Source organism: Flavobacterium sp. IC2-16 (assembly GCF_055521455.1).
In genome coordinates this window covers 346,029-403,699 of sequence record NZ_CM145480.1, presented here as the reverse complement: position 1 = coordinate 403,699, position 57,671 = coordinate 346,029, and the positions used below count along the sequence as shown (strand labels likewise).

The following is a 57,671-nucleotide window of genomic DNA, read 5'->3' as shown; positions in this document are numbered from 1 at the left end:
TGTGTTGTTTTAGTTGTTGTTATTTCTGTACGATTATTATCGTTTATTCTTGTTTTTTTGTTCCGTAAAAATAAAGAGAATGATTGGTGATTGTGATGCCAAAAATTTCTTCTATGGTTTGTTTGATGGATTGAATTCGCGGATCGCAAAATTCGATTACTTCTCCGGTATCGGTTAAAATAATGTGATCGTGTTGCTTGTCGAAATATGATTTTTCGTAATGCGCTTGATTTTGACCAAACTGATGACGGCGTACCAAGTTACACTCCAACAATAATTCAATGGTGTTGTATAGTGTTGCACGACTAACGCGATAGTTTTTATTTTTCATTTTGATATACAACGATTCAATATCAAAATGCTCTTGACTTTCGTATATTTCCTGAAGTATAGCATAGCGTTCAGGAGTTTTTCGATGCCCTTTTTCTTCAAGATATTTTGTAAAAACATTTTTTACAATTTCCTGATTTGTATTGTTTTCCATAGGATTTTCAATCAAAGACCCGCAAAGATAAGTTTTTTAAAGTGGATAAATGTGATTGAATTGTATTTTTTTATGAAAGTGATATAAACATGAAAAGGATATCTGACACCAGATATCCTTTTGAAAGAATTTCGTTGTTGGAAATTATTGTTTGATTATTTTTTTGAAATAAACGGTTTTATTTTTTGTAGTAACTTTTACAAAGTAAGTCCCAGCGGATAAGTCGGATGTGTCAATTTCAGTTGATTTCGAACTGTTTTTCACGATAGATCCTACTAGATTTGCTATTTGTACTGTTTCAATTTCATCATTCAAACGGATATTTAATTTGTCTTTTACCGGGTTAGGGTAAATGCTAATAAAGCTACCATCCTCAAAGGATTCAGTACTTAAAGTGCCAGTTACTGTTACATCATCAATAGTCCAGTTGTCTCCATCATCTTGTGCCATTACAAAAGCAATGTAAATTTGTTGCCCGTTATAGGCACTTAAGTCAACCGTTTTTTGGTTGGTCATAGGTTGGGTGTACCCAAAGCTTGTTTCGCCATAGGTAGCAACGGTAGTAAATGAATTTCTATCAGTTTGCGAAGTCGTAGAAACTTTTACGGTATAGGTTGTTCCATAATCCATTAACGGGTATGTTTCGGCACCATAAAAACTTAAGGAGCAGCCTGAATAGCCTGTAAGATTGATTAATGGAGTTACCAACCAGTCTTCGGCAAGGCCTCCACTCACATTTTCATAATGAACATGCGCTCCATTGGTAGTAGAATGGTATTGAGTGTCTGAAATACCCCAAGTACTAACTGTGCCTAATCCGTTGCTTCCAGGATACGTTACCCAGCCACTTGGTAAAGAGTTTGAACTTTCGAAGTTTTCACTAAACTGACCAAAGGCAGCAAAAGAGCATAAGAAAAGTAAAAAATAGCTTTTGTAAAAAAATTTCATAAAAAATGTATTAATAAATAAATGAATTCAGAGTGGTTGTTATTGAAATTTGGCAAGGGAGAGCCTCTTTTTTTGAAACAATTATGAGGCTCTTCTTGCCAACCCAACTAAAAAAACTAACGAGAGAAAATGACTTTATCCTATTTTAAAATGTGCTTCTTGGTTATAACTGTATTGTTATTAAGTGTGATTTTAAGAAGTAATACACTTTCTGAGGTTAAAGTATTTTCAATGATTATTTTGTTGTTGTTAATGTTGTTGTATTCTTTGATTTTTTTGCCGGTTACTTCGTAAACTACTACCGAATCAATAGTTTGTGTTTGTGCGTTTATCAGGATTCCGTTCTCATTACTGATTATAATACCACTATTGGATTCTTGGTTGTTTGTAGTATTTAGAGTGTTGTTTGTGTATCGTACCAGAAATCTATCGTCAAAACTTCCTGATCCGGTATTGAATTGATATGGAGCTACTTTTAAATCATGAATGATGTTTAATAGTCGGTCTTCTAAATAAATTGATATATCGTCAAAACCTTCTGTAGCATTGATGCCAATTTTAGCATTTCCTGAAATCGGACTAAAATAGCCTAATGGAACTAAATCCATAGTATCAAATGGCCAACCTCTACCTTGAATGGATAATTTTTTATTTTCACAAACAGAATATAGTTTTAACGTAGTTCCTTTTAGTGCATCTCCATCATAACCCCAATCCAAACCATTTGTAGCAGAAGGAGTATAGCCTATTAAAATTTGATTAAAATCGTTGACATCATTGGTTAGATTAAGCCATAATCGTTTTCTGTCTGCCGAAGTATCGTTTGCATTTCTAAAGAAATTGTTGTTGTTATTTATAACCCTCATGGAATTTGTAAACGTAATAGTGGAGGTTGAACCATTTGGCATTCCATCATTAGCACTTACAAAAAAGGATTGACCGGAAGCAATATATTGTGTTGGAGTAGTTCCGCCAGAAATTGCCGTAGCAGTGCTTCCCATTAAATTAATAGTAGCATAATCATTGATAGTATAATTGTATACATAATTACCATAGAACGGGTCTGCAATAGAATTTGAAGGAAGAGTGTTATGTGTCCATAGATACACGGTTCCATCTGTTGCTGTTGTATTTGCAGGTAAGTTTAAGAAAGATAGAATATCAATAGCTGATGGATATGGGTTTCCAATTAGATTCCATTCGTCATCTGCATCGGTTACTGCAGTGCTACTTCCATTTACAAAAGCACCAATATTAGCATTTGAGCCTTTAGAAATAGGAGTTGTGATTGTTCCATTGTTTGGTGTTCCTACAAATGTGTTTGTAAATATTTGTTTTACTCCACTTATTGGAAATGAACTTGGGGCTCTTGCTATTACAGCTTCCGATGGATTCATGGTACTTGAAGGACTTAAAGTTTGCCATGTTCCGTTTCCACCTGAAACAGTAGGGAGATATTTAAAAATAAAACTTGTACCCGGACTTAAGTTTCCTACTGTGAAATTTGAAGCTTGTGTAACTGGTGAATTCCAATAGGTATAATCATATTTATACATGGGCTGCGTTGCTCTTTTAATATGAGCTACACCTGTATTGGCAACGTTGTTGGTTTGAACTAACGAAGCCGAATTTTCAAGGATTAAATCACCACCTGAAGCAATGTTAACAAAATCAACTATCGAAAGTGTATTGTTCGAATTCACTGTTAATGTTGCCCCATTGTATATTGTGATGTTTTTTCCTAGTCCAATATACCCTGTTCCACTAATAACAGGATTGTTAGGTGTTGAAGGTACTAGAATACAGTCTGCCGCAGTTGGTATAGCATTGCCAGACCAATTGCTAGCGGTATTCCAATCGGAGTTTGTGTTTCCTAACCATGTTTTAGACCCGCTAATGATGGCGCTTCCGGTAAGGTTAGCACTAATTGCATTACAGTTAGCATCAGAAAGGGCAGAAAGGGTGTACGTTGTAGGTGTACTTGGGCTAACTGTAAATGAATAAGGGCTACTTGTAATACCGGAAACTGTTACTGGAGTTGTGCCATCTGTATACGTTACCGTCCAAGGTTGACTGCCGGTTAGATTGATGTTGATTGTGGTATTGGTGTCACAAATACTTCCATTTCCGCTAATTGAACCTGTTGGGCCACTAATTATGAAATCGGTAGGAGTTCTTACCGCTGATCCATTGCTGGTACAGGCTGCATAATAGGTGTATGTTCCAGGAGTATTGGTATCCGCCAATCCGGATCCTGGCACACCTACAGGATTGAATGGTGATCCATAACCTATCGGAGTTCCCCCTGTTGCCGTGGTATACCATTCAATGTTACTTGTAGCTGGAGAAACAGTTCCTCCGCTAATATTCCATGTGTAACTTCCGTCATAGGTGCAATCACATACCGAATTATATGTTGAAGAATATAGGGTATATGTAACACCCATAGTTAAATATGCTGTTAAAGTAGGCTCTTGGAAACCATTTGCTCCATTACCATCATCGTTCATACCGTAGATAAACGTACCACTACCACATTGACCTGGGATAAATGGACCAGTAGTGATATAGCCTTGACCTTGATAGGCAGTATTGTCTGCCATTGTAAAAGTGTATGGTCCCGTTGTGTTTACTTGAAAAGTATACGCCGTATAATTTGCAGTGTGAGGTGAGAAAGTGATTCCGTAATGGGGATCACTTGTACCACAATAGCTGCCTGGATATGATAAGATTAATTGATTTGTAACAGGGTCAGTGGCAGAATTCCAGGTACCATTTATAACATTTGTAGGGGCACCAAGGGTAACGCAAGATCCTATAGCACTAATCTGACTTGTGTAACCAGGACAAATAGTCGTACCTGTTGTTGTTGGAGGTAGGGAAGTATCTCCTGTTACAAATGTTAGAGGCACCCAAGCCATTTTAATGATTCCATCACAGTTGGAACGTACCCATACGTAATAAAACGTATCGGGAGTTAAGCCGGTAATATTTACCGAGGTTCCCATAATGCCCGTTCCTGTTGCCACAGTCGAGGCTGTTGGGGGAGTGGGTGATGTTGATAGATAATATTCATACCCGTTAGCAGGTGCAGGCGATGCGGCTGTCCAGTTTACGGTTGCTGTTGTATTGGTGATAGGGGTTACGGTAATGTCTGTTGGATTACCACTACAAATAACGGTAAGTGTATAATCTTCAGTCTCACCCTCCATAACTGTTCCGCATGCAGGAGGATTGGCATCTGCCAAATGACATCGAATTCTCATGATGTGGTCACCAAAGGCAGCACCGGCAGGTACAGTGAAACTTCCTGTAAAAGAGGTAGCTGTTGTTGCATTTGTGTAAACAGTTTCTCCAGCATCTGCAAAATCTAGGTCATCATTCCAGTCAACGTAAATTCTAAATCCTTGTGTTCCGGTATTGTTCGCATAAAAATTAATAGTGCCGCCGCGTCCTTGGCTTACGATTTGTGAAGTGAAATTTCCATATCCGTTTGTGGAAAGTCCTGAACCATTATTGGTAATATTTAATGTACCTCCTGTCGTAGAGAAATCATTCATATAGTCAGGTGTAGTGGTATTCATCGTTGTTGCTGAACAATGTCCTGTATGAAATGCCACGGGAGAACTCCATTCGCTATAATCACTTCCTCCACAAAAACTTCTAACAAACACGTAATAATCTGTTTCGGAGATTAAACCCGTTACGTTTGCTGTCAGTACGCCTGCTCCAACGGCTGTCCCAGCTCCTGTAGGAGTAGTGTTGCTGGTTGAAACAACATATTCATATCCATTGGAAGGAGCTGGTGAAGCGGCATTCCAGTTGATGGTTGCGGTGGTAGTTAATACGTTGGTTGCGGCTATTACCGTTGGAACAAAACAAGTTGGAGTAGGTTTAACAACTAGTTTATCGGCATACATATTATCTCCAAAAGCAGAATCAAAATATAAACCTACATACAGAGTGGATTGGTTTCCTGCCCCAGCCGGTAAAACTAAAGATTTTGTAACCCATCCCGCCGGCGCCGATGGAACATATCTTGTGTATAATGGACCTACATTCGTCCAAGTCGAGCCATTGGTTGACCATTGTACTTGTACTCCGTCTGGAAGCGTGCTTCCGGATCCTGTTTCGAACCAGTCAAATTCTACGGTTACACTAGATGTTCCCGTTGTGATTATAGGCGGGGTATATACCCGTCCGGCTTCTGTAGCCGAAGCACTAAATGAATTGTATTTAATAAAACGGGTTCCTTCACTAGGAGTACTGCAGGTTGGAGAGCTTGAAGATGTTTCATACGTGATTCTATCTGAACCGGTCACGATTTGTTCAACTGTACAGGTGACAGGAGTTGTAGTGTTTACGGCATTAAAACCTTGAGTGTATGGTAAAGTTACTGATGAACAAGGTGTAGTCAAGTTACCTGTAACATAAGAACTGTTGCATCCGTTTCCGGCTAAAATTCTGTAATAATAGGTTGTTGCAGATGATAGTCCGCTTATAACTTGAGAGACTGTTGGATCTATTATCGAAAATGGAGATCCAGCAATGTTTGCAGTATAACCTGCGTCCGTTGTTACTTGAAGGCTATAGGTTATAGAGGAAGCTGTGCCTCCGGTTGGAGTAGTCCATCCTAATGTGAAACTACTAGTGGTAATGGCTGATGCGGTCACTGCATTGGGTACAGCCGGACAAGTGATTGCGTTGTTTGATAATGGACTTGCTGTATTGTAGGCGGGTGCTCCAGTACAAGAAGAATTATAGGAATAAATGTAATAGTAATATTGTGTGTTCCCGGCAAGTCCTGAACTGGTAAAAGTGGTTGTTGTGCTGTTGGCAACTACAGAGGTTCCTGCTCCCAAAGCTGTAGAACCTACGGCATATGTAGTTCCGTTAATTGGGGCTGTTGGAGGGGTCGCGCTTGTACTACGTACCACCATATATCCCGATGGTGCTGGTGAGGCTGCCGTAAAAGAGCCGTTTAGGGAAGTACTTGTAATGCTTGAAAATGTTAATGCCGTTGGTTGGTTGGTTGGAGTTACGCAGGGAGCTGGAGCGGATGAAACCAACGAAATGTCGTCAATGGCGGCAGGCGGTTGTGTACCACTGGTCGTGTCGTTTTTCCATTCAAAGACCAATCTGAAGGTTGTTCCCGCGTAGATAGCAGGTATAGTGATTGTCGCAGCGTTGGTCCAAGTGCTTTGGAGTTTGTATTGTGTCAAACCTTGTTGTATTCTTCCAGTTGGAGCTGTTCCTGTAGCAGTAATGACTGTCCCGTATACTGGGGTGTAAGAGGTTGGAACGAGCCAAACAGTCATATAGTCCCAATTTGTTTCTCCTTGTCCCATCCACTTGAAATTCAAATAAATATTGGTTTCTCCTGCTGGTACAGTAATATCTCTATAGATATGCGAATATCTATTGGCTGACGAAGATGTTGCGTATGTGTGTGGAGGAGGTGTTCCTGCTGTATTGTTAGTTATATAAGCGGCTCTGGCTCCTGAAAATCCAGCTGTGGCTCCTGTATTACATACCCATTGGCTAAGAGTTGTAGTAGCGCTTCCTGTTGAGTTCCAACCGTTGGCAGCAAATGTAGTTCCGTTTTCAAATCCTCCATCAGTTGCAGGATTTATATGAACAGTTTGAGCAGAGGTTTTAAATCCAAACAATAAACTACTGGTAATAAAAAAATAAAAGATAGTTTTTAAAAAGATCTTTTTTAGATTATTTTTTTTCATAGTTAGTAAGAGTTAAATCTTTTTATAATTTTGTCTTAGTCAATTTTTTTTGAATTACACGGCAACTTTTAATGTCATTTGTAAATCCAAAGCAAAATTATATTTAGCTAAAGGTTAACCGATATTAACTGCTACTACAATACTACTACACTATATGTTTTTAAGTCATTTAACCTTTTTTTTCAGTGCGATTGGTTTTTTACTCTTCGTTATTAAGAGTTATCGTCAGAAAGGTTTTGAAAGGTTTTTGACCTTGTTTTCGTTTTTGTATTTTTCCTTGAGCGGAATATGGCTTTTTATCAATTCGTATACTACAGAGCGATTTATTGCCTTAGATCATTATGCGGCTATTGTAGAAAATTTAGCGTTACTACTACCAGTGGCCATAATCTATTTGTTCAATAAAGGAAATCAATCAACTCATTTTTATAAAACGATTTTTACTGTTTTAGGGATTTCAGTAGGGTTTTATATGCTTCATTTGCTGATAAGCAATAATGATGTAAACGGACTTGTCTTTGCCATTGAAAATAAAAACATTGTAAATAATGCTGTTTTACAGATTGCTTACAATGTAATTTTAATGTTAATTTTTATTCTTGGTTTACGAAAAATTGATGTTTCCGGCAGTGGAGAGCTTTTTGACGGATTGTATCGAAAAGTATTTATTTCATTGTTTTTGGTATATTATTCTCAAGATATACTTTATTTTCTGATGGTAATTTTTTCGGTTACCATCGATAAGCAGTTTTACTGGCTATACATAATTTCGCTTTTGATTAATCTCTTGGTTTCAGTATTGCTAATTACTTTGGCAGTATATACGAATTGGTTGTCGTTGTTTAATAAAATCAAAGCCGAACCACAAATTGTAGAAGTGTCGCCTTCTGAAGAAAATAATCGTATTTTTCATTTCGATAAAGACGATTTCCGTGCCAAGACCTGGATGGAGTTTAAAAATGAAATTGTTAAAGATTATCCAGATTTGATTGATAATATTGAAGGACTGGAATTCCTTTCCAAAACAGAAAAACTGTATGCCGGATTACTTCCATTTGAATTATCGCATAAAGAAGTTGCCGACTTGTTAAATGTTTCGCTTCGGACTGTAGAAACCAATTTTTACAGATTAAGGGCAAAATTAAAAGAACAGAATTTCACCCTTATTTATCCGTATAAATTTGATGATACTATAGCTTAATTGTTCATACGAACAACTTTATCCACGCCATCAATTTTCTTGATGTTATCTATTAGTTTTTTAAGAATAATATTATTCGGAACGACTACAGTTAGCTGTCCGTTGAATAAACCAGCTTCACCACTAAGTGAAATACTTTGAATGTTTACATTCATTTGGTTCGAAATAACCTTGGTTAACTCATTGGTTAATCCTAAGGTATCCATTCCAGTAATTTTTAGTGTAGCTTTAAATTCTTCTTGCGAAGAGTCAATCCATTTCGCCTGAATAATTCGATATGCAAAATTCGATTGTAAGCTTATGGCATTCGGACAATCTTTTCGATGCACTTTTATACCTTCATTTATAGTCACAAAACCAAATACATCGTCACCGGGTATAGGATTACAGCAAGTCGATAGCTTGTAGTCCAATTTATCTTGTTCACTTCCAAAAACCAATAAATCGTAGTTTTTACTGATTTCTTCCTTGTGAATATGTTCCGAATGCGAATTGGTGCCTCGTTTGATTGTTTTCTTAAAAAAGTTAACCAGTGTATTGCTTTTTTGGGCAGCAAAATCTTTTAACTTTTGATTGTCAATAGTACCCAACCCAGCACGATAAAACAAATCTAGACTGGTTTGTAGTTTAAAGAAGTTAACAAGTTCATTAACGGTTTGTTCGTTCATCGTGATTTTTAGATGACGAAGTTTACGCGTTAAGATTTCCTTACCGTCTTCAGCTATTTTCTTGGTGTTCTCGTTAAGAACATTTTTGATTTTATTTCTTGCTCTAGAGGTCGTAACATATTCCAACCAGTTTGCTGTAGGTTTTTGAGTTGTAGATGTGATAATTTCTACCTGATCGCCACTGTTTAAAACATGATTTAACGGCACTAGTTTTCCGTTAACGCGTGTTCCTCTAGTTTTAATTCCGATTTCGGAGTGAATGCTAAAAGCAAAATCCAATGTGGTAGCCCCTTTAGGTAGCGATTTGATTTCACCTTTTGGTGTAAACACATAAATTTCTTTAGCGTAGAGATTTAATTTGAAATCCTCTACAAAGTCAACCGCATTACTTTCTGCGTTTTCCAGCGCTTCTTTTAGCTGGTTAAGCCAAACATCAAGGCTGTTTTCTTCCGTAGCCCCTTGTTTGTATTTGTAATGGGCAGCATATCCTTTTTCGGCAATTTCATCCATACGTTCACTGCGAACCTGGATTTCAACCCAACGCCCCTTAGGTCCCATGACCGTGATGTGAAGCGCTTCGTATCCTGTAGATTTTGGGGATGAAATCCAGTCTCTTAAACGACTAGGGCTCGGGCGATAATGATCGGTTACTATCGAATAGATTTTCCAAGCTAAGAACTTTTCGTCGTGGGCATTATCCGATTTGTAGATAATTCGTAAGGCAAATTTATCATACACTTCATCAAAAGTAACGCCTTGAGCTAGCATTTTTCTTCGGATGGAATACACCGATTTTGGTCGGCCTTTCATGGTAAATTCAATGCCTTCGTCATCTAATGATTTTTGAAGCACATCGGCAATCGATTTGATATAAGCCTGTTGTTCTTCTTTACTTTCCTTCATTTTACTAACAATATCGTTGTAAACATCAGGTTCAGTATATTTTAATCCGAGATCTTCTAATTGTGTTTTTATGTTGTATAGACCCAAGCGATGGGCTAGTGGCGCATAAATGTAAAGTGTTTCCGAAGCAATTTTGGCCTGTTTGTAATCGGCCATACTTCCCATAGTTTGCATGTTGTGCAAACGGTCGGCTATTTTAATGAGAATTACACGAACATCATCGTTTAGGGTAAGCAGCATTTTACGGAAGTTTTCGGCTTGCATCGAAATTTCCTGATCGGTTTTAACCTTTGCCATTTTGGTTAAACCATCAACAATACGGGCTATTTTAGGATTGAACATGCGCTCAATATCTTCAACCGTAATGTCGGTATCTTCAACAACGTCGTGCATTAAAGCAGCAGCAATAGAAGTAGCGCCCAATCCAATCTCTGAAGCAACAATTTTAGCTACAGCAATTGGGTGGAAAATATAGGCTTCTCCCGATTTTCTACGTTGGTCTTTATGTGCATCAACGGCAACGTCAAAAGCTTTTCGTATAAGTTTTTTGTCGTCTTCAGATAAGGTTTGGTAACTAATGCGAAGTAGTTCTTTATATTCTTTCGCAATCGCTTTGTTTTCCGCTTCTAAATCAAGTTCTGTCATTGTAAATCATTCAGTACCTAAAAATAAGCTAAAGAAAGCGAATTTCCAAATTAATTCACGCGGTTAAAGTCTAAATCTTGAAAGTCGTAACTAAAATCCGTTAAAGGAGAAATGGGCTTCATGGTTAAATTAACTGCGTTTCCATTTGTATCGTAGGTAACATACATAAAAGCATCTGCATCAAAGTAGCGATTGAACCATTTTACAGCAAAAACGGCATCTTTGTAATATAAGATTTCGCCGGCTAGTTTTGGAGAGCGTTTCGAATGAAAATAATACTTTCCTTTTTTCTCTGTAATGGAAATATCGCCTAACCAATTGTCTCTATAATTTCCAACAAGATTTTTACCTTTTGTTTTTAAGGTTTTATCTTTCAGATTTTGAGTTGTGATTTTCCAAACTTCTTGTGTTACTTTATCAGCATCTTCAGTTCTTGATTTGACCAAATCACTATATTTTTTCACATAATCTTGCTTAGGAAGACCGAGATAGCTGTCTTTAATAGTGTTTGAAATGGCAATAAAAGCAGCTCCAGATTGTTGGTTTGTAAGTACAACGATGCCTAAGTTTAGTTCTGGGATCATTAAAGTTTGTGTCACGTTTCCTTCTAAACCTCCTGTGTGCGACACTTCAAGTTTTCCGGCAACATCTTGTAACTGCCAACCTAATCCATAAGTTTTAAAATGCGTGTTGTATGGAGCTACAGTACGAACTGGTTCTAGCGTTTGTGGAGTCCACATTTCGGAATGTTGTTTTGTACTGAAAAGCGCATTACCAGAACCATATTTTCCTTTGTTCATTTGTACGATAAGCCATTTGCTCAAATCGTTTACACTAGAATAAATTCCGCCAGCAGCATCCATAATTCTGCTTTTGTAACGGGTTATTACTTTTAACTTACCGTCTATTGGAACATGAGGCACAATAGTGTTTGTAGTGTCTTTTAACTGTGACCATGTGCCAACACTATTGCTCATTCCAATAGGTTTCATAATTCGGTTTTCAACAAATTGTGCCCACGATTGTTTGCTTACACGTTCAATTACTTCTCCAGCAATTACATAAAGTAAATTGTCGTAATCGTATTTGGTTCTAAAACCAGAAACAGGTTTTAAGAATTTAATATTGTTTACAATGTCTTTTGGTGTGAAATCATGTCCATCAGGCCAAATCATTAAATCACCTGCGCCTAAACCAAGTCCGCTACGGTGGGTTAACAAGTCACGAATGGTAAATTCGTTGGTAACATAATCGTTATACATTTTAAATTCGGGAATGTAGGTTGTTACTTTGTCATCCCAATTTAATTTGCCTTCGTCTACTAAAATTGCCAAAGCGGCTGTGGTAAACGATTTACTGTTGGATGCTATTCCGAATAAGGTATTGGCATCAACTTTTTGTTTTGTTGCAATTGAAGTAACGCCATAACCTTTAGCGTGAATAATTTGCCCGTCTTTTACAACAGCAACTGCTATTCCTGGAACATCGAAGGCTTTTAGGGTTCTTTCTACTAAGGTATCAAGTTCTGTGGAAGAAATTTGTGCTGAAGCACCAAAACCCAATAAAAAAGCTACTAATGCTACTGTGTATTTCATAATCTTGATTTTTCGTTGAATTGTTATTTAAAATCCGCGTTGTCTTTTCGCTTCAAAAATTAAAATTGCAGCAGCAACAGACACATTCATGGAGTCGATTTCTCCTTGCATTGGAATATTTATGTTTTTTGTACTAGAATCCCTCCACGCTTGTGTTAAGCCAGTAGCTTCGGTACCAACAACCAAAGCGGTAGGAGTAGTGTAATCTTGTGCGTGATAAGAAGTAGAATCCTGCAAAGTGGCACAATAGGTTGAAATATTGTTTTCTTTTAAAAATTGAATGACTTCTTCCGTCGATCCAATTGCAATTTGTCGTGTAAACAAACAGCCTACACTAGAACGAACAATATTTGGATTGTATAAATCGCTTTTCGGATTGGCAATAATAACAGCATCTAGATTGGCAGCATCAGCAGTTCGTAAAATTGCACCGATGTTGCCTGGTTTTTCGGTGGCTTCTGCAACTAAAATTAATGGATTTTTAGAAAGTTTTAAATCGGATAATAGCAATGATTTACTTTTAGCGACGGCTAGTATACCTTCTGTTGTATCGCGATAAGCTAGTTTTTGATAGACTTCTTTAGAGATTTCTATTAACGCAATTCGGTTGTTTGTTAATTTGGTTATTTGTTCTGTAGAAATTAATTCTGGTAAGAATAAAATTGTTTCCAGTTCATAGCCTCCTTTTTGTGCCAGCATGATTTCGCGTTGTCCTTCAATGAGAAAAGTTCCGGTTTGTTTACGGGTTTTTGCTTTTTCCTGAAGTTGAACTAAGGATTTTATATATGGATTTTGAGCAGAGGTAATTTGTTTCATATGTATAATTATTTATACAGGGTAACCTATAGATGCTTTGCTAATTCGTGTCCCTTTTTTAGCTATTGCATTTTCTTACACAACTTTTTCTATTGGCAATTTCAATTCGCAAAAATATGACTTAATTGGAATACGATTACAAAATGCCCCTTGCTTTAATTTCAAGATACTTGTTAATCGTGTCTAAAGTTAAATTTTCCGGTTGGGTTAATACCGAATAAATACCATATTTTTTTAATTCATTTACAATTAATCGTTTTTCGAAAGCAAATTTTTCTGCGATGGTTTGGTCGTAAACATCTTGAATAGTGGTTGCTTTTTTATGAATTAGTTCGTTTAATTCGGTATTGTTAAAGAAAACAACTACCAACAAATGGTTTTTAGCTATTCCTTTTAGATAGGGTAGCTGCCTGTGTAAACCATCTAGTGTTTCAAAATTTGTATATAAAACAATTAAACTACGGTGGTTGATGTTTTTCTTAATGTCAACATACAAACGGCTATAGTCACTTTCAAAGAAGTCGGTTTTAATGTTGTACAGATTTTCCATAATCTGATTCATCTGCGACTGACGGCGTTCTGCAATAACGCGATTCTCTACTTTTTTTGAGAAAGAAAACATACCGGCTTTATCACCTTTTTTCAAAATGACATTAGATAACACCAATGTAGCATTAATGGCATAGTCAAGTAAGCTTAAACCGTTAAATGGCATTTTCATGACACGACCTTTGTCGATTAACATGTAAACGGTTTGCGATTTTTCGTCTTGAAACTGATTTACCATCAGTTGATTTCGTTTGGCCGTGGCTTTCCAGTTTAAGGTTCGGATATCATCACCTTGAACATACTCTTTAATTTGTTCAAATTCCATGGTATGTCCAATTCGTCTAATTTTTTTTAAGCCATACTGAAATAAATGGTTCGAAAAGGCCATCAAATCATATTTTCGCAATTGAACATACGACGGATAGGTAGGAACCATTTGGTTTTTAGCAAAGGTAAATCGACGAGAAACCAATCGTATTGGTGAAGAAACATAAATATTTAAATTACCAAAAAAGTATTCACCACGTTCGGTTGGGCGTAAGTGATAATTAAATTTATCCTTAGTATTGGGTGCTATTTTTCGGTTGACCTCAAAATTTCGCATTTGAAATTGAAACGGAATTTCGTCTACAATCTTAGTAAAAATACTGAAGCTGTATTGATTGTTAATTTTTACAACAATGGTGTTTTCATCTCCGTTGGAAAGTTTTTCGGGTGCATTTCGCGATGCTTTGATGAATTGTTTTGTTGCAAAAAGTAAAATAATATCAATAAAAGTTACCGATAAAAGAATAAACAATAGCAGCCAGATTGCTTTGTATAAACTTGGGAAAAAATAAGCCAAAACAAATCCGCCCATAATGCCAAGAAGCATATAGAAAAACAGGTTGTTGAGGTATAGTTTTTTAAAAAACTCCATTAGCGAGGAATTTCAACGGTATCTATAATTTGACGAATAATTTCAGCACTTGTAATTCCTTCCATTTCGCGCTCCGGAGTAACTACAACGCGATGTTGTAAAACAGGTACAGCTGCATCTTTAATGTCTTCTGGAGTAACAAAATCACGACCACGTAAAGCAGCAAATCCTTTAGCTGCGTTTAAAATTGCGATAGAAGCTCTTGGAGAAGCACCTAGATATAAAAAGGCATTTTCACGAGTATTCATGACAATTTTAGCGATATATTCAACCAAATGTCTTTCAATCATGATTTTCTTAACTAGGTTTTGATAGTTTTGAATATCCGATTTAGAAAGAATTTTGCGAATATTATCCAATTTGTTTCGCTCCTGAAGCGCATTTTCTTTTTGAAGAATATGAATTTCTTCTTCTAAATTAGGATAATCGATACTTATTTTGAAAAGGAAACGATCCAATTGTGCTTCCGGTAAACGATATGTTCCTTCTTGTTCAATTGGGTTTTGAGTAGCGATAACTAAAAACGGAGTATTCATTGCATAAGCCTGACCATCAATGGTAATTTGGCGTTCTTCCATCACTTCAAACAAAGCAGCCTGGGTTTTGGCAGGAGCTCTATTAATCTCATCAATTAAGATGAAATTTGAAAATACGGGACCTTTTTTGAATTGAAATTCCGATTTCGATAAATCGAATACCGAAGTTCCAATAATATCTGAAGGCATTAAATCCGGTGTGAATTGAATACGACTAAAGCCTAAATCTAATGTTTTAGAAAGTAGTTTTGCCGTAATGGTCTTGGCAACTCCGGGAACGCCTTCTAATAGCACATGTCCGTTTGATAGTACGGCAACTAAAAGCTGGTCAATCATTTTGTGCTGTCCCACAATAACAGTACTTAATTCGGCTTTAATTTCATTTACGCTTTGTAAAAGTGGTGCCAGATTAATACGTGTTTCGAAATTTACGTTTTCTCCTTGCGGATTGTGATTGGTATTTTCAAAAGTATCCATAATATCGTTTTGTTACTTTAATTTATCAATTGCTTTACTGATGTCGATAACATCTTTTTCTGTACTTGGCAAGTTATTGCGATGTCTTTTAATTAATCGAATAACAGCTTCAATATCATCTTTGTTTTTTCCTGTTTTTTGATGCAATCGGTTAACAAATGTATCATCAAGATTGAAAGTGTCGATTAAATAATCGGTTCGAATCTTTTCAAGGAAATAAATTATTTTCTTTTCTATAATCAAGTGATGAGCGCCTTCCTGTAGGTATAAATTTCCAATAGTTTTAGTAAAATCAACGGTTGTGTTTTGTAACGGAACCTTGATTGGAATAATACGCTGTCTTCTTTTTGCATTAAAAAGCATAAAAGTAAACATACCAATTAAAAATAAATACCAAGCCCATTTTAATGCTGGCTGACTTAAAATGTAGCGCATTGGCGAACTTGAAATAACGTTGTTTCCAAAGCTTTTAGCCTGCCAAAAAACCCTTTCATCTGGAATATAGCTCAATAGATTGGCGCAATACTCGTAATTCTGGTTTTGTAACAAATTATAATTGGAAAAAGCCGTAGGTTGGGTATGTAAATAAAAATAACCATTGTAATAGGGTACTTTAATAAAGTTGACTTTTTTTAAAGTATCAACTTCTTGGTAACCTAGAATTGTTGTGCTAAGGGTATCTATTTTATTGAAATACGAATAGCTAATTCCCTTTTTAAAAGCATATGATTTATTTTTAAATGCCGGATTGCATAATTTGAAATTAAGGCTGTCTGACAATAAATATTGATTTTCAAAATCAAACCCAAGTGAATCGCGTAACTGGTCTGGAAAGTCTTTCATACTTAAAAAAGCAGCATTTCCATGACTAACAAAATAGAGGAGTTCTTCTAGCGAAGTTTTGTCAAATTCGTTGTTTTCTGAGATTAGAATTACAGTGCCTTTCTCAGAGTAAGTTGAATCTGTTGCATTGTATTTTGGGTCGAAATATTCATACAACGTATTACCAAAGCGATGTATTTTTTGATTTGGTAGTATTTTTTCAATTTCATTATTCAATACAAATAAACCAAAAGGAATTTTATCGCGCGTTGCATACGTTGGCGACCAGTCAATAGGTTTTGGGCGGTTTGCATCCAAGGCAATGATTCCAATAATAATTAGAAACAGAATCGAAAGGTATATTTTGAGCGTTCTGTTCATGTTAAATGGAATTTAATGTCTTTATAAATGCTTTTTCAGCCTTGTCAAACAAAGCATCATCTATAGCGAATTCGCCATACCAGCTATAATCATATATGTATGAAAGGTATTGGAAATCTTCTTTTAAGGCATTTCGGTTAATTTCATACAAATAATCGGTATTGGTTTTTTCGATATCCCATTCAATAACACCATTATCCGACATTTTTTTTAGCAACCATAAATAATAATATCTGATTGATAATCGGTGGTTGTTTGCAGCTTTACTTTTTTCAATAATCGATCTGAAATCGATGTTATGAATGTCTTCTTCGATAATCTCTGAAGTTGTAATTCTCTTTTTTGAAGATTTCCCAAATATCCAACCGCCTTCTTTATTGATGATTGCTTTTACGATTAGATACACCACAAAGGCAATAATTGCAAAAGCAATAATTTTAATGACAACCTCAAAAAAGGTCATGTTTCCGCCTTCACCAAACGAAAAAATTCGACTAAGCCAGTAACGAAGCCATGCTATGAAATTATCCCATTTAGAAGTATCTTTTTCAATTGGAGTTTCGTATTGGAAATCATCTGATTTATAATCGGATTGAAAATCTTTACGAAATGATTTTGGTTTAAGTGTGTCGTTATCTTCGTAAAGTTCTATTTTTTCTTGGGTAGCAACAGAAATACTGTCGGTTTTAGAAAAAACAGAAAGTGTTACAAAAAGTAATATGTAATAGAAATATTTATTCACTTTGAGAACCTATCAAATCGATTTCACTTTGAGGAGTGTTGTTTTCGTTTTCCTCTCTTAAACTATAATAGATGATGCCTTGATTCACCATGATGAAGTTTTGAAAAATGAAATTCATCAATAACGACAAAATCATAGTAATGCCCATCATTACCATGAAAAAGGAAATTTTATCTTTGTTGAAATCGGGCGCACCTGTACTGCTGTCTAAATCGGTAAACATGGAGAAAAAGCCAATAAAATATGGAATCATGGTTACGATTCCCATTACAACTTGCATAATTATATACATTACAGCTGTTGAGCCTACGGAAGGCCAAAATTTTTGACGCAACAAACGAAAACCAGTTCCGATAGCATCAAAATAACCTTTGTCGGTTGAGATATAGTCGTAAAAACTCAATGAAAACCAACACATAAATGCAGGAATTAATATAAATAGAAGCGGTATTCCAATAATAATGAAAATTAATGCAAAACTTAGCATGAACATTATTAGCATTAAGGGTATCATGGTGAAAAGCGATGCTATAAAAAAGATAATGATTTTACCGATTTTGCTTTTTATAAGAGTAATTATTTCTTGCGTTGTGAAATCAGATTTTCGCTCCAATAATTTTAAATAAGCAACTGGAAAGGCATAACTTAAAATGCTTAAAAAAATGGCTGCTAAAGCGGTTAATATACCTAGACTTATCACTAGAGTCAGGTTTTCACTCATATAGCTTTCAAATTGATTTGCATTACCATATCCACCAATATTAGTAAAAGCGGCATCAAAAAATACTTTCATTATAAAGTAAACCAAAACCAAAAGAACTAACAAGATACCTCCATTTATAATGAAATAATTGCGATAATAGTGTTTTCCATGCATTTTGAAAAACGAAAAAGTATCGCCAACCAATTCGCTGAAATTTCTTTTTTTAAAGACTTGAAACATAATTTTTGTTTAATTTTCGATTAACAATGAAAGGATAAATAAGGTAGTAATATGAAATTATTGCTAGCGTTCCTAAAATGATAGTCACATTTAGAACTCTTGGCATATCGATAGAATAGCGTGTAATGAAGCCTTCAAGAAAGCCTGCAGCAATGGTGAAAGGAACGGTGCTTAAAAATATTTTCATACTGTTTTTTACTCCAATTTTCAACGAATAAACCCTTGAAAACGTTTTTGGGAATAAAATGCTTGCTCCTAAAATAAAGCCGCAACCAGCTTCGATGACCATTCCGAAAATTTCCATAGCGCCATGAATCCATATTCCTCGAACACTTTCCCAGAATACATTTTCTTTGTAAAAAAAGTATTGAAACGAACCCAACATTATACTGTTTTGTATAAGAGCTATAAAGGTTCCTATCCCAGCAAAAATTCCGTAGATGTAACATTTGGCTCCAACAATTAAGTTGTTTAAGGTAATTCCAATGAAGCTGCTCCAATTGGCACTGCTTTTATATACAGCAACTGGATTTCCTTTTTCAATATTCTCTAAGGTCATGTTTACATAAGCATCACCCATAATCAAGCGCACAAAGGTTGCATCATTATGTGCCGAAATTACACCTATGCTTACACACATGAAGAATAACAAAAATGCATACAAAACGTATCGTCGGTATTCATAAACTAAAAGAGGAACTTCAGTTTTAAAAAAATAAACCAGTCGGTTAGTTTCTTCTCTTTTTGTTTTATAAATTTTTTGGTAAATCTGAGATGCTAAATGATTTAAGTAAACAGTTGTTTTACTTTTAGGGTAATAACTTTGCGAATACGATAAGTCATTCACTAAATGAATGTACAGACTCGCTAATTCATCGGGATTTTTTTTAGCTTTGCCAAAAATAGCCTGTTCAAATTCAAGCCATTTTTCCTTATTTTGTTTTATAAACGCAACTTCTCTCATGGAAGTGCTAAAATAAAAAATATGTCAGAATTATCGATAACAACAACCCAAAATGTGAATATTAATTTTACAGCTGCTTCCGTAGGAGACAGAATTGTTGGGCAACTACTTGATTTAGTGATTAAGATAGCCTATGGTATTGTGATTTGGTTTCTCTTTTTTTATTTGTTGGGGTTAAGTGATTTTATGAAAGATGCCGATAATTGGACAATTTTTGCTGTAGTTATGATTTTTGCAATACCAGTTATTTTTTATTCATTGCTGCAAGAGACTCTTATGGAAGGGCAAACTTTCGGTAAGAAAATCATAAAAATAAAAGTAATTAAACTAGACGGCTATCAGGCTAGTTTTGGAGATTATTTAATTCGATGGTTGTTTCGGTTGATTGAGATTAGTATCGGAAATGGAATTGTTGGATTAATAGCGATTGTAGTAAGTAGTAAAAACCAACGCTTAGGGGATATGGCAGCAGGAACAGCGGTTATTACACTAAAAAATAAAATCAACATCAATCATACCATTCTTCAGGAAATTAATGAGGGATATATACCAACTTATCCTATGGTTATTAAGCTTTCGGACAACGATGCACGTATTATTAAAGAGACTTTTGAATCGGCTTTGAAAAACAGAGATTTTAATTTGATTTTCAAATTACGTGAAAAAGTAGAAGCGGTTACTGGAATTAAAAACCAGTCGGGTAACGATACCGATTTTATTCGAACGGTTTTGAAAGATTATAATTATTATACCCGAAATATGTAATGATGTTTCAATGGATTGATATAGTTGGGACTATTGCCTTCGCAGTTTCAGGTTCGTTAACAGCCATGAACAAAAAGTTAGACCCATTTGGTGTGTTTATTATTGCTTTCGTAACTTCTGTTGGTGGAGGAACTTTACGTGATGTTTTAATTGGAAGAACACCTGTAGGTTGGATGCTTAATCTAAACTATGTTTATGCTATAATTTTCGGCTACTTTTTAGCTGTTATTTTTAGGAAGAAACTGGATCGTTTTAGAACCTCAATGTTTTTGTTTGATACCATTGGTTTAGGGGTTTTTACTCTTATTGGGTTGGAAAAAGGAATTGAAATCAACTTGCATCCTGTTATTTGTATTGCATTAGGTACAATGACAGCTTGTTTTGGAGGTGTTATTCGAGATATTTTGTGTAACGAAATCCCCGTTATTTTTAGAAAAGAGATTTATGCCACTATTTGCATTTTAGGCGGACTTGTTTTCTTTGTAATGCAGCACTTAAACTTCCCAAAAGATGTGATTTATCTAATAACATCATTGGTCATTATCATAGTTCGATTAATGGCAGTTATTTCCGGTTGGTCGCTTCCAACATTAACCCGAAAATAGTTAGCGACTCAGATACAGATATCCAGTTAACGGATCCGGATAATCAGAATCATGTAATTTTAAGATGTAATAATAGGTTCCGCCAGGTGCTATTGTCCCACCAACACCATCTTTTACGTATCCATTCCATTCGGGAGCGTTTTTATCTCCAGTCCATATCAATCTTCCCCAACGGTTGTATATAAAAAGTTCGAAATTGTTGAAAATCGTGTATAAACCGTCAATATGAAATGTGTCGTTTAGGCCATCTCCATTAGGTGAAATAGCGTTGTAAACTGTAGGAGGACAGTTTTTAGTGACAAGTAGAAAAGAAGTAATCGAAAAACAACCGTTTTCATTTTCAATACGAATGAAAATTTCATGCGGCGTGCTTGTTGCGAAATAGTTTGTGGTGTTTAGAATCGGATTTTGATTTAATTCGGCATCGGTATAGCTTTCATGGAACGTAACACTATGATTCGGATTTGTTTTTACACTTTGTTCGTATGAAGAAAAATCAAAATGAGCAGCAGTGAAGCCTTCATTGCAAGCTTCCATTGGTTGTAATGGTATAAATGAGGGGAGTAACGCTTGAGTAATTACAAATGAGGCAGAATTGTTGTTTTCTTTTATTTCGCTTACCAAATTTTGTTGATCTACAACAATTTGAAGTGAAAAATAATTTGGGGTTCCGGAAGGAATTGTTATAATTTGATTTAGTGTTATACTTTCATCAATTTGTATATCTGAAGGAGTTTGATTTGTTGCCACAAGTGTTCCTTCAACATAAATTGAAAGTGTTGTTCCAGCAGGTAGGAGTGAAGTACAATTTGTGTTATAAATAGTATATTCAATTGGTACTTCAAGTGAGTTACAAGCAACAGAATAATTGTCAATGGTTACCGATGCGTCGGGTAATTTACTGTTTAAAGTCGTTGCAATTGCATTCATCATTACAAAATCTTGTCCGGATGTTAAGCTAATTTGGGCTGTAGTATCACCTATGCGTATATTGTTTTGGATATTGTATATGTCCAAATCCATATTGTACAACGTATTGCTATTTGTGATGCTGTTAGTTCCATTAAAAGCATTGTTTATTGGGTTTAATGGAGGGTTTCCAATAACAGTTCCATTAATTATTAGTTGCTCACTTACTTGAATATTAGCGTCTCCTTCCCATGCAAGAAAACCAATTTTAGCTCCTTGATTGTCAATTACATTAAGATTTGTAAGATTGATATCGATTCTGTTTGGAATAGCTTCTAAGCCGTCATAGATATTTACCTGATTTAAGGGTAATGAATTTTTTTCATAAACTATTAAAATGGCCCACCCAGCAAAATTCGTTCTTCGATTAAAATGTTGTGCAATAAAAGCCGTCACATCCAAATCGGAAAGAGTGTACATTCCATTTCCAGTATTTTGTACTAATGTCGTTATGTCGGCAAAAGCACTAAAATAATCATATTGTACATTTGAAAAGAAACGTTGATGATCAAAAGTGCGTTCTGGTGTAATCGAAACATTATTTAGTTTTACATCAAAATCACCAGTTCCACAACCTGCCCAATATAAATATGCTTTTTTAACTGTTTCGTCTGGATTTAAATTTAGACTGGCGGATGAAGAGGTGTAAATTGTTGGTGTAAATTGATAGGAGTTTTCTTGAGGATTTAGGGTGTTTCCAATAAAAGTAAAATCATATCGTCCGAAAAATTGTTCATATAGAGACATAGTTTGAGCGTTACTTTCATAATGCGTCAAACATAGCAGTACACTAAAAAAACAAAATATTTTTATTTTCACTTGAAATATTTTGCTAAAAATAGCAAATGTTTGAAAAACAAACACAATAAAAACAATGAAATATCGATATGTTTTTGTGAAAAATTGAGCTAAAATTAGTACTTTTCGAAAGTTTATCAGCAATTGTGAAAAATTACACCGTTAGAAAATACCAAAAATCGGATTATACACTTTGGAATGATTTTGTAAATCAGGCAAAAAACGCAACTTTTTTGTTTCATCGTGATTTTATGGAATATCACGCCGATAGATTTCAGGACTTTTCGCTCCTAATTTTTAAAGAAGATAAATTAGTTGGGTTGTTACCGGCAAACTTTAGTGGTAACACAGTGTATTCTCATCAAGGGTTAACCTATGGTGGATTTGTTGTTTCTGAAAAATTGAAGTTTAAAGACAGTCTTTTTGTATTTCAGAAAGCATTTCAGTTTTTACATGAAAATGGTTTTGAAATTCTGAATGTTAAAGAAATCCCTTTTTTCTATACCCGAAAAATTGCAGATGAATTCAAATACTTGTTTTTTACGGTAAATGCCAAATTGTATCGAAGAGATTTACTTTCTGTAATCGATTTAAAAGCTAAAGTGAAGTTGTCTAACGCGCGCCAAGAAGGTGTTAAACGCGGTGTGAAAAATAACCTTATTGTTTCCGAAGTAAAGGACTTTACGGAATTTTGGAATGAAATTTTACTTCCCAACTTACATGAAAAACATAAGGCAAAACCGGTACATTCGTTAGCTGAAATTACTTTGCTTCATTCTCGATTTCCAAATAATATCAGGCAATTTAATGTGTATTTTGAAAGTGAAATTGTTGGAGGAATTACTGTTTTTGAAACCGATTTGGTGGCTCATGCGCAGTATATATCAGCGAATTCATCTAAAAACGAATTGGGGAGCCTTGATTTTTTACATCATAAATTGCTTACTGAAGTTTTTGCACATAAGAAATATTTCGATTTTGGCATTTCAAACGAAAACCAAGGAAGAAATATTAATGAAGGATTGCTTTTTTGGAAAGAAGGTTTTGGAGGTGGAAGCGTTTGTCAGGATTTCTATGAAATCCAAACAGGAAATTATAAATTGTTAGATGCCGTTTTACTATGATTCCTTTTTTAGACATACAAGCCATTAATAAGCCTTATGAAGAGATGTTTCATGAAAAGCTTCAAGGTTTTCTTGACAAAGGATGGTATATTTTAGGTGATGAAGTAAAGGCTTTTGAAACGGAGTTTGCCAACTATTGTGGCTCGAAATATTGTGTTGGAGTAGGGAATGGTTTAGATGCTATTGTGCTGACCTTTAAAGCATACATCGAGCTAAGGCATCTTCATGTTGGAGACGAAATTATAGTGCCAGCCAATACTTACATTGCATCTATTTTAGGAATTATCCATGCGGGATTGGTGCCCGTTTTAGTAGAACCCGATGCTGCTACATTTAATATCGACCCAAAACAGATTGAAGCTAAAATAACTCCAAAAACAAAAGGAATTTTGGTAGTCCATTTGTACGGTCAATTAGCTGCTATGGACGAAATTATGGAGCTTGGTTATAAATACAATTTGTTACTAGTTGAAGATGCTGCTCAAGGTCATGGTTTGCCGTTTAAAGGAAGTCATACACGAGCTTTTAGTTTTTATCCGGGTAAAAATCTTGGGGCTTTAGGTGATGCTGGTGCTGTTGTTACAAATGATGAAAGATTAGCAACAACTATTAAGTCGCTTTCAAATTATGGTTCTGAGAAAAAATACTATAATGATTATTTGGGATATAATTCCCGTTTGGATGAATTACAGGCTGCTTTTTTAAGAATTAAATTGCCTGATTTAGACAGAGACAACGAAATTAGGAGAGCAATTGCTAAACGCTATTTGTCGGAGATAAAAAACAGTAAAATCATATTGCCTTTTTATGATGGCTCCGATAATCATGTGTTTCATTTGTTTGTTATTCGAACGGAAAACCGAAACCATTTGCAACAGTATTTGGCAGATAATGGTATTCAAACACTAATTCATTATCCAATTGCACCGCACAAGCAAATTGCTATGAAGGGCTATCATCAATTATCTTTTCCAATAACCGAAAAAATGCATGATGAGGTACTAAGCTTGCCTATGAGTCAGGTGTTGTCTGAAGAGACAGTAACTTGTATTATTAATGTTTTAAACAAGTATTAATGAGTTTAGCTGGTAAAATAGTACGTTTTTTTTCTATCCGATTTAGAATTTGGAAATATAAATTATTATCCGATTGCAAGTTGGTTAAAGGGGAAGTGGTACAAAATTATCCAATGCTTTTAAAGGGATTAGGAAAGATAACGTTTAATGAAAATGTTGTAATTGGAGTAGAACAATCACCAGGTTTTTACTCAACTTACGGTTATATAGAGGCTAGATCTACTGCTAGTAAGATTGTTATTGGTAACGATGTATTTATAAATAACGGATTTTCAATGGTTTCGTTAGACGAAATCGTAATCGGAAATAAAACCGTTATCGGAACAAATTTTTCTGCCTACGATAGTGATTTTCATCATTTAGATTCGGATAAAAGACATGCTCCAAATCCACCATCAGCCCCCATTTTTATTGGTGAAAATGTTTTTATAGGAAACAATGTAACGGTGTTGAAAGGTGTTTCTATAGGAAATAATTCGGTTATAGGAAGTAATTCTGTTGTAACCAATTCTATACCCGACAATGTAATAGCAGCGGGTAATCCTGCTAGAATTATAAGAAATCTCTAAATTGAAGTTTTTACTCAAAAATAAGCTCGTTAAAGTTTTATCTCTGAATTCAATTTCGGTTGGAATCAATTTTATCTTAGGGTTAATTACCGTTAGGATTATAGCTCAATTTTTAGGGCCTTCTGGTATGGCATTAATGGGAAGTTTTAGAAACTTTACTACATTATCCAAATCATTAGCAACACTTGGAATTAACGCATCTGTTGTTCGTCTTTTTGTTGAAAATAAGGAGGATAAAGATGCGCTAACTAAAATTTATGCAACATTTTTTTGGATTTTAACGCTCATTTCTGTTTTTGTTGGAATTCTTATTGTGCTTTTTTCAAAATCGATAAGCTTCTATCTTTTTGAAGTTCCCAATTATAATTTTGCTGTTCGATTATTCGGGTTACTGCTTCCTTTGTTTGTTTTAAATACGTTTTGGATTGCCATATATAATGGTTTGAAGTTGTTTAAAACAATTATTGCTGTTCAAATTTGTTCTTCGGTCTTCGTGTTTTTATTGACTATCGGACTTATATATAACAATAGATTGGAGGGTGCAATACTATCTGTGGCAATTTCGGATATTATTATGTTTGGAATTACCTTGGTTTTGGTGATGCGAAATCAAGATTATTTTGCCTTGAAGCCTGAGCAAACAATTAGTAAACAATATTTGTCTGTTATAGGAAAGTTTTCAATAATGGCACTTTTAAGTGCGATAATTGTGCCGGGAACATCGATAGTAATTCGGAATACAATAATCGACTTTTATTCGGTTGATAAGGCTGGAATTTGGGATGCAGTAAATCGTATTTCAGGGTTCTATATGTTGTTTTTTTCTTCGGGTCTCTCGTTGTATTATATGCCAAAACTAGCTGAAATTACAACAGATTTCGAATTTAAAAACGAACTGAAATTTTATCTAAAAACAATAATTCCAATTTTTACATTGGTTTTGATTTTGGTGTTTTTGTTTAAAGATTTAATTATCACTTTCGCACTAACAGAACAGTTTAAAGAAGTTGGTGATATTTTATTTTGGCAACTTTTAGGAGATTTTCTTCGGATGATTAGTCTTGCTTTTGGCTATCAAATTTTGGTTAAAGCTATTACAAAGCAATATTTTGCAGTAGAGATATTGTTTAATGTGGTGTATTTTCTTTTGAGTTATGTGATGATGCAACATTATGAGTTAAAAGGTGTCGTAATGGCTTATTTTTGGGCGAATTTAGTAACCTTACTCTTAATGCTTTATTTCTTTAGAAATATTTTCAAAAAAAACGAAGTTTGAGTTCTATAGAAATATATTTCAAGAACAATAAATAATCACCAGTTTCTATTGCTTTAGTCATTTCAAAATGAACTCTTTTTAACAAGGCCTTGTTTTCTTCTTTTGAAGTGTTTTGCTGTATTGCTTTTTGAATGATTTTATATGTGGAACGGTTTAGTTTTTTAGTTTGGGCATTGTTCTTTATAAAAAACTGAGACCCCAGAGAAGTGGCAAGTTCCCTTTTCTGAATCAGTACTTCAGGAATAAATTCAAAGTTATATCTTCTCGACGCTCTTATCCACAAATCCAAATCTTCATAAGCTAGGTTTTCGTCGTATGCGCCCAGTTTGTCATATACTTCCCGTTTCACGATTGAAGAAACCGAACAGATTTTCTTGTACTGACCTAAAACAGACAAATAGATATTTCCGCTGGGTGGGGAATTGATGATTTTTCCATCATTATTCATCTCATAATAATAGCCTAAATGAGCATTTGTTTCTGAGATGATTTCCGCATTTCCGTACACAATACCCACATTTTCCAATTTTGATTTTTTGAAGGCATTAATTTGTTTTTCAACACAATCCGGTACTAAAACATCATCTGCAGCCAAATCAATAATATAGTCGCCTTTGGATAACGCTAACATTTTATTGAAGGTTTTAGTGTTTCCGATGTTGGTTGGATTGGCGACGAAAATAACTTCAGGGTGGTTTTTTAGCCAGTTTTCAATAACAGCTTTTGAATTGTCGGGACTACAGTCGTCTGCAATTAAAAGTTCAATGTTTTTGTAGGTTTGATTGAGAACCGAATTCAGGGCTTCTTCCACAAATTGAGAATGATTGTAACTCAAGCAAATGATACTTACCAACGGAGAATTTTGCATGTCCTGAATAAAACTTTATATTAGTCGCTAAAATACACATTAGTGAATGAATATTCCAAAAAGGAACCATAAAATAGCCCTGATCGGCTACACTTTAAACAGCGGCGGATTGGAGCGGGTGATGTCTTCGCTTTCGCTTTATTTTGGTTCTCAGGGGATTGATGTTCATAATATTGTATTGGTGGATGATGTCAACTATCCTTATTCGGGGACTTTGGTGAACATCGGAAAAATGAAAGAGGAATACAAAGGGATTTTTGGAAAGCTGAAACTACTGCGTTTTTTAAAAAAATACCTTTTACAGGAAAATTTCGATTTCATTATTGATTTTAGATACCGTATCAAACCTTTTCAGGAGGTGATTATGGCGAACTGGGTATATAAATCCAAAACCATTTATACAGTTCACAGCGGAAATACAGCAACTTACATTCCGGAAAACACATTTTTGGCCAATCTGATTTTTAAAAATAAATATGCTGTGGTTTGTGTGTCTGATGCCATAAAAAAAAGTGTTTCAAAGCAATATGGTTTTCAGAACCTCCATCTTATTTACAACCCGATTAATCTTCAGGAAATAACTAAAAAAAGTAACGACGCAATCCCTTTTGATTTTCAGTATGTAATTGGGATGGGTAGATTCGACTATAAAAACGTAAAGCAGTTTGATAAATTGATTTTGGCTTATCTGAAATCGGATTTACCACAAAAAAATATTCATTTGGTTTTGGTTGGCGATGGAGAAAGGAAGTCGGATGTTGAAAAAATCGCCGAAAAGAATCCTAAAATTCATTTTGTTGGTTTTCAGGAAAATCCATATCCGTATCTGAAAAGTTCTTTGTTTTTGATTGTTTGCAGTAAATACGAGGGATTCCCGATGTCTGTCATAGAGGCTATGGCCTGCGGAACTCCGGTTGTGGCTTTCGATGGTATTTCGGGTCCGAATGAGGTTATTGAGCATGAAAAAAACGGTTTGTTGGTGGAAAACCAAAATTTTGACGATTTGAAAAATAAGATGAATCTTTTTGTGAATGATGTAGAATTATATCAAAACTGTAAAGAACAAACTATGTCATCCGTTGCATCTTTTTCGACCGATAAAATCGGGAAGCAATGGTTGGATTTGATGAAAATAGAAGTACATTCGTAATATGAACACAGAACTGATTTCTCTTCCCAAAATAGAAGATTACAGAGGAAATATCGCTGTAATCGAAAAAGACGTTATTCCTTTTGAGATTAAAAGAGTGTATTATCTCTTTGATGTTCCGAGTACGGCGAAAAGGGGAGGTCATGCTCATAAAGAGCAGTTTGAATTGCTGATTCCGCTTTCCGGTAGTTTTGAAGTTCAGTTGAAAGACGGCAAAGAAGAACAAACCGTTACGCTGAATAAACCGGATAAAGGCTTACTGATCAAAGCGAATGTATGGCGCGAATTGGATAACTTTTCTGCCGGATCGGTTTGCCTGGTTATTTCATCCGGGGAATTCGATGAAGGCGATTATATTAGGGAATACGATGAGTATCTTAAATATCTTAATGATATACCGTAAAATTAATCCCCACTTTCTTTAATCCGCGTTTTACTTTCAGAAGACTTCTAAGGAAGAATCCGGGTAGTGCGAAAAGGATTTGGGTTTTGTAAGCCAGATTTTCCGTATCAATATCTTTCAGGTAAAAACGCATTTTTTTATCATCGCCAAACATGTGATAGTGCAAGGCATACTCGATACGGTAGATGTCTAAAAACTTTTTTAATGATGGATTTTTCTGTTCTGCTTCCGAAAATTGACTGAAATCCATTAGTTTTTTATTCAGAATGCTTCTCTTAGCCAGGCTGTCGCTTATTTCGTAGTGATAATGTGCTGTAACCGTATCGGAAATAGCGACCGGAAATTTAACTGCAATACGAATCCATAAATCCAAATCCTGACCGTTGGAAACCTCAGTATTAAATCCTTCTATATTATTTAAAATTTCTTTGGGAATGGCTACAATAGAGGTCCACGCAATTCGGTCGACGTAGCTTGAATGAAAAAAATCAGGAACAATTCCTCTGAATTTCTCTGAAATAGCAATCAGTTTTGGGGTATAAAGATTATTGTCTGCAAATTTTGTTTTGTAACGGGAGCAATACATTCCGGCATCCGGAAAATCATTGTGCAGGTCATAAAGTATTTGCAGGTGATTCGGAAACCAATAATCATCAGCATCGAGCAAAGCCATCAGTTTACCGCCAGCTTTTTCAATTCCACGGTTTCTGGCGGCAGATACCCCTTTATTGGGCTGTTCCACTACTATAATTCTGGAATCGCTGAACCGTCTGATAACTTCGGGTCCGTTATCTGTAGAGCCATCGTTTACAATGATGACCTCGAAGTCGGTAAACGACTGAGCAAGGACACATTTTAGAGTGTTTTCAATGTAGCTCTCTTTATTGTAAAGCGGTATGATTACAGAAAAAAACGGCATAGTGATGTTTTCGAATTTCAAATATAGTCAAATCTGGTTTCCCCCGTTTAAAATAGTATATTTGTGAAATAGAAATGAGCGAAAAAGTACTGCATATCATCAGTTTTGATAATCCGTATCCACCCAATTACGGAGGTGTTATAGATGTTTTTTATAAAATCAAAGCCCTTCATAAAATTGGTGTTCAGATTCATTTGCATTGTTTTGTAAAAGAAATTCCAGCTGATTTTGAAGAACTTAAAAAGCATTGTAAATCCATTTATTTCTATGAAATAACTAAAAATCCCTTCCATTTTTTTAGTGGGCTGCCTTTTTCAGTAATTTCAAGAAGTAATCATAAATTGGTTCTTAATATCTCCAAAGTTGAAGCTCCAATTTTATATGAAGGGTTGAAAACCACCTGTTCGGTGTACGATTCCCGTTTTCGTGACTACAAAAAGGTGCTGCGCCTTCAAAATATCGAAGAAGATTATTTTAATGGGATTGCAAAAAGTGAAAATTCGCTTCTCAAGAAATTCGCCTTTAAATTGGAAGCCTTAAAATACAAGAAGTATAAAGATGTTTTTTCAAGATTTGATGAAGTAATCACGTTGTCGAAATTTGAAAACCAACAAGCGCTTCAATACTGTAAAAAGGCAACGTATGTTCCGGTTTTTCATGGAAATGATACCGTTTTACCATTGGAAGGTTTTGGCGAATATGCTATTTATCATGGCGATTTGAATACGTCTGATAACAGGAAGTGTGTAGTGTTTCTCATTGATGTTTTCAGGAAACTGCCACATCGTAAATTGGTTATCGCTTCAGGCTCAAATGAAGATTTTGTCCGAAAACATATAGGCGGAAGCGAGAATGTTCAGTTTGTGAAACTTACCGATTTTGATCAGTTGAAAAAGATGCTTCAAAAGTCCCATATCAGTATCAGTTGGTCGTTTCAGAAATCAGGTACAAAATTAAAGGCGATTAATTCCCTTTTCAATACACGGTTTTGCATTATCAACGAGAATATTATTGATGACCCCGTGGTTTCAGAGCTGTGCGTGATGGTAAAAAATGAAGAAGAATTGATTGCCCAAATAGAAGCACTGTCTGTGAAAAGTTTTTCGGATTATCCCAGAAGAAAAGAGGTGCTGGAAAATTATATGAATGATACCAATAATGCCTTAAAAATTGAAAAATTGATTTATCATGAATAGGGAAGCATTTGCACAGCAGATTTTTGATTCCGTTAATCGTAACAAAGAGATCCTGAAAGAACAATACGAAGCTTCCAAAGGGAGTATTGGCTTTTTTTTCTTGGACGATCTGCTTCCGGAAAGTCTGGCAACCGAACTGCATCGCGTTTTTCCGTCGCCCGAATCAATGGTGCTGAAAAAGAGCATACGCGAGAATAAGTATGTAGCTGCTCAGATGGATAAGTACAATCCTTTGCTGGAGGAAATTATATATGCTTTTCAGGATAAAAAAGTGGTAGGGCTTGTCGCTGAGATTTGTGGAATTACCAACGCACTTCCGGATGAAAACTTATATGCGGGCGGAATTTCATTAATGGGAAACAATCAGTTTTTAAACCCTCATTTGGATAATTCGCATGACAAAGACAGAAATCTTTGGCGCGTTTTAAACCTGCTTTATTATGTTACTCCGGATTGGAAAGAAGAATATGGCGGAAATTTGGAATTATGGCCCAATGGGTTGAAAAATCCACAAATCACCATTCATAGCAAATTCAATAGGCTTGTGGTTATGGCAACCCATAACAATTCACTTCATTCGGTTTCTCCGGTTGTTTTTGAGGGGAACAGATGTTGTGTTTCCAACTACTATTTTTCAAAACAACCGTTGTTACAATCCGACGAATTTCATGTAACTTCTTTTAGAGGAAGACCTGAAAATAAGTTGACCGATATCTTGTTGCAATGCGATACTTGGCTCCGAATGGGAGTTCGAAAATTATTTAAAAAAGGTATTGTGGAAAATCCACATGTCTACAAAAAAGACAAATAATTACACTGTTCTCTGAACTACTTCAAAAACTTTCCCTTCGTCACATTTTAAAGTTTTGGCAGGGTATTTCATAATCAAAGCGTAATCGTGTGTAGCCATAATAATGGTTTTACCGTTTTGATTAATTTTTCGAAGCACTTCCATTACTTCAACGCTGGTTTGTGGATCCAGGTTTCCAGTAGGTTCATCGGCTAAAATCAGTTCAGGGTCGTTTAGTAGTGCACGTGCAATAGCAACACGTTGTTGTTCACCACCCGAAAGTTGATGAGGCATTTTATGAATCATAGATTTCATGCCTACTTTGTCTAAAACTTCTTCAATTTTTACTTGAATTTCTCTTTTTTCAACCCATCCCGTAGCACGTAATACAAATTCTAAATTATCGTGAACATTTCGGTCCGGTAACAATTTAAAATCCTGAAAAACAACACCCAGTTTTCTTCGTAGGTAAGGAATGTCTTTCTCTTTTAGGTTGTTCAAACTGTAATCAACTATGGTTCCTTCACCATCCGTTAAATTTAAATCGGCATACAATGTTTTCATGAAACTACTCTTACCAGACCCCGTTTTTCCAATGATATATAAAAATTCACCATGGTTTACATCCAAATTAATGTTAGTAAGTACAGGATTGCCTTCTTGGTATACAGTTACATCTTTAAGGGAAAGAATTGTTTGCGACATGTGTATAAATTTAATTTTGGTAAAAGTACTAAGTAGCACTCACTTATTCAAAAAATCAGATATATTTTCCGAAGAAATAATTTTCTGCGTTTAAAAATGGTTCAAAATTTGTTGAAAAGATATATAATAAACCCCAAAAACAACACGTTAATAAACTGGAGAAATTGATATATTTACATCTTTAAAAAGCCAAAATTATGCGAAAACTGAATAGGTTTCTATGTACCTCTCTCATTTTAAGTGCCCTAAATCTCTCTGCGCAACAGTCGAACATCTATACACACGAACTTACCGATTTCGACAAAGCCGTAGCTCTATATAACGACAAGCAATACCAAGCAGCTCAAATTTTGTTTGATCGCGTAAAATCGGTTAATCCAAACCAGGAAGTGAAATCCGATTGTGCGTACTATAGTGCTAATTGTGCGATTCGTTTGGAGCAGTCGGGTGCCGATACCATGATGGAAGAATTTGTTCAGAATTATCCAACTTCATCCAAACAAAATCAAGCGTTTATTGAAGTTGCGCATTATTATTTTGAGCAAGGAAACTATCCACAGGCTTTAAAATATTTTGAAAGGGTAGATGAGGGTTCTATGACAAATGACGAACGTGAAAAATTCAACTTTCAAAAAGGATACTGTTTCTTTTCTGCAAAAAATAAGAAAGAAGCCGAAAAATATTTCAATAAAGTAGTCAATTCTAAAGAATTTGGTTCTCAAGCAAAGTACTATTTAGGGTACATGGCGTATGAAACTGATAATTACAAAGAAGCGAATCAATATTTCGATCAGGTTCAGGATAAAGATAAGTACAAAGAGAAAATGTCTTATTTCCAAGCTGATATGAATTTCAAATTAGGAAATTTTCAAAAGGCTATCGAATTGGGTGTGCCGCAACTTTCTAAATCGAATGCCGAAGAAAAATCGGAATTGAATAAAATCATTGGAGAAAGTTATTTCAATTTAAAACAGTACGATAAAGCGCTTCCGTATTTGAAAGAATACCGAGGGAAAAAGGGAAAATGGAATAATACCGATTTCTACCAATTAGGGTATGCATATTATAAAGCAGGCGATTACGAGAATGCAATTGGGGAATTCAATAAAATCATTAACGGACAAGATGGTGTGGCTCAAAATGCATACTATCATCTTGGAGAAAGCTACTTGAAAGTAAATAAAAAACAAGAAGCTTTAAATGCGTTTAAAAATGCATCTGAAATGGAATTCGATTTGAAAATTCAAGAAGATGCACATTTAAACTATGCTAAATTGAGTTACGAAATTGGAAATCCATATCAAAGTGTTCCCGAAGTATTAACCGGTTATTTGAATAAATATCCTCAAACGGCTTACAAGCAAGAAATCGAAAACTTGTTGATTAATTCTTATATCACATCTAAAAATTATAAGGAAGCATTGACATTGTTAGAGAAAAATAAAAACCCTCAAAATCGTCAAGCGTATCAAAAAGTTGCCTTTTATAGAGGTTTAGAATTGTATACCGATGGTAGTTATGCTGATGCTCTTTCGTTATTCGATAAATCAATTCGTGAGCCAAGAGATCCGAAATTTACAGCAAGAGCAACTTTTTGGAAAGCAGAAACCGAGTATAATCTGGATAAATTTAGCGAAGCACTAATCAGTTTTAAACAATTCATGGGTTCCGATGAAGCTAAAAATACTCCGGAAGCTAAAAACGCCGATTACAACTTAGCGTATACTTATTTTAAATTGAAAGAATATGAAAATGCAGCACAGTATTTTCAAAATTATATTACAACCAATCCGTCCGATAAAATTCGTTTAAACGATGCGTATTTGCGCATGGGAGATAGTTATTTCGTTTCAACAAAATACTGGCCTGCCATGGATGCTTACAATAAAGCTATCGAATTAAAAAGTGTGGATGCGGATTATGCACATTTCCAAAAAGCAATTTCATATGGTTTTGTAGGTAAGAACGATAAGAAAATAGAAGATTTAAACGCTTTTATGAAAATGCATCCAAATTCAAAATATGCAGATGATGCTTTATATGAATTGGGTAACACCTATGTGAATCAAAATAATGTTGAGAAAGCTGTTGAAGCATACGACCGATTAATTGCAAATTACAAAGGAAGTTCTTATGCTTCAAAAGCAATTTTGCGTCAAGGTTTAGTGTATTACAATAACGATAAATCGGCTCAGGCTTTAACGAAATTCAAGAAAGTTGTGTCCGAATATCCAAGAACGGAAGAGTCTTTACAAGCGGTTCAAACAGCACGTTTGATTTATATGGATCAAGGTAAAGTAGATGAATATGCTGCTTGGGTTAAAACACTTGACTTTGTTGAGGTTTCTAATGCCGATTTGGATAACGATACCTATGAAGCTGCCGAAAAACAATATTTGCAAAACAATAGCAAACAGGCAATTTCTGGATTTAGCGGATATTTGGCTAACTTCCCGAATGGCTTACATGCTTTAAAAGCTAATTTCTATTTGGCGCAATTGTATTTTGCAGATGGTTTAGGTAACAATGCCGTTCCAAATTACGAATATGTAATTGGGAAATCCAGAAATGAATTCACTGAGCAATCGTTAGCTCGTTTGTGCGAAATTCATTTGAAAAACAAAGATTACGATAAAGCGATTCCAGTTCTAAAACGTTTAGAAGCCGAAGCCGATTTTCCTCAAAATATCACTTTTGCGCAATCCAATTTGATGAAGTCGTATTACGAACAGAAATCGTATTCAGAAGCGGTTATGTATGCTGATAAAGTATTAGCGAATGCGAAAGTTGACGATAAAATTAAAAGTGATGCGCAAATTATTGTAGCGCGTGCTGCAATAAAAACCAACGACGAAGCTAAGGCAAAAGAGGCTTATGCTAAACTGCAAAAAATTGCAAAAGGAGAATTAGCTGCCGAAGCACTGTATTATGATGCTTATTTCAAAAATAAAGAAGAAAAATTCGAAGCGTCTAACACTGCTGTTCAAAAACTGGCGAAAGATTATTCAGGATATAAATATTTTGGAGCTAAAGGGTTGATTGTAATGGCGAAAAACTTCTACGGATTGAAAGATAGTTTTCAAGCTACCTACATTTTGGAAAGTGTGATTAAAAACTTTGCGCAATATGAAGATGTTGTTGCCGAAGCACAAACCGAATTGGATATCATTAAAGGAGAAGAAGCCAAACGTAATTCATCCATTACAAACTAATTAACTATAAGCCATAATTAAAATTTAAAGAGATGAGTAAGACTTTCAAATATATAGTAGCCCTAAGTTTGTTTTTAACAGGATTACAAACCTACGCACAAAAGAAAGATGAAAATATCGGTACCGAAGTCGTAAACGTAGTTAAACCGTATACGCCAACAATATCTGATGCTTTCAAAGTAAAAGAAACGCCTGTTATTGATGACGAAACAAATGCCCAAAAGGAAGAAATCAAGTATAATATTTTTTCCTTCCCGGTAGCATCAACTTTTACACCAGCAAAAGGTAAAGCGGCAGGTGTCGATAAATCGGCTAAAGAAAAAATATTTAAAAATTATGCCACTTTAGGTGTTGGTAACTACGGGACTATAAATGGGGAGTTGTTCATTACAGAAAATTTGAGCAGTACCGATTATGTAGGCGGTATGTTACGTCATTTATCATCGCAAGGTGGAATAAAAGATGTTAAATTGGATGACAAATATTATAATACAGCACTCGATTTAACCTATGGAAGTCGTACGCGTGAAATAGATTGGAATGCCGATTTAGGATACAAACATCAATTGTATAATTGGTACGGATTGCCAACAGAATTTGTTGCTTTTACCGATGATGTTATTCAAAATATTAACGAACAACAAACCTACCAAACCATAACTCTAGGGGCTAAATTTGCACTAAAAGAAAGTTTTATGGATGAATCTTCCCTTCAATTTAAACGTTTTTGGGATTCTCACGGTTCACAGGAAAACCGATTTTTTGCTAAACCGGCTATAAAGTTTGAGGTAAACGATTTTAAATTTAAAACCGGATTTGTCGTTGATTATGTAGGTGGTAGCTTTGAAAAAGATTATTTCAATGCTGCAGATATTAGTTATTCTTATTTGAATTTCGGTGCACAACCTGCTATTTTGTTACAACAAGACGATTTATCTGTTCAGGCCGGAGCTGGTTTCTTTTACAGTTCAGGTAAATTCAATAATGAAACCGACGGTAAATTTTATATTTTTCCTCAAGTTAAGGCATCTTACAAGCTAGTTGGAGATATCATGATTGCTTATGCTGGCGCCGAAGGAACTTTAAAGCAAAACACATTTGCTGATTTTGTAGATGAAAATAAATTTGTTTCGCCTACGTTGGCAATTGGACCAACCAATCAGCAATATGATATTTATGTTGGGTTAAAAGGTAAATTAGCCAATACGGTTACTTTTAATGTTAGAGGTTCGTATTTAAAAGAAGAAGATCGTCCTTTCTTTGTTGCTAACCAATATGAAACTGCAAATACAAATCAGGAAGGGTATGTATACGGTAATTCATTTGGGTTGGTTTACGACGATTTAAAAACCATTAGTATTTTTGGTGAATTGAAAATGGATTTTTCAAAGAATGCTACGTTTGGTATAAACGGTACATTTAATAGTTATACGACCAATCAGGCCGAAGCTTGGAACTTGCCATCAATGAAAATAGCAGCTAATTTAGATGTCAACATAACACCAAAATGGTATGCTGGAACCTCAATTTTCTTTGTTGGAGAACGTAAAGATCAATTTTACTACAACGATATCTCATTGGTAGAACCGCTTACTAAAACGGTAACGTTAGACAGTTATTTCGACTTGAACGCGCATTTAGGTTACAAATACAACCAACGTTTAACAGGTTTCTTAAAGCTTAATAATATTGCCAATCAACAATACCAACGTTGGATGAATTACCCGGTTCAAGGGTTTCAATTCTTAATAGGAGCAAATTATAAATTCGATTTTTAAGAAAAGCTGCTAAGTTGCTAAGGGACTAAGATTTTAAATGAATCTTTAAACTCAGTGCCTTAGTTTCTATGTGTCTTAGAATCTTTTCAAAATGACATTCAAAGAAAAAATACGCCAACATCACATCACTTTATTACAAGATAAAATTGATGTGTACCGAGATATGATTTCGGGATTGGCAGATGATGCGCAAAATGATGCCAAAAGCTCGGCGGGTGATAAGCATGAAACCGCATTGTCGATGATGCATTTGGAACAAGAAAAATTGAGCGCCAAATTGCAGGAAGCAATTCATCTTAAAGAGGTTTTAACTAAAATTGATGTATCGTTCGAAAGTAAAAAAGTTGTCCTCGGAAGTTTAGTTACAGCAAACGGTTTGCAATTATTCATAAGCGCAGCATTGCCTAAATCTACTATTGAAGGTGTTTCGGTTTTAGCGCTTTCACCTCAATCGCCATTGGGCTCGCAATTAATGGGTAAAGAAGTTGGAGCTTTTGTGGAAGTAAACGGTTCAAAATTTACAATTACCAAAATAGACTAATTCGAATTATATAATGAAACTAAAATATATTTTCCTGCTTTTGATGTCGGTTTCGATTTTCGCACAGAAAAAACAAACAGCATTACCAAAGAAAAAAATCAAAGTCGATTTAATTGTTAAAAACGCAAAAGTTTATACGGTAAACAAAGTTTTTGAAATAGTGCAAGCCTTTGCGGTTCAAAACGGAAAGATTATTGAAATAGGCAATTCTTCAGTTTTTGAGAATTGGTACGTAGCCGATAAAACCATTGATGCTTCCGGGAAGTTTATTTACCCTGGTTTTTACGATGCTCATGCTCATTTTTATAACTTCGGATTAAGTCTTCAAAATGTTGATTTACGGGGTACTAAGAGCTTTGATGAGGTTGTTGCTAAAATAGTTGCTTTTCAGAAGGAAAGAAATCTAAATTACATTCAAGGTAGAGGCTGGGATCAAAACGATTGGGATGTAAAAGAGTTTCCATCTAAAGAACAACTCGATAAACTTTTTCCCAATACTCCAGTAGCAATTACCCGAATTGATGGTCATGCTTTGTTGGCTAATTCTAAAGCCTTGCAAATGGCTGGGATTACATCGAAAACAAGAGTTGAAGGTGGTGAAATTGAAATGAAAAACGGTAAGCTTACAGGCATTGTTATTGATAACCCGATGGAACTGATTTACAACAGCATTCCCAAACCATCGAAACAAATCCAGGTGGAAGCGCTGAAAGCTGCCGAAAGAGTAATGTTCGATTATGGGTTGACCACTATTAACGAAGCTGGTCTGGAGCGAGAAACTATCGATTTGATTGATAGTTTGCAACAGGAAAATCAACTAGATGTTAACATCTATGCTATGGCACTGGCTACTAAAGAAAATGTGGATTACTATACACAAATTGGGATTTATAAAACCGATAAATTAAATGTTCGTTCCTTTAAGTTTATGGGTGATGGTGCTTTAGGTTCTCGCGGAGCATGTTTGCATAAGCCGTATTCCGACAAACCAAAACATTTTGGAGCATTGCTGTCTCCAATTAAAGAAATACGCACAATAGCTTTGCAAATAGCTGATTCCGATTTTCAAATGAATACACATGCTATTGGAGATTCAACCAATAGTGTTTTGTTAAAAATTTATAAAGAAGTTCTAGATGGTAAACCTGATAGACGTTGGAAAATTGAACATGCTCAAATTATGCAGGAATCCGATTTTGATTATTTCAAATTAGGAATCATACCATCAGTACAACCTATACATGCTACATCCGATATGTATTGGGCTCAGGAGAGAGTGGGTAAGGAACGCATTAAAAATTCCTATGCGTATAAAAAAATGTTGGATAAGGCAGGGATGATTGCGCTAGGCACCGATTTTCCTATTGAAGAGGTTAACCCAATGTATACATTTTACGCAGCTGTAGCACGAAAAGATTTGAAAAAATATCCGGAAGGTGGTTTTCAGTCTGAAAATGCTTTAACCCGTGAAGAAACGCTAAAAGGAATGACCATTTGGGCCGCCTATTCTGATTTTGAAGAAAATGAAAAAGGTAGTCTTGAAGTTGGAAAATGGGCCGATTTTACCATTTTCGATGAAGATATAATGCAAATCGATATAGATAAAGTGCCCTTTATAAAACCTTTGCATACTTTTATTAAAGGAAAACAAGTTAAATAATTAAAATCCCAAGCATTTTGTTTGGGATTTTTCATAAAACGATGCTGTAAATTACAATTTGCAAGTAAAATATTCTTTTTCATATTCTTAATCTTATCTATTCTCTGTATTTTTTATTTATAGGTTGTAAATTATAAGTTATAAGCTGTTTAATATTTCATAATGAAATTTTATAACCCAATTTTGTTTAATAATAAAATTAAAAAAAAGATTATGTGCGGAATATTAGCGGTTATAGGTAAAGATGTTGATGTAGCAACAGTTAAGTTATTGTCTGAAAGAATGTCTCATCGCGGACCTGATGAAAGGGATGTGTATGTTTCTGAGACAGGGTATTGTTTAAGTCATGAACGTTTGTCGATTGTTGATTTAAGAACAGGGAAACAACCCATACAAGGAACATCAACGGCCTGGATGGTGCATAACGGAGAAATATATAACCACAAACATTTGCGTGATACTGTATTGAAGAATCATGTATTTCGTACCACTTCCGATTCTGAAGTTATTGTCCATTTATTTGAAGAGTTTGGCTATGATTTTTGCGATAAACTTGACGGAATTTTTGCATTTGTAGTCATTGATGGTGAGGATTTTATGGCAGGACGCGATCCGCTAGGGGTTAAACCATTGTATTACGGTTCTGATGAAACGGGACGTATGTATTTTGCTTCCGAAATGAAAGCGCTATCCGACCAATGCGTAACTTTTGAAGCCTTTCCTCCAGGATATTATTATACACCAAGTACAGGTTTTGTGAAATATTATCAACCTAAATGGGAAGATGAAACTTTGGCCGTTGAAAAATTGGATTTGACTTTGCTTCGCGAAAAGTTAACTCAAGCCGTTGATAAAAGATTAATGAGTGATGTGCCGGTTGGTGTTTTACTTTCTGGAGGTTTAGATTCTTCGGTTATAGCTTCTATTGCTTCAAGATTGCTTCAAGAGAAAGGGCAAAATACCTTGCATTCATTTTCTATTGGACTTGATGCGATGGCTCCCGATGCACTTGCGGCTCGCGAAGTGGCTGATTTTTTGGGTACAGAACATCATGAAATTCACTTTACGATTGAAGAAGGTATTTCAATCTTAGAAAAACTTATTTGGCATCTGGAAACCTACGATGTGACGTCTATTCGTGCAAGTACACCTATGTATTTTCTTTCTAAAGCAATAACTGAACGAGGTATAAAAGTGGTTCTTTCTGGTGAAGGTTCAGATGAAATTTTTGGTGGGTATTTGTATTTCAGAAATGCACCAAGTGAATCCGATTTCCATAAAGAAACGATTGAGCGTGTTCAGCGTTTGTCGACAGCCGATTTATTGCGTGCGGACAAATCAACTATGGCTCATGGTTTGGAGGCTAGGGTTCCGTTTTTAGATAAAGCATTTTTGGAGACCGCTATCAAAATTCAGCCTTTTGAAAAAATGCCTAAAACATACAATGGTGTTGAAAAATATATTTTGCGTAAAGCATTTGATACTCCCGAAAAACCATATTTGCCTGAAAGTGTTTTGTGGCGTCAAAAAGAGCAGTTTTCAGATGGTGTTGGCTATAGTTGGATCGATACGCTAATCGAATATTGTTCTGCAGAAGTAACCGATGAGCAATTGGAACATGCCGCTGTAGAATTTCCATATAACACACCAACTACAAAGGAAGCGTATTTTTATCGTGTTATTTTTCATAAATTTTTTCCGCAAGAAAGTGCAGCGAAAACAGTTCGAAAATGGATACCGAAGTGGCAAAAAAATCAAGACCCAAGCGGAAGGGCTAATACAGCACATATAAATGCAGATGTAGCAATTGCAGCTACTGAAAATACAATTGCATAGTTTAATGTGATTAGTTTGTTTGTTGAAAGGCGTTATCGTTTGATAACGCTTTTTTTGTGGAAAACATTCGTATTTTGTTGATAACTTACCTGTTAATAGGCTGTGTTTTTGACTCATAATCGTCATCGATTTTATATATTTGCTCGTTAGACATTTTATTACACATTCAGAAGATAAATTATGAGCGAAGAAGTAAAAAAGAGCAATTATTCGGCAGACAGCATTCAGGCACTTGAAGGAATGGAGCATGTTAGAATGCGACCTTCAATGTATATTGGTGATACGGGAGTAAGAGGTCTTCATCACCTTGTATATGAAGTAGTGGATAACTCTATTGATGAGGCATTAGCCGGACATTGTGATACTATTACTGTTTGCATTAATGAAGATAATTCCATAACTGTTGAAGATAACGGACGAGGAATTCCTGTTGACATGCACAAAAAAGAAGGTGTTTCTGCCCTTGAGGTAGTTATGACGAAAATTGGTGCAGGTGGTAAATTCGATAAAGATTCGTATAAAGTTTCCGGAGGTTTACACGGGGTTGGTGTATCGTGTGTTAACGCTTTGTCAGATCATTTAAAAGCTACGGTTTTTAGAGATGGTAAAGTGTATGAACAAGAGTATGAAAGAGGAAAAGCAATGTATCCTGTTAAACAAACAGGAGAAACCGATAAAAGAGGTACTACGGTTTGGTTTAAACCTGATGGAACTATTTTTACACAAACCTTAGAGTATTCATATGATACGTTGGCTGCTCGTATGCGTGAGTTGGCCTTTTTGAATAAAGGAATTACAATTACGCTTACCGATAGAAGAGAAACGGATAAAGACGGGAATTATGTGGGAGAGACCTTTCATTCGAAAGAAGGTTTGAAGGAATTTGTTAAGTTTTTAGATGGAAATCGTGTGCCAATCATCGGACATGTAATTAGCATGGAAAATGAAAAAGGTGAGATTCCAGTTGAAGTAGCTTTAATTTATAATGATAGTTATTCTGAGAATATTTTCTCATATGTAAATAACATTAACACACACGAAGGAGGTACGCATTTGCAAGGTTTCCGTATGGGATTAACTCGTACTTTGAAGAAATATGCAGATGCTTCTGGTTTGTTGGATAAATTGAAATTTGAAATTTCCGGAGATGACTTCCGTGAAGGTTTAACAGCAATTATTTCGGTAAAAGTGGCTGAGCCTCAGTTTGAAGGACAGACTAAAACCAAATTAGGAAACAGAGAGGTGGTTTCACCGGTTTCTCAAGCGGTTGCCGAAATGTTGGAAAACTATTTAGAGGAAAATCCAAACGATGCTAAAATTATCGTTCAGAAGGTTATTTTGGCAGCGCAAGCCCGTCATGCCGCTAAAAAAGCGCGTGAAATGGTGCAACGTAAAACCGTTATGGGTGGCGGTGGATTACCTGGAAAACTATCAGATTGTTCTGAGCAGGATCCGGCAAAATGTGAAGTATTCCTTGTCGAGGGTGACTCGGCGGGTGGAACCGCAAAACAAGGTCGTGATCGTGCATTCCAAGCGATTATGCCATTACGTGGTAAGATTTTGAATGTAGAAAAAGCGATGCATCATAAAGTGTTTGAAAACGAAGAAATTCGTAACATTTTCACGGCTTTAGGTGTTACCATCGGAACTGAAGAAGATAGCAAAGCATTAAATTTAGAGAAATTACGTTATCATAAAGTGGTTATCATGTGTGATGCCGATGTCGATGGTAGTCACATTTCTACTTTAATTTTGACTTTCTTTTTCCGTTACATGAAAGAGTTGATTGAAAACGGTTATGTATATATAGCAACTCCGCCATTGTATATGGTTAAGAAAGGAAATAAGAAAGAATATGCTTGGACCGATGCGCAACGTGATGAGATTTCTGAACGTATGGGTGGAGGAACAAATATCCAACGTTATAAAGGTCTTGGAGAGATGAACGCGGAGCAATTGTGGGAAACTACTATGAATCCGGAGTTTAGAACTTTACGACAAGTAGGAATCGATAGTCTAGCTGAAGCGGATCGTGTGTTTTCTATGTTGATGGGAGATGAGGTTCCGCCTCGTAGAGAATTTATCGAGAAAAATGCTGCTTACGCAAAAATTGATGCCTAATAGTAGGTTAATACTGAGTTTGTTTTTTGTGCTGACTTGTTTAAGTCAACAAACGTATGCGCAATCTCAACAAGCTTTGGAAGACATTGGTAATCTGTTGAATGATGCTATTTTGTTTTCTGACAAATACATTACCCCAGCTACCGATGCCGCTGTATATCAAGCGGCATCGGGTTGGGTTTCTTCTCCCAAGAAAAGGGATTTGTGGGATGTAACTTTAGGGGTTCATACCAATTTATTTGTGGTTCCCAATCGGGATCGAAGTTTTCAAATTAAAAACTCGGATTTTACTTTTTTTCAAATTGAAGGTGCTTCATCTGCAACTGTGCCAACGGCATTAGGTAATGATAATCAAGTATATTTAACAGGTGATTTGGATGGTGAAACAATCCGACTAAAGACACCAGAAGGGGTTAATCAACAAACAATTTTTTATCCGTATTTACAAGGCTCGTTAAGTGTTTGGTATGGAACCGAAGTCTTGGTTAAATTTTCTCCTAAAACTAAATTAAAGAAAGGGGATTATCAGGTTTATGGTTTCGGATTGAAACATAACTTAAGTCAGTATTTTAAAGGTTTGGAATCGAAAAAAATACATTTGGCAGCTACGGCTTTGTATTCTAAAGAAGATATAAGTTTTGATTTTATCAGTATTCCAACACAATATGGAAGTTTGGGAATTAACCAATTAAACGGATTGGTTGATACTTGGCAATTTCAGATAAATGCTTCAAAAGAATATAAAAACTTTGAAGTGATGGGCGGACTAATTGCTAACGTAAGTCATTTTAAATACAAAGTAGGTGGCGAAAAAGGCGAAATTGAAAATGTAATTCCGTTACAAGAAATTTTAAATAAAAAATTAGAAGAAATATATAAGACCAAAACGAATCTGTTGGGAGAAATATCGGGGAGGTACCAAATCAAAAAGTTTTACCTGCAATCGGTAATTGGTTTCGGTAAATTTGTTAACACGAATTTTTCTGTCCAATATGAATTTTAATTGTATTATATTTATAACCTTAAATTAACCATTTCAAAAATTATATAGTATTATGAAAGTAACTATAGTGGGTGCCGGTAACGTAGGTGCCACTTGTGCAGACGTAATTTCATACAGAGGAATTGCAAGTGAGGTAGTTTTGTTGGATATCAAAGAAGGTTTTGCGGAAGGTAAAGCTATGGATATTTCTCAATGTGCAACAACTACAGGATTTAACACAAGAGTGTCGGGAAGTACAAATGATTATGCTAAAACTGCAGGAAGTGATGTAGTAGTAATTACATCAGGAATTCCAAGAAAACCAGGAATGACTCGTGAAGAGTTAATTGGTATTAACGCAGGGATTGTAAAATCGGTTGCCGATAATGTTTTACAACATTCTCCAAACGCAATTATTGTGGTGGTATCTAATCCAATGGATACTATGACATATTTAACATTGAAAGCAACGGGATTGCCTAAAAACAGAATCATCGGAATGGGTGGTGCTTTAGATAGTTCTCGTTTTAAATATTATTTATCAAAAGCATTGAACAAACCATCTAACGACGTTGATGGAATGGTAATTGGAGGTCACGGTGATACAACGATGATTCCTTTAACTCGTTTAGCTTCATATTGCGGAACTCCGGTTTCAACGTATTTGTCGCAAGAAGAGATGGATAAAGTGGCTGCCGATACTATGGTAGGTGGTGCAACTTTAACAGGATTGTTAGGTACTTCTGCATGGTATGCGCCTGGTGCATCTGTGGCATATTTAGTAGATAGTATTTTAAATGATCAACGTAAAATGATTCCTTGTTCGGTATTGTTAGAAGGTGAATACGGTCAAGAAGATATCTGTTTAGGAGTACCATGTATTATCGGTAAAAACGGAATCGAATCTATTGTAGATATCAAATTAAATGATGCTGAAAAAGCATTGTTTGCGAAAAGTGCTGACGCAGTTCGCGCCATGAATGGTGATTTGAAATCCGTTTTAGCATAGCCTTTATTTAAATAGCACAAAAAGACTGCTTTTGGCAGTCTTTTTTTTGATATAATTAAGAAATAAATTGGTAAATAGTATTGTAAAGTATATATTTGCTCGTTTTTGAAAAAAATAATTAATTTTTAGTAATAATGCAGAATAAAGGACTCATTAAATTTTTTGCAATTATATTTGCATTGGTAAGTATTTACCAACTTTCCTTCACATTTGTTACCAATAATATAGAGGATAAAGCTAAAGCTTTTGCTAATGGTGATTCTAAAAAAGAATTGGCCTATTTAGACTCTATGGGTAGAGAGAAAGTGTTTTTAGGATACACTTTTAAAGAAGTAAGGGAAAAACAAATTAACAAAGGTCTGGATCTTGAAGGAGGTATTAACGTAACTCTTCAAATCTCAATTAAAGACGTGTTAAAAGGATTGGCAAACAATTCTAAAAATCCAGTTTTCAATCAGGCTTTAGCTGAAGCAACAAAAAACAGAGAAGGTAACCAAGATTATTTGGATGCGTTCTTTATTGCTTTTGATAAAGTATCTAACGGTTCAATAAAATTATCGTCTCCTGAAATTTTCTCAAATAGAAATCTTACTGAGATTAATTTTAAAATGTCTGATGCTGAAGTAAAACCAATCTTAAAAAGAAAAGTTGCAGAATCAGTTGAAAGTGCATTTAACGTATTACGTGAGCGTATTGATAAATTTGGTGTAACACAACCGAATATTCAAAAAATTGGAGAGTCTGGAAGAATTTTAGTAGAATTACCGGGTGCAAAAGATGTAGACCGTATTACTAAATTATTACAAAGTACTGCACAATTAGAATTTTGGGAAGCTTATAAAGTTGAAGAAATTGGAAACTTTATCTTAGCAGCTAATGAGGCTTTGAAAAAAACTGAAAAACCAGTTGTTGAGAAAGAAGCTCCTAAAACATCTCAAATCGATTCGTTATTAACCGGTAGCGCTGCAAAAGATACTACAGCTGCTGCTTTGGCTGCGAACAATCCTTTACTTGGATTAGTTAAAGGTGGTGGTCAGCAAGGCGGACCGGTTTTAGCATATTTTAATCCAAAAGATACTGCTAAAGTTAACGGATACTTAAAAAGAGAAGAGATTCGTAATTTATTACCTGCTGAACAACGTTTTGCACGTTTTGTATGGGGTAAAGTAAATCCTAAAACTCCAGATGTAGTTGAGTTATATGCTTTAAAAACAAACCGTGATGGAGTTCCACCTTTAAGTGGTGGTGTAATTACCGATGCTTCTGAGTCATTCGACCAAATGGGAAGACCATCAGTAACCATGCAAATGAATGCAACGGGTGCTAAAACTTGGGAAGAACTTACTGGAAAAGCTTTTAGAGAAAGAAGTAATATCGCTATTGTTTTGGATAATATTGTGTACTCTGCTCCTGGAGTATCTACTGGTCCAATTGCAGGTGGTCGTTCTGAAATTTCAGGGGTATTTGATATCGCTGAAACAAAAGATTTAGCTAATATTTTGAGAGCTGGAAAATTACCAGCTTCTGCAGAAATTGTACAAAAAGAAGTTGTTGGTCCATCTTTGGGTCAAGAATCAATTGATAACGGTATTTTATCATCTGTTGTAGGAATGATTTTAGTTTGTTTCTGGATGGTATTTTACTATGGTAGAGCAGGTTGGTATGCTAACGTGGCTTTGATTGTTAACTTGTTGTTCTTATTTGGAGTATTGGCAAGTTTAGGTGCTGTATTAACATTACCGGGTATTGCGGGTATCGTTTTAACAATGGGTACTGCCGTAGATGCTAACATCATTATTTATGAGCGAGCGAAAGAAGAATTACGTCACGGGCATTCGTTGGCCGATTCAGTTATAACTTCTTATAGCTGGAAAGGTGCTATGCGCGCTATTATCGATGCTAACGTTACTCACGTATTAACAGGTTTAATCCTTTTCATTTTTGGAACAGGACCAATTAAAGGTTTTGCTACAACATTGTTGATCGGTATTTTTACCTCATTATTTACTGCAATTTTCATCGCTAGAATGTTCATCGATAGAGATATTGCTGCTGGTAGATCATTAATGTTCTCAACGAATATTACTAAAAATTGGTTTACTAACTTCCATTTCGACTTTATTAAAGTGAAGAAATTTACTTATATCTTCTCTTCATTGGTGGTTGTTGTTAGTTGTATTTCATTCTATATTAATGGATTAGATGAAGGTGTGGATTTTGTTGGAGGTAGAACGTTCCAAGTGAAATTCGAAAAACCGGTTGTTCCAACTGAAGTTTCAGACGAATTATCAAAAGTTTTTGGTGTTAACGTAGAGGTTAAAGAGTTTGGTAACCCAAGCCAAATGCGTATCATCACCAAATATAAAGTGCAAGAAGATGGAGTAGGAGTTGATAAAGAAGTTAATGAAAAATTATACGAAGGTTTAAAAGGACGTTATTCTAAGGCTATTTCTTACGAAGATTTTACTAACATTTATGAAGGTAAAAAATTAGGTGTGGTTCAATCATCTAAAGTAAGTGCAACAGTTTCCGATGATATCAAAACAAACTCATACTGGGCTGTAATTGGTGCTATGTTAGTTGTTGGATTGTACTTGGTTGTATCTTTCCGTAAATGGCAGTATTCTTTAGGAGCTATTGCTGCTGTAGCGCACGATGTTATTTTCGTATTAGGTGCATATTCGTTATTGTATAAGTTCATGCCATTCCATATGGAAATGGATCAGCACTTTATCGCTGCTATCCTTACCGTTATTGGTTACTCTATGAACGATACCGTAATTGTATTCGACCGTATTCGTGAGTTTATCGCAGGTAACACTAAAGGTGATTTCAATAAAATTGTAAACGATTCAGTTAATACAACGTTATCAAGAACAATCAATACATCATTAACCATGATTTTAGTATTATCAATCATGTTTGTTTTTGGTGGTGAGTCAATCCGTGGATTTATCTTTGCGATGTTAATAGGTATTATTATTGGTACATATTCATCTCTATTCTTAGCTACACCGGTATTGGTAGACAGTATGCCAAAATCGGATAAGAAAGAAGTAGAAAGACTTCACGAAGAAGCAAATAAAGAAGCTTAATAGTATAAGTTTTAAATATAGAAAAGCTGTCCAGTAATGGGCAGCTTTTTTTTGTTTTGTACAGCATGGTTTTGGCTGGTTTGTGTTAGTATTTCCTGCCATTCACTACAATCTGCTAAGGCTGGATTTTCGTTGCTGTCAGGAGTAGAAGTAAACCATTTTAGTATCGGTTAAGTTTGGTTCTATGCCATGAAGGAACCTAGAGTTTACTCCATAAAAAAAAAGACTGCATGTGCAGTCTTTTTTAAGGGATATTGTATAGTGAAAAGTATTATGCTTTTTTAGTAGCTTTTGCAACCAAATAAGCCCCAATTGCTATGAAAGGTAGGCTTAGCCATTGACCGGTCGAAAAAACACCTAGAGCGCTCTCAAAACCACCTTGACTTTCTTTTACAAACTCAACTAGAAAACGAATAGTCCATAGCATTACTAAAAATAAGCCAAATAGATATCCTTGTTTCTCTCTAGCATTGGTTTTCCAGTATAAATAAAACAAAATAGCAAATACAACTACATAACCAGCGGCTTCGTATAATTGCGCCGGATGTTTTACAACTACATTGTTAAGTAATTCGGCATATTGCGGATTTGTTTCAATTGCTTTATACGCTTCATTAGCATTTGGAATGCCTGTTTTTTCAATTGCTTCTCTTGCAGTATATTGGTCTCTAATAAATTTAATTCCAAGCGAAGAATTCGTTTCTTTTCCAACAATTTCCGAGTTGAAAAAATTCCCTAAACGAACAAAAATGGCACCACTGGAAACCGGTATAACAATGCGATCTAAAATCCAAAGCATGGGTTTGTGGATGATTTTTTTACTGTAATAATACATTACTAAAATAATAGCAATAGCTGCACCATGACTGGCTAATCCGGCAAATCCAGTGAACTCAAAGTGTGGCTCAAATCGAAATGGTAATAAAATTTCTAGTTTGTGATTTTTGAAATAATCCCAATCGTAAAAAAACACATGTCCAAGTCGAGCGCCCAACAATGTTGCAAAAACGGTATAGATAAATAATGAATCTAATTTTTCAAGCGATTCGCCTTCTCTTTCGTATATATGTTTCATGATATACCAGCCTAAGCCAAAGGCAACTATAAACATTAAGCTGTAAAAACGAATCATAAAAAAGCCTAAATCTATGCCTTCCGATGGATTCCAAACCGTATATAACGTATGTGTCATAGTGAAAATGTAAGTGTTATTTTGGTAAAAATAATAAATGAAAAATAGTCAGACTATTAAATCAAGTTAATTTAATTAGAAAATTTATGGAACGGGGTCGTAACCACTGCCTCCCCATGGATGACAACTGCTAATGCGTTTAATTGCTAGCCAACCACCCTTTAATAATCCGTGTTTTTTTAAAGCATCAACAGTATAATGAGAGCAAGTAGGGGAATAGCGGCAAACTCCAGGGGTGTATGGAGAAATAGCTACTTGATAAAACCGTATCAAAAGCAAAAAAGGAAATATTAAAATAGATTTTAGCATAATAAAAAAATGATGACTGTTTCAATCATCATTTCGTTTACGGATTGTTATTGTACAATAAAGGAAGTTCCTTCTTTGCCATCTTTAAGTTGAATTCCAAGAGCTAATAATTTATCTCTTATCTCATCAGACAATGCCCAATTTTTATTTGCTCTGGCTTCGTTTCGCATTTCAATAAGCATGTTAACTACGCCATCTAATTTACCCGCATCTTCATTGGTGGCCGATTCGGTGCGTAATCCTAAAACTTCAAAAACAAACGAATGCATAGTGTTTTTAAGCAGGGTTAAATCGGTTTCAGAAATGGTTTCTTTACCATCTTTTATTAAGTTGATAAATCGAACAGCTTCAAACAGTTGTGCAATTAAAATAGGCGTGTTAAAATCATCATTCATGGCATCATAACATGATTGTTTCCATGAAGTGATATCAATGCTGGACGTATTGCTTGATTGGATATTGGATAAATTAGAAATAGCCTCCATTAATCGGTTAAATCCTTTTTCGCTAGCCAACATCCCATCGTTCGAAATGTCTAAAATGCTTCTGTAATGTGCTTGTAAGAAACAAAAACGAACTACATGTGGCGGGAAAGGTTTTTCGAAAAAAGTGTTTTCACCATTAAATAATTCCATCGGAAGGATATAGTTTCCGGTAGATTTACTCATTCGTTGCCCATTCATGGTAAGCATGTTAGCGTGCATCCAATATTTAACAGGTTCGGTTCCGTTGCAAGCTTTTCCTTGTGCAATTTCACATTCGTGGTGTGGAAATTTTAAATCCATTCCACCGCCATGTATATCGAATTGATCACCAAGATATTTGGTACTCATGGCTGTACATTCTAGATGCCAACCTGGAAAGCCTACGCCCCAAGGTGAGTTCCAACGCATAATGTGAGCTGGTGTGGCTTTTTTCCAAAGCGCAAAATCCGGTGCGTTTCTTTTTTCGTCTTGTCCGTCTAAATCACGTGTGTTTGCAAATAATTCATCGATATTTCGATTGCTTAATTCGCCGTAATTAAGACCTCTTTTATTGTATTCTAATACGTCAAAATACACAGAACCATTGCTTTCGTAGGCAAAACCAGTCTCAATTAACTTCTGAGTTAACTCAATCTGCTCAATAATGTGTCCAGTAGCTGTTGGTTCGATATTAGGAGGAAGTAAGTTGAATAATTCCAAGATTTTATGAAAATCAACTGTATATTTTTGAACCACTTCCATTGGCTCAAGCTTCTCCAAACGTGATTGTTTTACAAAGCGATCGTTTTCAATGTTTCCGTCATCGGTTAAATGACCCGCATCTGTAATGTTTCGGATATAACGAACCTTGTATTCTAAATGCTTCAAATACCTGTAAATCATGTCGAAAGACATAAACGTTCTACAATTTCCTAAGTGAACATTGCTATAAACTGTAGGTCCACAAACATACATTCCGATATGACCATCGTGAATAGGTTTGAAAACTTCTTTTTCGGCACTTAATGAATTGTATACTTTTAATTCTTGATTTTGGTATAGATGCATGGGATTATTGATTAATGTCAATAATTATTTGATTAAAAATTGGTTTCGAGCTTAATGTAATCTAAAAACTCACGACGTACCTTTTCCTCTTTGAACTTACCGCCAAATTCTGCAGTTACTGTGCTGCTTTCAATATCGCGAATACCTCTTGAGTTAACACATAAATGTTTTGCATCAATAACGCAGGCCACATCTTCTGTATTAAGAACTTGTTGTAGTTCTCTAACAACTTGTATGGTAAGACGTTCTTGAACTTGAGGGCGTTTTGCAAAATAATCCACAATACGATTCATTTTCGATAAACCAACAACCGTTCCATTAGAAATATAGGCAACGTGAGCACGCCCTACAATTGGAAGTAAGTGATGTTCGCAAGTGGAGTAGATGGTAATGTTTTTCTCTACAAGCATTTCACCGTATTTGTATTTGTTTTCGAAAGTTGAAGAACTTGGTTTTTTATTTGGATGTAATCCGCCAAATATTTCTTTTACAAACATTTTGGCAACACGATTTGGAGTTCCTTTAAGACTGTCGTCTGTCAAGTCAAGTCCAAGTGTGTTCATTATGCTCTCTACGTCTTTTTTTATGGAATTTATTTTGTCTTCGTCAGACATATCGAATGCGTCAGGACGTAAAGGTGTTTCTGTATTTGTAGCTATGTGATTCTCTCCTAATTGATCGTTCAAATCGTCGTTGTGATTCATATTCAGATTTTGGTTTATAAGAATTTAAGGAGCAAAGATAATTAATAAAACTGAATAGATAATAATCGTTTAATTGAATAAAAAATCGGATAAAAGTCACTTTTTTCCTTACAACTTTTTAACAAAACAGTGGTAAAATGTTTTATTAAAACACTGCTGTGTGCTAATTTTTGAGGGGTTTTGAAGGTAATGTAACAATATTTCAATATTTTTTTAAATATGTTTTTTTTATTGATAAAGTTTTGCATATTTGTTAATTAACATAAATTTAATATTTTGGGTAATTCTGTTTTAGATAAGCAGTTACTTCATTAATAATTTTTTTAGTATGAAAAATAATTACGTTAACCTACAAAAAATTGGTTTTGTTTTAATTCTTGTATTGGGATTTGTGACGACTTCATTTTCACAGAAATACCAAGTTTACGGGAATGAATTAACACCAATAAATCGTGATTCGAATGGCAATTTCATGAATGAAAAGCAAATGTTGAAAAACGATTTTAAAAAAATTGAAGGGACTTATCAAATTCAAGTTTCTAAACCTGAGTATAGTGTTTTTCTAACAGAATCACTATACCAGAAAATTCAAACTGAAAGAAAAGATAATGAAGATGTTTATTTGATTTTGGACGAATTTTCAAAATTATACTTGCCTTCTAAGCAAAAAATTAAATCCGCAGGATTTATTGCTTTAACTACAATTAAATATATCACTAAATAACTTCGATATGATAGAAAGAATTACTCATTGTAAGACTTTATTAGCGAGTTTACTTTTATTTTTTGCCTCAATATCATTAGCACAGGAAACTTGTGCTACTGCTACTACGGTTTCCGATTTAACAGGTGGTACTTGTGCTACTTCATCTGTGGGAACTGTAAATGATATTGGTTCTGGTGGATGTGAAGAAGGGGTTCTAGATACTTGGTTTACGTTTGTGGCCCAAGGACCTAGTGCTACTATTAATATTTCGGCAACAGCTGCTGGTTTTAGACCAGAATTTGTTGTTGCATCATCAAGTACAGGAACTTGTGGCGGAACTTTTTCTGTTGAAGGTTGTGTGGATGGTGCAGGAAATTATACCACTATAAACGGAACTGTTAATGGTTTAACTGCAGGAACAAGATATTGGATTATTGTTTCAAGTAATGGAGATGTTACTACTGGAACATTGTCTGCCTGTGTAACTAATGCAGCAGTTGTTGCGAGTTGTGTGGACAATCAGGCTTGTACATCACCGGCAACTCTAACATTAAATCCCGTTGGAGGTGCTGCAGCTTGTGTTACCGACTGTAATAACGGCGCTAGTGCAGGACCAGATTTTGCAGGTAACAACTGTTATGATTTACCTAATCCAACGGTTTGGTATTCTATTACAACATCAGCCGCAGCAGCTTCATTAAACATTTCTGTGACGAGTTCTACTATGGGAACTCCAGAATTTACATTGTTTACTAATAACTGTTCTACATTCAGTATTGTAAACTGTGTTGAAGGTTCCGGAACAACAGCAACGGGGAATAATATTCCAATTGCAGCCAATACCACTTATTTAATAGCTGTTTCTAATACAACAGGTGCCCAAGGGAATTTTAATTTGTGTGTTACACAAAATGGTGATAATAGTGCCTGTAATACAACAAGTGCTTTAACAGTTGTTTCCACTTCTATGGGGTCTCCTTTAGCTGGACCATATCAAGCTGGTGAACAAGTTACATATCAATATACTTTAACGAATTTTCAACAGGTTAACTGTAACTATATAGGTGCTTTTGTGCCCACTTTTGGAAATTGTTGGGATCCTTCATCTTTTAATGCTCAAGGGATGCCTCTTAATGTTAGTACTCCTTTAAATGTTAATGGAGTAATTCAGCCATGTCCTCCTGGTCCGCCTTGTGCTTACGGAGCTTGTGCTGGTACACCGGCTGGTTCATGGAACTGGTTCCCTGCTGGAGCTGCAACTTATAACGTAGCAGGATATTATCCAGCTGGAACAGCGATGCCGGCAGGTTGGTATTTCCTATCATCATACAACCCAGCTACTGGTGCTTGTACAGGAGGGGATCCTACAGATCCTGATAATACTTATGGAGATGGTAACTTTCCAGCATGTGGAACGAACACATTTGATTATACTTTAGTGTTTACATTAACCGCAGGGAGCAATGCAAATTGTGGGGCAGGTACTACAGATTGTGGTGTTTCAATCAAAACGTTTGCAGATGGTGAGTTTGGTTTCTGGAATAATATTGGTTGTACAGCCGATTTACCGGATACAGCTCCTGCATCATTCTTGTGTTGTACGCCTCCTGTAATGACAAATTTAACGTCATCTACAATATGTAATAATACAAATGCTAACTTTTCTTTAACTGCAGATTTACCTTCAACATTTTCATGGGTAGCAACAGCAAATCCAAATGTTACAGGTGAAAGTACTACTGCTCAAACAGGTGCTACAATAACAGATGTTTTAGTTAATACTACTGCAGTTAATCAAATTGTAACGTATACTGTTACACCAACGTCTTCACCTGGAGGTTGTGTTGGTTTACCACAAACAATTAATATTACTGTCAGCCCTGCTTCAATTATTACTTTAACATCTGCTGCAGCTACAACTAATCAAACAGTATGTATTAATAGTGCTATTACTAATATAACTTACAGTGTTACTGGAAGTGCAACTGGTGCAACTGTTACTGGTTTACCTGCTGGAGTTTCTGGTAATTATTCTGCAGGTGTATACACAATTAGTGGAACGCCAACTGCAAGTGGAACCTTCAACTATACGGTAACAACCTCTGGAGGTTGTGTACCTAATGCTACAGCTACTGGTACAATAACTGTAAGACCACAAAACACGATAGCAGCGGGTACTAGCCAAACGGTTTGTATCAACACGGCTATCACGCCAATCACTTTGGCTACAACGGGCGCAACCGGAGCAACGTTCTCCGGCTTACCGGCAGGCGTAACGGGATCATGGGCGGCTAATACGGTAACCATCAGTGGAACACCAACAGCAAGTGGAACCTTCAACTATACGGTAACGACTACCGGAGGATGTCCACCGGCTACTACAACGGGAACCATTACGGTTACACCACAAAACACGATAGCAGCAGGAACAAGCCAAACGGTTTGTATCAACACGGCTATCACGACAATCACATTGGCTACAACGGGTGCAACAGGAGCAACGTTCTCGGGCTTACCGGCAGGAGTAACAGGGTCATGGGCAGCCAATACGGTAACCATCAGTGGTACACCAACAGCAAGCGGAACGTTCAACTATACGGTAACGACTACCGGCGGATGTCCACCGGCTACAACAACAGGAACCATTACGGTTACTCCACAAAACACGATAGCAGCAGGTACAAGCCAAACGGTTTGTATCAACACGGCTATTACCCCAATCACTTTGGCTACAACTGGCGCAACCGGAGCAACGTTCTCCGGCTTACCGGCAGGAGTAACAGGGTCATGGGCAGCCAATACGGTAACCATCAGTGGTACACCAACAGCAAGTGGAACCTTCAACTATACGGTAACGACTACCGGAGGATGTCCACCGGCTACTACAACGGGAACCATTACGGTTACACCACAAAACACGATAGCAGCAGGTACAAGCCAAACGGTTTGTATCAACACGGCTATCACGCCAATCACCTTGGCTACAACGGGTGCAACCGGAGCAACGTTCTCGGGCTTACCGGCAGGTGTAACAGGATCATGGGCAGCCAATACGGTAACCATCAGTGGTACACCAACAGCAAGCGGAACGTTCAACTATACGGTAACGACTACCGGCGGATGTCCACCGGCTACAACAACAGGAACCATTACGGTTACTCCACAAAACACGATAGCAGCGGGTACAAGCCAAACGGTTTGTATCAACACGGCTATTACCCCAATCACTTTGGCTACAACGGGCGCAACCGGAGCAACGTTCTCCGGCTTACCGGCAGGAGTAACAGGGTCATGGGCAGCCAATACGGTAACCATCAGTGGTACACCAACAGCAAGTGGAACGTTCAACTATACGGTAACGACTACCGGCGGATGTCCACCGGCTACAACCACGGGAACCATTACGGTTACACCACAAAACACGATAGCAGCAGGTACAAGCCAAACGGTTTGTATCAACACGGCTATTACCCCAATCACTTTGGCTACCACAGGAGCTACTGGAGCAACGTTCTCCGGCTTACCGGCAGGAGTAACAGGATCATGGGCAGCCAATACGGTAACCATCAGTGGTACACCAACAGCAAGCGGAACGTTCAACTATACGGTAACGACTACCGGCGGATGTCCACCGGCTACAACAACAGGAACCATTACGGTTACTCCACAAAACACGATAGCAGCAGGAACAAGCCAAACGGTTTGTATCAACACGGCTATTACCCCAATCACTTTGGCTACAACGGGTGCAACAGGAGCAACGTTCTCCGGCTTACCGGCAGGAGTAACGGGATCATGGGCAGCCAATACGGTAACCATCAGTGGTACACCAACAGCAAGCGGAACGTTCAACTATACGGTAACGACTACCGGAGGATGTCCACCGGCTACTACAACGGGAACCATTACGGTTACTCCACAAAACACGATAGCAGCAGGAACAAGCCAAACGGTTTGTATCAACACGGCTATCACGCCAATCACCTTGGCTACAACGGGTGCAACCGGAGCAACGTTCTCGGGCTTACCGGCAGGTGTAACAGGATCATGGGCAGCCAATACGGTAACCATCAGTGGTACACCAACAGCAAGCGGAACGTTCAACTATACGGTAACGACTACCGGCGGATGTCCACCGGCTACAACAACGGGAACCATTACGGTTACCCCACAAAACACGATAGCAGCAGGAACAAGCCAAACGGTTTGTATCAACACGGCTATTACCCCAATCACTTTGGCTACCACAGGAGCTACTGGAGCAACGTTCTCGGGCTTACCGGCAGGAGTAACAGGATCATGGGCAGCCAATACGGTAACCATCAGTGGTACACCAACAGCAAGTGGAACCTTTAACTATACGGTAACGACTACCGGCGGATGTCCACCGGCTACTACCACAGGAACTATTACGGTTAATTCCATGATTGTACCGGTAACAGGATTCAGT

General features: G+C 36.0%; 42 protein-coding genes (1 of these 42 only partly in view). 22 read left to right on the top strand and 20 right to left on the bottom strand.

Annotation, left to right across the window (positions count from 1 at the left end; all coding sequences use genetic code 11):
* Positions 1-43 precede the first annotated feature (43 nt).
* From ACZ1JT_RS01705 to ACZ1JT_RS01695, 3 genes are all read right to left on the bottom strand, one after another.
* A complete protein-coding gene (locus ACZ1JT_RS01705) occupies positions 44-484 on the bottom strand; it encodes a Fur family transcriptional regulator (protein ID WP_465094443.1) in 441 nt (146 codons plus the stop codon).
* Positions 485-628: 144 nt separating this feature from the next.
* Positions 629-1,432, bottom strand: a complete 804-nt coding sequence (locus ACZ1JT_RS01700) for a T9SS type A sorting domain-containing protein (RefSeq protein ID WP_465094442.1) — start codon at positions 1,430-1,432, stop codon at positions 629-631.
* 140 nt (positions 1,433-1,572) lie between these two features.
* Positions 1,573-7,170, bottom strand: a complete 5,598-nt coding sequence (locus ACZ1JT_RS01695; protein WP_465094441.1) for a fibronectin type III domain-containing protein — start codon at positions 7,168-7,170, stop codon at positions 1,573-1,575.
* Positions 7,171-7,324: 154 nt separating this feature from the next.
* On the opposite strand from ACZ1JT_RS01695, the gene ACZ1JT_RS01690 reads away from it, so the two are divergent.
* The gene (locus ACZ1JT_RS01690) at positions 7,325-8,371 is read left to right on the top strand and encodes an RNA polymerase sigma factor (protein WP_465094440.1); all 1,047 of its coding nucleotides are present in this window, start codon (positions 7,325-7,327) and stop codon (positions 8,369-8,371) included.
* Here the strand turns inward: ACZ1JT_RS01690 and ACZ1JT_RS01685 are convergent.
* From ACZ1JT_RS01685 to ACZ1JT_RS01645, 9 genes are all read right to left on the bottom strand, one after another.
* Positions 8,368-10,587, bottom strand: coding sequence for a RelA/SpoT family protein (locus ACZ1JT_RS01685; protein WP_465094439.1), 2,220 nt, complete (start codon positions 10,585-10,587; stop codon positions 8,368-8,370). The two genes, ACZ1JT_RS01690 and ACZ1JT_RS01685, sit on opposite strands and share 4 nt — an antisense overlap.
* A 50-nt stretch (positions 10,588-10,637) precedes the next feature.
* Positions 10,638-12,182 (bottom strand): serine hydrolase, encoded by a 1,545-nt coding sequence (locus ACZ1JT_RS01680; RefSeq protein ID WP_465094438.1) that lies wholly within the window; start codon positions 12,180-12,182, stop codon positions 10,638-10,640.
* A gap of 27 nt (positions 12,183-12,209) precedes the next feature.
* Positions 12,210-12,998, bottom strand: a complete 789-nt coding sequence (locus ACZ1JT_RS01675; RefSeq protein WP_465094437.1) for a TrmH family RNA methyltransferase — start codon at positions 12,996-12,998, stop codon at positions 12,210-12,212.
* Positions 12,999-13,134: 136 nt separating this feature from the next.
* The gene (locus tag ACZ1JT_RS01670; RefSeq protein WP_465094436.1) at positions 13,135-14,466 is read right to left on the bottom strand and encodes a DUF58 domain-containing protein; all 1,332 of its coding nucleotides are present in this window, start codon (positions 14,464-14,466) and stop codon (positions 13,135-13,137) included.
* A complete protein-coding gene (locus tag ACZ1JT_RS01665; RefSeq protein ID WP_465094435.1) occupies positions 14,466-15,479 on the bottom strand; it encodes an AAA family ATPase in 1,014 nt (337 codons plus the stop codon). The genes ACZ1JT_RS01670 and ACZ1JT_RS01665 overlap by 1 nt, the downstream gene beginning before the upstream one ends.
* A 12-nt stretch (positions 15,480-15,491) precedes the next feature.
* Complete coding sequence (locus tag ACZ1JT_RS01660; protein ID WP_465094434.1) at positions 15,492-16,682, bottom strand: DUF4350 domain-containing protein; 1,191 nt, start codon at positions 16,680-16,682, stop codon at positions 15,492-15,494.
* Position 16,683: 1 nt separating this feature from the next.
* On the bottom strand, positions 16,684-17,424 hold the full coding sequence (locus ACZ1JT_RS01655; RefSeq protein ID WP_465094433.1) for a DUF4129 domain-containing protein: 741 nt from the start codon (positions 17,422-17,424) through the stop codon (positions 16,684-16,686).
* Positions 17,417-18,367 (bottom strand): hypothetical protein, encoded by a 951-nt coding sequence (locus ACZ1JT_RS01650; protein ID WP_465094432.1) that lies wholly within the window; start codon positions 18,365-18,367, stop codon positions 17,417-17,419. The genes ACZ1JT_RS01655 and ACZ1JT_RS01650 overlap by 8 nt, the downstream gene beginning before the upstream one ends.
* The gene (locus tag ACZ1JT_RS01645) at positions 18,351-19,331 is read right to left on the bottom strand and encodes a stage II sporulation protein M (protein WP_465094431.1); all 981 of its coding nucleotides are present in this window, start codon (positions 19,329-19,331) and stop codon (positions 18,351-18,353) included. The genes ACZ1JT_RS01650 and ACZ1JT_RS01645 overlap by 17 nt, the downstream gene beginning before the upstream one ends.
* Positions 19,332-19,352: 21 nt before the next feature.
* On the opposite strand from ACZ1JT_RS01645, the gene ACZ1JT_RS01640 reads away from it, so the two are divergent.
* Together ACZ1JT_RS01640 and ACZ1JT_RS01635 are read left to right on the top strand one after the other, a co-directional pair.
* Positions 19,353-20,096 carry an RDD family protein gene (locus ACZ1JT_RS01640; RefSeq protein WP_465094430.1) on the top strand — a complete coding sequence of 248 codons (744 nt, stop codon included), beginning with the start codon at positions 19,353-19,355 and terminating at the stop codon, positions 20,094-20,096.
* A gap of 2 nt (positions 20,097-20,098) precedes the next feature.
* The gene (locus tag ACZ1JT_RS01635) at positions 20,099-20,701 is read left to right on the top strand and encodes a trimeric intracellular cation channel family protein (RefSeq protein WP_465094429.1); all 603 of its coding nucleotides are present in this window, start codon (positions 20,099-20,101) and stop codon (positions 20,699-20,701) included.
* On the opposite strand, the gene ACZ1JT_RS01630 is transcribed toward ACZ1JT_RS01635, so the two are convergent.
* The gene (locus ACZ1JT_RS01630) at positions 20,702-22,417 is read right to left on the bottom strand and encodes a T9SS type B sorting domain-containing protein (protein ID WP_465094428.1); all 1,716 of its coding nucleotides are present in this window, start codon (positions 22,415-22,417) and stop codon (positions 20,702-20,704) included.
* Between the two features lie 197 nt (positions 22,418-22,614).
* Between ACZ1JT_RS01630 and ACZ1JT_RS01625 the strand changes: the two genes are divergently transcribed.
* From ACZ1JT_RS01625 to ACZ1JT_RS01610, 4 genes are read left to right on the top strand one after another with little or no spacing between them, the layout of a single operon-like run.
* Positions 22,615-23,592: a GNAT family N-acetyltransferase gene (locus ACZ1JT_RS01625; protein WP_465094427.1), complete on the top strand. Its 978-nt coding sequence runs from the start codon at positions 22,615-22,617 to the stop codon at positions 23,590-23,592.
* Positions 23,589-24,668, top strand: coding sequence for a DegT/DnrJ/EryC1/StrS family aminotransferase (locus ACZ1JT_RS01620; protein WP_465094426.1), 1,080 nt, complete (start codon positions 23,589-23,591; stop codon positions 24,666-24,668). Before ACZ1JT_RS01625 ends, ACZ1JT_RS01620 begins: the two co-directional genes overlap by 4 nt.
* On the top strand, positions 24,668-25,237 hold the full coding sequence (locus ACZ1JT_RS01615; protein ID WP_465094425.1) for an acyltransferase: 570 nt from the start codon (positions 24,668-24,670) through the stop codon (positions 25,235-25,237). The genes ACZ1JT_RS01620 and ACZ1JT_RS01615 overlap by 1 nt, the downstream gene beginning before the upstream one ends.
* A 1-nt stretch (position 25,238) precedes the next feature.
* The gene (locus ACZ1JT_RS01610) at positions 25,239-26,513 is read left to right on the top strand and encodes an O-antigen translocase (protein ID WP_465094424.1); all 1,275 of its coding nucleotides are present in this window, start codon (positions 25,239-25,241) and stop codon (positions 26,511-26,513) included.
* Here ACZ1JT_RS01610 and ACZ1JT_RS01605 read toward each other — a convergent pair.
* Positions 26,494-27,381: a glycosyltransferase gene (locus ACZ1JT_RS01605; RefSeq protein WP_465094423.1), complete on the bottom strand. Its 888-nt coding sequence runs from the start codon at positions 27,379-27,381 to the stop codon at positions 26,494-26,496. The genes ACZ1JT_RS01610 and ACZ1JT_RS01605 overlap by 20 nt on opposite strands.
* A 46-nt stretch (positions 27,382-27,427) precedes the next feature.
* Here ACZ1JT_RS01605 and ACZ1JT_RS01600 point away from each other — a divergent pair, with 46 nt between their 5' ends.
* Both ACZ1JT_RS01600 and ACZ1JT_RS01595 read left to right on the top strand, forming a co-directional pair.
* Positions 27,428-28,531 carry a glycosyltransferase gene (locus ACZ1JT_RS01600; protein WP_465094422.1) on the top strand — a complete coding sequence of 368 codons (1,104 nt, stop codon included), beginning with the start codon at positions 27,428-27,430 and terminating at the stop codon, positions 28,529-28,531.
* A 1-nt stretch (position 28,532) separates the two neighbouring features.
* Positions 28,533-28,934: a sugar 3,4-ketoisomerase gene (locus ACZ1JT_RS01595; RefSeq protein ID WP_465094421.1), complete on the top strand. Its 402-nt coding sequence runs from the start codon at positions 28,533-28,535 to the stop codon at positions 28,932-28,934.
* On the opposite strand, the gene ACZ1JT_RS01590 is transcribed toward ACZ1JT_RS01595, so the two are convergent.
* The gene (locus tag ACZ1JT_RS01590) at positions 28,918-29,853 is read right to left on the bottom strand and encodes a glycosyltransferase family 2 protein (RefSeq protein ID WP_465094420.1); all 936 of its coding nucleotides are present in this window, start codon (positions 29,851-29,853) and stop codon (positions 28,918-28,920) included. The genes ACZ1JT_RS01595 and ACZ1JT_RS01590 overlap by 17 nt on opposite strands.
* Positions 29,854-29,927: 74 nt before the next feature.
* Here ACZ1JT_RS01590 and ACZ1JT_RS01585 point away from each other — a divergent pair, with 74 nt between their 5' ends.
* Together ACZ1JT_RS01585 and ACZ1JT_RS01580 are read left to right on the top strand one after the other, a co-directional pair.
* On the top strand, positions 29,928-31,049 hold the full coding sequence (locus tag ACZ1JT_RS01585) for a glycosyltransferase family protein (RefSeq protein ID WP_465094419.1): 1,122 nt from the start codon (positions 29,928-29,930) through the stop codon (positions 31,047-31,049).
* Complete coding sequence (locus ACZ1JT_RS01580) at positions 31,042-31,860, top strand: 2OG-Fe(II) oxygenase (protein ID WP_465094418.1); 819 nt, start codon at positions 31,042-31,044, stop codon at positions 31,858-31,860. The genes ACZ1JT_RS01585 and ACZ1JT_RS01580 overlap by 8 nt, the downstream gene beginning before the upstream one ends.
* Here the strand turns inward: ACZ1JT_RS01580 and ACZ1JT_RS01575 are convergent, their stop codons facing one another.
* Positions 31,861-32,544, bottom strand: a complete 684-nt coding sequence (locus ACZ1JT_RS01575) for a cell division ATP-binding protein FtsE (protein WP_465094417.1) — start codon at positions 32,542-32,544, stop codon at positions 31,861-31,863.
* Positions 32,545-32,741: 197 nt separating this feature from the next.
* On the opposite strand from ACZ1JT_RS01575, the gene ACZ1JT_RS01570 reads away from it, so the two are divergent.
* The 9 genes from ACZ1JT_RS01570 to secDF all read left to right on the top strand — a co-directional run bounded on the left by ACZ1JT_RS01570 (position 32,742) and on the right by secDF (position 48,778).
* Complete coding sequence (locus ACZ1JT_RS01570) at positions 32,742-35,756, top strand: tetratricopeptide repeat protein (protein ID WP_465094416.1); 3,015 nt, start codon at positions 32,742-32,744, stop codon at positions 35,754-35,756.
* 32 nt (positions 35,757-35,788) lie between these two features.
* Positions 35,789-37,534 (top strand): TonB-dependent receptor, encoded by a 1,746-nt coding sequence (locus tag ACZ1JT_RS01565; protein ID WP_465094415.1) that lies wholly within the window; start codon positions 35,789-35,791, stop codon positions 37,532-37,534.
* A gap of 91 nt (positions 37,535-37,625) precedes the next feature.
* Positions 37,626-38,075, top strand: coding sequence for a hypothetical protein (locus ACZ1JT_RS01560; protein WP_465094414.1), 450 nt, complete (start codon positions 37,626-37,628; stop codon positions 38,073-38,075).
* A gap of 13 nt (positions 38,076-38,088) precedes the next feature.
* Positions 38,089-39,735 carry an amidohydrolase gene (locus ACZ1JT_RS01555; RefSeq protein ID WP_465094413.1) on the top strand — a complete coding sequence of 549 codons (1,647 nt, stop codon included), beginning with the start codon at positions 38,089-38,091 and terminating at the stop codon, positions 39,733-39,735.
* Between the two features lie 213 nt (positions 39,736-39,948).
* Complete coding sequence (gene asnB, locus ACZ1JT_RS01550; protein ID WP_465094412.1) at positions 39,949-41,571, top strand: asparagine synthase B; 1,623 nt, start codon at positions 39,949-39,951, stop codon at positions 41,569-41,571.
* 180 nt (positions 41,572-41,751) lie between these two features.
* Positions 41,752-43,692, top strand: coding sequence for a DNA topoisomerase (ATP-hydrolyzing) subunit B (gene gyrB / locus ACZ1JT_RS01545; RefSeq protein ID WP_465094411.1), 1,941 nt, complete (start codon positions 41,752-41,754; stop codon positions 43,690-43,692).
* On the top strand, positions 43,628-44,695 hold the full coding sequence (locus ACZ1JT_RS01540) for a DUF6588 family protein (RefSeq protein ID WP_465094410.1): 1,068 nt from the start codon (positions 43,628-43,630) through the stop codon (positions 44,693-44,695). The genes gyrB and ACZ1JT_RS01540 overlap by 65 nt, the downstream gene beginning before the upstream one ends.
* A gap of 52 nt (positions 44,696-44,747) precedes the next feature.
* Positions 44,748-45,683, top strand: coding sequence for a malate dehydrogenase (gene mdh, locus ACZ1JT_RS01535; RefSeq protein ID WP_465094409.1), 936 nt, complete (start codon positions 44,748-44,750; stop codon positions 45,681-45,683).
* A 134-nt stretch (positions 45,684-45,817) separates the two neighbouring features.
* Positions 45,818-48,778 carry a protein translocase subunit SecDF gene (gene secDF / locus ACZ1JT_RS01530; RefSeq protein ID WP_465094408.1) on the top strand — a complete coding sequence of 987 codons (2,961 nt, stop codon included), beginning with the start codon at positions 45,818-45,820 and terminating at the stop codon, positions 48,776-48,778.
* Positions 48,779-49,049: 271 nt separating this feature from the next.
* Here secDF and lgt read toward each other — a convergent pair whose 3' ends face one another.
* The 4 genes from lgt to folE all read right to left on the bottom strand — a co-directional run bounded on the left by lgt (position 49,050) and on the right by folE (position 52,515).
* Positions 49,050-49,970 carry a prolipoprotein diacylglyceryl transferase gene (gene lgt, locus ACZ1JT_RS01525; RefSeq protein WP_465094407.1) on the bottom strand — a complete coding sequence of 307 codons (921 nt, stop codon included), beginning with the start codon at positions 49,968-49,970 and terminating at the stop codon, positions 49,050-49,052.
* A gap of 84 nt (positions 49,971-50,054) precedes the next feature.
* Positions 50,055-50,279, bottom strand: coding sequence for a membrane protein insertion efficiency factor YidD (gene yidD / locus ACZ1JT_RS01520; protein WP_465094406.1), 225 nt, complete (start codon positions 50,277-50,279; stop codon positions 50,055-50,057).
* A gap of 47 nt (positions 50,280-50,326) precedes the next feature.
* Positions 50,327-51,811, bottom strand: coding sequence for a cysteine--tRNA ligase (gene cysS / locus ACZ1JT_RS01515; RefSeq protein ID WP_465094405.1), 1,485 nt, complete (start codon positions 51,809-51,811; stop codon positions 50,327-50,329).
* A 32-nt stretch (positions 51,812-51,843) separates the two neighbouring features.
* Positions 51,844-52,515 carry a GTP cyclohydrolase I FolE gene (gene folE, locus ACZ1JT_RS01510; protein WP_465094404.1) on the bottom strand — a complete coding sequence of 224 codons (672 nt, stop codon included), beginning with the start codon at positions 52,513-52,515 and terminating at the stop codon, positions 51,844-51,846.
* Between the two features lie 328 nt (positions 52,516-52,843).
* Between folE and ACZ1JT_RS01505 the strand changes: the two genes are divergently transcribed.
* Together ACZ1JT_RS01505 and ACZ1JT_RS01500 are read left to right on the top strand one after the other, a co-directional pair.
* Complete coding sequence (locus ACZ1JT_RS01505) at positions 52,844-53,239, top strand: hypothetical protein (RefSeq protein WP_465094403.1); 396 nt, start codon at positions 52,844-52,846, stop codon at positions 53,237-53,239.
* 7 nt (positions 53,240-53,246) lie between these two features.
* Positions 53,247-57,671 carry the start of a PKD-like domain-containing protein gene (locus ACZ1JT_RS01500; RefSeq protein WP_465094402.1) on the top strand. It continues 7,215 nt past the right edge of the window, so only the first 4,425 of its 11,640 coding nucleotides appear in the window; its start codon is at positions 53,247-53,249; its stop codon lies off the right edge, out of view.

Coding starts and splice junctions, on each gene's coding strand:
- ACZ1JT_RS01705 (WP_465094443.1), bottom strand. CDS start 484: ATGGAAAACAATACAAATCAGGAAATTGTAAAAAATGTTTTTACAAAA.
- ACZ1JT_RS01700 (WP_465094442.1), bottom strand. CDS start 1,432: ATGAAATTTTTTTACAAAAGCTATTTTTTACTTTTCTTATGCTCTTTT.
- ACZ1JT_RS01695 (WP_465094441.1), bottom strand. CDS start 7,170: ATGAAAAAAAATAATCTAAAAAAGATCTTTTTAAAAACTATCTTTTAT.
- ACZ1JT_RS01690 (WP_465094440.1), top strand. CDS start 7,325: ATGTTTTTAAGTCATTTAACCTTTTTTTTCAGTGCGATTGGTTTTTTA.
- ACZ1JT_RS01685 (WP_465094439.1), bottom strand. CDS start 10,587: ATGACAGAACTTGATTTAGAAGCGGAAAACAAAGCGATTGCGAAAGAA.
- ACZ1JT_RS01680 (WP_465094438.1), bottom strand. CDS start 12,182: ATGAAATACACAGTAGCATTAGTAGCTTTTTTATTGGGTTTTGGTGCT.
- ACZ1JT_RS01675 (WP_465094437.1), bottom strand. CDS start 12,998: ATGAAACAAATTACCTCTGCTCAAAATCCATATATAAAATCCTTAGTT.
- ACZ1JT_RS01670 (WP_465094436.1), bottom strand. CDS start 14,466: ATGGAGTTTTTTAAAAAACTATACCTCAACAACCTGTTTTTCTATATG.
- ACZ1JT_RS01665 (WP_465094435.1), bottom strand. CDS start 15,479: ATGGATACTTTTGAAAATACCAATCACAATCCGCAAGGAGAAAACGTA.
- ACZ1JT_RS01660 (WP_465094434.1), bottom strand. CDS start 16,682: ATGAACAGAACGCTCAAAATATACCTTTCGATTCTGTTTCTAATTATT.
- ACZ1JT_RS01650 (WP_465094432.1), bottom strand. CDS start 18,367: ATGTTTCAAGTCTTTAAAAAAAGAAATTTCAGCGAATTGGTTGGCGAT.
- ACZ1JT_RS01645 (WP_465094431.1), bottom strand. CDS start 19,331: ATGAGAGAAGTTGCGTTTATAAAACAAAATAAGGAAAAATGGCTTGAA.
- ACZ1JT_RS01640 (WP_465094430.1), top strand. CDS start 19,353: ATGTCAGAATTATCGATAACAACAACCCAAAATGTGAATATTAATTTT.
- ACZ1JT_RS01635 (WP_465094429.1), top strand. CDS start 20,099: ATGTTTCAATGGATTGATATAGTTGGGACTATTGCCTTCGCAGTTTCA.
- ACZ1JT_RS01630 (WP_465094428.1), bottom strand. CDS start 22,417: ATGTCTCTATATGAACAATTTTTCGGACGATATGATTTTACTTTTATT.
- ACZ1JT_RS01620 (WP_465094426.1), top strand. CDS start 23,589: ATGATTCCTTTTTTAGACATACAAGCCATTAATAAGCCTTATGAAGAG.
- ACZ1JT_RS01615 (WP_465094425.1), top strand. CDS start 24,668: ATGAGTTTAGCTGGTAAAATAGTACGTTTTTTTTCTATCCGATTTAGA.
- ACZ1JT_RS01605 (WP_465094423.1), bottom strand. CDS start 27,381: ATGCAAAATTCTCCGTTGGTAAGTATCATTTGCTTGAGTTACAATCAT.
- ACZ1JT_RS01600 (WP_465094422.1), top strand. CDS start 27,428: ATGAATATTCCAAAAAGGAACCATAAAATAGCCCTGATCGGCTACACT.
- ACZ1JT_RS01595 (WP_465094421.1), top strand. CDS start 28,533: ATGAACACAGAACTGATTTCTCTTCCCAAAATAGAAGATTACAGAGGA.
- ACZ1JT_RS01590 (WP_465094420.1), bottom strand. CDS start 29,853: ATGCCGTTTTTTTCTGTAATCATACCGCTTTACAATAAAGAGAGCTAC.
- ACZ1JT_RS01585 (WP_465094419.1), top strand. CDS start 29,928: ATGAGCGAAAAAGTACTGCATATCATCAGTTTTGATAATCCGTATCCA.
- ACZ1JT_RS01580 (WP_465094418.1), top strand. CDS start 31,042: ATGAATAGGGAAGCATTTGCACAGCAGATTTTTGATTCCGTTAATCGT.
- ACZ1JT_RS01575 (WP_465094417.1), bottom strand. CDS start 32,544: ATGTCGCAAACAATTCTTTCCCTTAAAGATGTAACTGTATACCAAGAA.
- ACZ1JT_RS01570 (WP_465094416.1), top strand. CDS start 32,742: ATGCGAAAACTGAATAGGTTTCTATGTACCTCTCTCATTTTAAGTGCC.
- ACZ1JT_RS01565 (WP_465094415.1), top strand. CDS start 35,789: ATGAGTAAGACTTTCAAATATATAGTAGCCCTAAGTTTGTTTTTAACA.
- ACZ1JT_RS01560 (WP_465094414.1), top strand. CDS start 37,626: ATGACATTCAAAGAAAAAATACGCCAACATCACATCACTTTATTACAA.
- ACZ1JT_RS01555 (WP_465094413.1), top strand. CDS start 38,089: ATGAAACTAAAATATATTTTCCTGCTTTTGATGTCGGTTTCGATTTTC.
- asnB (WP_465094412.1), top strand. CDS start 39,949: ATGTGCGGAATATTAGCGGTTATAGGTAAAGATGTTGATGTAGCAACA.
- gyrB (WP_465094411.1), top strand. CDS start 41,752: ATGAGCGAAGAAGTAAAAAAGAGCAATTATTCGGCAGACAGCATTCAG.
- ACZ1JT_RS01540 (WP_465094410.1), top strand. CDS start 43,628: ATGAGGTTCCGCCTCGTAGAGAATTTATCGAGAAAAATGCTGCTTACG.
- mdh (WP_465094409.1), top strand. CDS start 44,748: ATGAAAGTAACTATAGTGGGTGCCGGTAACGTAGGTGCCACTTGTGCA.
- secDF (WP_465094408.1), top strand. CDS start 45,818: ATGCAGAATAAAGGACTCATTAAATTTTTTGCAATTATATTTGCATTG.
- lgt (WP_465094407.1), bottom strand. CDS start 49,970: ATGACACATACGTTATATACGGTTTGGAATCCATCGGAAGGCATAGAT.
- yidD (WP_465094406.1), bottom strand. CDS start 50,279: ATGCTAAAATCTATTTTAATATTTCCTTTTTTGCTTTTGATACGGTTT.
- cysS (WP_465094405.1), bottom strand. CDS start 51,811: ATGCATCTATACCAAAATCAAGAATTAAAAGTATACAATTCATTAAGT.
- folE (WP_465094404.1), bottom strand. CDS start 52,515: ATGAATCACAACGACGATTTGAACGATCAATTAGGAGAGAATCACATA.
- ACZ1JT_RS01505 (WP_465094403.1), top strand. CDS start 52,844: ATGAAAAATAATTACGTTAACCTACAAAAAATTGGTTTTGTTTTAATT.